This is a genomic window from Paenibacillus sp. MABNR03, assembly GCF_050455445.1.
In the GTDB taxonomy this organism is placed as follows: Bacteria; Bacillota; Bacilli; order Paenibacillales; family Paenibacillaceae; genus Paenibacillus; species Paenibacillus xylanilyticus.
In genome coordinates this window covers 1-57671 of the sequence record NZ_JBCIYR010000004.1, presented here as the reverse complement: position 1 = coordinate 57671, position 57671 = coordinate 1, and the positions used below count along the sequence as shown (strand labels likewise).

The following is a 57671-nucleotide window of genomic DNA, read 5'->3' as shown; positions in this document are numbered from 1 at the left end:
TGCGAACAAGGCTGATTTCCTTTTCTTATACGCATTACCCATAATGATTGCAGGCAGGGTAAACAGCAGTAACAGTAATAGATAAATCGGATGAAACACAACTAATATGACCGCTACCGGAACAAGATGCCATATAAACGATTTCACAGATAAGGAAGCATACAAAATAACGCCGGGTACCATCATGAAAAATATGGCGAGAACCGATAAAGGAGTTAACAGCGAAAGCAGCAAGAGCAGATAAACCGCGCTCCAAACGGCTGACTTAAAGCTAAATTTCAACAAATTCACCTCTTACGCATATGATCTTCTAGCGCGGATATATCCTGGTACCAGTCTTCAAGCTGGTGACCTTCCGATTTGTGCTTTTTCAACTTCTCAATTAACAATGCATCCAGATCCTTGAAGGGAATACCGAGCCTGCGGCCCAATATGTAACTACTCATCATCAGACTTGCGAGACTGTCCCCGATTCGGGAGGTACTGCCTTCCCACAATGCTTTGAACAATCGGGATACCTGGTCAAGTACTTCGGTTTTCAGCCATTCAATCACTTTAGCGCGTTTGGCTACATCCAGTTCTTTAGGCATATTGGCGAAAGTCACTCTCCCCGAAAAAGCTTTATTCTCCATTATAGCATAAAAAGGGGGTCCACAAAATCATCCCCCATGGCAGGACCTGCCCGCTCTTCTTATGCATTTCCTCATGCTTAACATGATACTGAGAGGCTCTGATTATCCGCGTTCACTCAACCTTAATTTCATTTCAAAAGGGCTTACTTGGCTTTCATGGATTCTTTGGACACAATACCTTCACAATACTCGATGATCTGACTACGCCGCACAATCCCGATAAATCGTTCCATATCATCAACTACAGGTACAAAATTCTGAACCTTGGCCAGATTGATTAAGTCTTCCATGTTGGCATCAATGGAAACCGGTTTAATGTCGAGGCGAAGGGGTACATCTTTAAGTAAAAATTTTGAAGCGTTTTCAAATGTAATCTTTCCCTCAGCATTCTTCATATACCACAGCAGATCACCTTCGGTTACCGTTCCTATATACTTGCCTTCCTTATTCAAAATGGGTACCGCCGTAAATCGGTGATATTCCATGCGTTCCAACGTTTGCCGCAGAGTAGAATCCGACGTTACACATGTAACCTCTTGCTTAGGCAGCAAAAAAAATGCGATGTTCATACCCTTACGTATCCTCCTTGTGTATTTCTCGTTCAAGTCATGCCTCAACTTATATTATACGGATCAAAACGCAAGATGTTCCAAAAGGTTGAAATCGCCTTTCCAATGAAAAAAACAGCAGCCCGCTCATAAACGTACTGCTGATTGCTGTCATGTACACAGTGCCTGTATGGAATTAATTATTCGATCGCTTGCCGGTCGGGAATCATGACTTCACCGGCTGGGGTCGATTGATCCATCCAGTTGTTAATCAGCTCTTTGGCATATTGGACATCCTTCTCATCCGCTTGACCGTAATAGATGCCGTCTTTCCGCATTCCCTCGCCGAGAATGGTGAAGCTCGAAATTTGTGGCTTATCCTGAGTCATGACCTGTTTGGCCAAATCGGTAATAAAAGATGGCTGCATATCCGTCTGGAAATTCTCTCCCATGATCTGAATCAATTCCGGGATCTTCGTGATCTGATTCAAACTAAGCATTTCATTCGCCATGGCGTTCAGGAAAATCTGCTGCCGTTTAGTACGGTTAAAATCACTGTCTTCGCGGTATCTTACATAATACAGGGCTTCCTGGCCGTCATAGATCGGCTTTCCGCCTTCAATCGTGAACTGCACATGATTGGGATCCTTGTTCACAATGTCCTCTTCAATCGGCAGCTTGATACCACCAAGTGCATCAACAACCTTTTTAATTCCGTCAAAATTAATCGTTGCATAATAACCTACATCCGCATCGAGGAACTTCTCCACCGTGTTGATGGACATATTCTCCCCTCCGAAAGCGTAGGCATGCGCGAGCTTGTCATAATCATCTACGCCATCCTTGTCGGCATCACGTCCAACAATCTGTACGTAAGTGTCACGGGGAATGGATACGAGCAAAACACGCGATTCCTTTGGTCTGACGACGGCATAAATCACCGTATCCGAGCGGCCCCGTGTTTTCTCGTAAGCACGTTTGTCTGAACCGAGCAGCAGTACAGAAAACGGCTCTTTACGATAAACAGTCGGATCAGGCGTTTTATTACCTTCCTGCGGAACATATGACTTCGACAACTGACCCTCTACGGAGCCTGCCAGGAACAGATCAAATGCAGCTACAGCCAGCTGCTGGCGAAACAAATACCCTCCAATCAACAGAACAACGAGAGACACGAGAGTTATATATATGCCTTTTCTTCTTTTCTTCTTCTTTTCTTTAGTTCTGCTTTTCATTCATCGATTCCTTCTTCACTGTCAAAATGAAATTCGATACTACATACCATTAAACGTCTGAAACTGCTTATGACACGGTGCTCTCTGAACTTTTCTCTATCTCGGACAGGAGCAACGCTACGCTCGTTCTATTTTAAACATTGCTGCAGGACGAAAAGTTACAATACGGTTAAATTGAAAAGAACAGCACTTCCTTTTTGGCTCGATCAAAGGCAGGCTGTTCTCTTCAGATTATACGTATATCTATTTTATCAGGTCAATTGGTGGATACTGTATTTAAATCTTTGTTTCTCTCTCTTCTACGCAAACGCCCAGTGATCAAGGCAGCTGCCAGTGTCAGCACGCTGAAAATAACGGCAGACCAGAATAGGCCGTTGTAGCCTTGCCCCGTCGTTTGATGAACGGCCTCGAGAAGCACATCCCGGATACCCGAGTCGGGAATTTGAGACACTCCTTCCGTCAGACTCGTGACATCACTTCCCGAAGCCCCGCCTGCTCCAGATGCATACTGCTGAAGCGCATCTGGCGGTACCTGAATCCCCTGATCAGCAAGCCCTGTCTGAATATTGGAACCCAAATTGGAGAACGAGCGGGCGAGAAATCCTGCGAAGATGGTAGGCGCAATTGCCATGGCCATTTGGCGAAATAGGGAACTGGTGGCTACCGCTATTCCTTTGTTGTTCTCACCCGCCTGTTCCGTGACAAGCACGTTTACTGGTGCCCCCAGCATCATGCCAAAACCGATTCCCACAAGTATACTCGCAATGACGAACTGCCAAATATGCTCTACCCATAGCGGAAACAGCAGGAATCCGATAGCAGAAAGAATACCAGCGACGGATAACGTCCAGATGGGCCCTTTGCGATCAACCAGGTAACCACCACCACCTGCACCAATTCCTGAAGCCAGAGCAAGCGGTGTGAACCAATATCCTGAGGCTGTACTTGATACACCGAGATATTGCTCCACGAAGCCTGGAATGAAGATCACCGAGGCCAGAATGGCTCCGGAGAAAAAGGCAATCAGCAGCGTCCATCGAAAGGACGCAATGCCAAGAAGTTGAGTGGAAACGACAGGTTCACGCTGTGACCCTTCCAATCTTTTTTCCAGAAAGTAAAAGATGACCAGGATGATCACACCTGCCAGAAAGAAACCATAGAACATCGGTGAAGCGAGACTTTGCAGCATATCTACACCATCCAGATTACTGAAGCTGTACATCAGACTGAGTACACCCAGGGTGAGAACGGTAATACCGCTCCAGTCCACAGCTGCACGGTTCAACTCCTGTTCTTCATGGATGAATCGAATGCCTGCGATAAATAACAGGATGGCAATTGGCACATTTATGAGGAATAGCCAGTGCCAGTTTCCCGTAAGATCTAAAATAAAAGCGCCGATGTTCGGACCCAGAATGGCAGCAATCCCATTCATGCCTCCGAGCAGACCCAAGGCTGTGCCCTGACGTTCGGCAGGGAACTTGCTTAGCACATACGAACTGGCAATGATAAAGATCCCGCCACCGCCCAGCGCCTGAATGACACGCGCAATCAGGAAAAAGCTAAACGATGGACTCAGTGCGACAAGCAGGGAGCCTATTCCGAATAACGCAACTTCAATTAAAAATAGCTTCTTGCGTCCATAACGGTCGGACAGTTTACCTGCAATCGGTACACTCACCGCAAGGCCCAACGTATAGAGGGTGATTGTCCATGCTCCCCACGTTGGTGACACCCCAAATGAAGCATTCAGGGTCGTCAGTGATGACGTGATAATGCCATTATCGAGCGCAGCCATAAATACTCCAATTGCAAATAAAATGAGCGGCCATTTCATTTGTTTCTGCATCTCTGTTACCTCCCCGATCCGTTCACAATTGCCCAGCTTACAGTTGGGATAATACATGTATACAAACAACTTTGAACTATAATGACTCACTGGTCATTTTAAAGCAAATGCATTCCATATGTCAATTCATTAATATGATATAACATTCCCTTTTAGCCTAAACAATTGATAAAAAGCCGTCCCCCAGTCTGTTCGAACCGGAGGACAGCCGAGCATTACAAACATAACCTAAGCTGCTTAGATAACCGATTGGTCTTGCCTAGCCTTACTGCATCAAATGACGATTCAGGAATTTCTCAATCGCCCGATACAAGTCAAGCTGATTCTCGACATTGGCAAAGCCATGGCCTTCGTTCGCTTTTAACATATAAGGCACATCCACCCCACGTTCGCGCAGTGCTTCCACGATCTGATCGGACTCTGCCTGTTTTACCCGCGGGTCATTCGCACCCTGTACGACGAATAACGGGGCTTTCATCTGATCGATGTGGAATAGTGGTGAGGCAGCCGTCAGCAGCTCCTTGTCTTTCACTGGATCACCCATGCGCTCATAGAACATGTTGCGCTCGGATTCCCAATATGGCGGAAGTGAATCCAGCAAGGTGAACAGATTGGAAGGCCCAACATAGCTGATTCCAGCAGCATACACATCTGGTGTGAACGCCAGCCCGGCCAATGCGGCATAACCACCATAAGATCCACCATAAATGGCTACACGTTCGGGATCGACTGTTCCTTCTTTAACCAACCAGTTTACGCCGTCAGTGAGATCATCCTGCATCGCTTTACCCCACTCTTTATTGCCTGCATTCAGAAACTCTTTGCCGTACCCTGTGGAGCCGCGGAAATTCACCTGCAGTACAGCATAGCCGCGGCTGGCAAGAAATTGGATTTCCGGACTAAAACCCCATGAATCCCGAGCCCATGGGCCGCCGTGTGGAACAACAACGAGTGGTAACCCGGAAGCTTCCGCCCCGTTAGGCAGTGTCAGGTAACCATGAAGCGTTAAACCGTCACGTGACGTATAGGTCACAGGTTTCATGTCAGACATCTTACTCTCATCAATCCACGGTGCAGCATCAGCCAGTTTATCGAGTTTACCTGTTTTCGAATCATAGAAATAATAGGTGCCCATCGATTTGTCACTATAGGCAGCAAACAGTACCTGGCCTTCTTCATTCATGTTGGAAATGCTAACTTCCTTGCCGGGGACTTTGGCTTGAAGATCCTGCATTAACGTTTTGAACTCATCGTCAAAGAATTCGTAGTTTACTTTGTCTGTCTCATAAACAGCAGCAAGAATCGTCCCCTTCTCTTTGGAAGGCACAAAGCTGCTTACGTCCACATCTTTGTTTTCGTATATAGTTTTGGTTACTTTCTTCGTACTAGGACTGAATTCTACGATAGCTATTTTATCCCGATCCAGGTTGGACGCCGCATAGATATTTTTGTTGTCATAGGTGAACATCAGCGGAGTAAACGTATCTCCAAGCTCTGTCGTCAGCAGCGGCTCGAACGGTTTATCCTCCGAATCCCGGTACATTAACGAAGACACGTTACCATCACTGGACACAGCCACACGAATTTTACCTTCGTGATCTGTCAGCCAGCCCGAAATATTTCCTGGATTCTCCGCTGCAAGCACAGCTTCACCTGTCTTGATGTTTATGCGGTATACATCGAAAATCCGAGGATCACGTTTGTTCATACCTACGAGAATCTCATCTGGAATACTCTCCAAAGGATCTACCATCATTGCTCTTGTGTTGGGATATGGCGTAAGGTCTTTACTATTCTTGCCATCCATATCGGTAACAAAAATATGATAATTTTCGTCTCCCGCCTCATCCTTCACATAGAGCAATTTATCATCGGTCGCCCACACAAAGGCAGCAATGCTTCGTTCCGTCTCATTGGTGATCCGTATAGGCTTGCCCGACCCGCCACTTTCCTTGACGACAACGTTCATACGGTTGTTCCATGGCTCCAGGTAGGCCATATGTTTACCGTCCGGTGACATCTGGAATCCAGCCTGAGCAGGCTGTTTGAAGAAGTCCTCCAGCGGTGTGAGCCCCTCTGCTGCTACATCGAGTCCAAGTGCCAGATACAGTGCTTCGGCAAATTCACCATGAGTTACGGTAGCTTTGGCATTAAATGCGCTGCCTTCAATGATAAAATGCTGCTTGAGACGGACAGCGTCCTCGGCATGTACTGCCGGAATCTGTTTCATATCGCTATATACAACCTGAATTCCGTTATCCTTCAATTCAAATGCTCGGGTAAACAATGATGCCAGCTGTGCGCGTGTGAGCGGTGCATCGGGAGCATAGCCCTTAGCCTGTCCCTGAATGAGGCCACTCTGCTTTAATGCATAGATTGCTGGTGCGGCTTCATCTTGGGCTAGAACATCGGCAAAGCCTGTAAGAGAGGCAGGTGCGTCAAGTTTAAGTACACGTTGTAAGATGATGGCAGCTTGAGCACGCGTTATTGGTGTCTGTGATTCCTTCATTCCATCGGTTATACCATCTATGTATCCCAGTTGCTGTAGTGTCTGTGTTGCTTTCGAAGTTATCGCTTCAGCAACAGCTGCTGTAGGCTTGCTTGCTTCTGCTGCCTGGACTGCAGGCTGAATCAGAGCGATCGACATCGCCATGGTCAGCGTTAAAGCGTAAACCTTTTTACGGATTGCGTTCAAAATCAATTCCCCCTTTTAAGTGAATTACAGAATAATATGGTATTATTCGTAAATCATTTTACCATGATGATCCATAAGTTAACAGTAAAGGGAATATTGCAGCGATTATTGATTTGAACCAGAGAAACCATAATTGAGCAGCTTGCGTGTTTCATTAAAACGGCTTTCGCGACTTTCCGTCCCGAATACGACCGAAATTAGCCTTTTGCCATCGCGTTCTGCTGTTCCTACGAAGTGATATCCTGTGTTTTGATCATAACCCGTCTTCAACCCATCATTGCCATCGTAAGCGTATGGTCCACCAATCGAGGATAGCATCCAGTTCGTGTTACTCATATAGATCCCTTTTTGATGCATGGACACCTGTGTTTGGCTGGAAACGTTCAGTATATCGGGGTGGTTCTCGATCAGATATTGTGCAAGCTTGCACGCATCGGTGGCTGTCATAGTCGTCTGTCCCTGAATTACCTCAGGACGATTGGGACCCAGCTGATTCTCGCTTAATCCCGTTGAATTGGTAAAGATCGTATCTGGTGACATTCCAATCTCGGATGATTTCTCATTCATCTTCTGTACAAATGACTGTTCCGTCCCGCCAATATGCTCTGCAAGCGCAACTGCTGCGTCATTTGCGGAATATACCGCCATCGTCTGGAATAGCTCCTGGACAGTAAACTTTTCGCCTTCCTTCAACGCAAGTTGAGTTCCTCCCACTGAACTGGCGTACAGGCTGACATTGACAGGGTCATCCCAGCGTACCTCGCCATTCATGACGGCTTCCATAACAAGCAGCTCTGTCATCAATTTACTGATACCTGCAGGGGCTAACTCCTCAGATCCATTAAAATCGAGCAGAATTTTACCTGTACTTAAATCCATTAGCACCGCAGATTCTGCCTTGATTCCCGGCTTGCCTATCAGCATGTCCGGTTTTACACCCACATATATAATCACCAGCAGAGCCAGCAGGATTCCTGCCCGTTTCCACCATATTCTCATCAACAAATCACCTCTTATAGATATAGACGAATCAAAGAGGCATTTGGTCTGCACTTTTTTGCAAAAAAGTTAAATTTTTTTTATTTTTTTGTCATCAAAAAAACATGGATTCTATTCACCCCATGCCAGAGTGTTTAGAATCCATGTTAGAAAGACATTTAATTACGGCTATCACTTTAAATATCGCTGTATTCTATCACCTATTTCCCGACTAAAAGTTCAATCTAGACAACAGGTGAGTCACCCTATTTAACATTGGTTTGCCTATGACTATCATTAGGTATTAAGATATGAATGCTCTGTCATTTACACTCTGAGCATTCGGGAGTGAGCGTGTTTTATAGTCTAATATCCAATACAGTCCAACCAATATAACTACAAACCCACTCCATCCAATAACCTCCTTTCCATCCACCATCTGACCCACAATTCCCCCTATCAGGGAACCAATAGGCATAGCAATTCCACTCAAGCTATAGGCAGCTGAAAAAACTCTTCCTAGCAATTTTTCAGGTATACCCTTTTGCAGATAAGTATTAATCAAAATGTTGGTTACACCACCAGGAAACCAAGCTAATCCATATACGAATATCATTAACCACGGATAAGGACAAAAAACAGAGAGCGTCCACAGCAAGCCACTAAGCATGAAAGCTACGGCATAAATTTTTCCCATTCCTATTGATTCTAACCTAAGATAAGGTGCCGCCAAAGCTCCTAATAAACTTCCCAACGCTTGGGCCATTAACAATAAGCCATATATCTCTGCACCTCCATATCCCTTACTGAATTGCGGCAAAACGACGAATGTTGCACCGCCCACCAAATTAATCAGGATTATTCCGAAAAGAAGGCGTGAAACTGTTTTGTTAAATAAGATTTGAATCCCTTCTGTGAGTTCAGAACCATATTTCTTGACAATCTGTATTAGATTGTTAGGTTCCTCTCCCCTTGACTCAAGGTGCTTGACCCTGGAGACTTTGATCATAGCAAAGAGGAGCGTACTCATCATGAACATAACCGAATCAAGAAGATAGATGGAAATTGCCCCAATGGACACCAACAGTATTCCTGCGAGAGCGTTACAACCTGTTTCAATGCCTTGATTGGCAAAGGTGAACATGGAATTAGCCTTGGAGAGATTTCGATCTTCAACAAATTGTGGTAGGGAGGACATCTGGGCCGGATAGACAAACATGTTGAACGTGGAGATAATGGGAGAGACGATAAGAACAAGACCCACAGTTAGGAAACCCATATACTGAGCAATGGGAATTAATAAAAGCAATACCGCCTGTATTAACTGTGTATACATTAGAAGTGAACGGATATTAACCCTATCGATTATAGGACCTGAAAAAAATTGAATAAACCTAGGAATTATCGTAAGAAACCCGGCTAATCCTGTATAAAAAGTAGATCCTCCCAATTCAGAGACCAGCCACATCGCTGCTACGGCATAAAGGGAATCTCCGATATTCGTGACTACTCTCCCAAGAAACATCAGTAAAAAATTACGGTTACGCAGCATACTCATTGTTACACCTCCGTATTGTCACCAGTTTCTTTTTTCTCCTTTGTTGACTTGATCTGGATTCCTACGCTATACTCCTGACTTATTGTTAAAGCATTATCCGTCATATGCATTGACGTTTTATCCACCCACCTCTCAAGCAGCTGTTTAAATTCTTCATGTAATTCATCCTTTTGATCGTTGGTAAGATCCAAACGAAGGATCAATTTAGTTACATTACTCGAGTCAAACTCATCAGCCAACACGGGATCGACAGTTCCAGATCCTATCGTATTAAACCATTTAGAGCGGGAAAGGTAGTACTTTTCAGTAACTCCGCCAACTTTCTTTTCCTCTACCATCTTAATCAGTCCACCATCATACAATTTCATCATATGGTAATGGACATTCCCCCCTGATTCTCCGAGCATATCCGCTACTTGTTTTGCCGTCCTTGGAGTATGTAGCAACTGTTTAATAATTCGTACTCGAAGCGAATGTCCCAACAGCTTCGCTTGCTCAATGGAAATGTTAAAAGATTCATCGCCGCTCATTCATGTTACCTCCTCTTCAAAAGTAATTGCACTAACGATCTGATTTTATAGATTGACGATCTGTGTAATTAGATTATCATGCTAAGCCGAATATGTATACCCTTATTTTTCCTGAAAACTGTTTAAAATTTGTGCTTCATCATCACAACTGCGCTGTTAAATATGATGTTTTTTTATCTCCGTACGCGGAGATGTATACTACAATATTCAAGCCAAATACCCGCTTTCCATATAGAAAGCGGGTTTAGTCACCATTTTATAAATAATCAGAATAAAAAATCCAAATAGATCCTCCATTCCTTACTCGTACAAAAAGACAAAAGACTAAGTTAAAGTATAATTCACGTCACATTCATTCAATACATTTGAGTCATGCGAAACTAAAATTATGATTTTCTCTAATTTAAGCTTATGCAAATAATTAAGTAACCTCGATATAGATTGCATATCCATAGCTGACGTTGGCTCATCTAAAATTAGTATTTGAGAATCTTTAAGCAAGGCTCGAGCAATACTAATTTTCTGTTTTTCTCCACCAGATATATTTTTACTCTGCTCATTAATTATGGAATCTAACCCTTCAGGGCTTTTGTTTATATAATGATTTAGTCCAAGAATCTCCAATATTTCTTTCAATTTATTATTTGACTCATTATTAAACTCAAGATTATTTTTTATTGAATCGTATATAACTGTAGATGCCTGGTCTGAATATCCAAATATCCTCCTTCTTAAGGTAACCATATCGATTTGCTCAATAGGCAAGTTATTTATATAAATGTTACCTTCCATCTCTTTAGTAAACAAACCCATTAGAGAGAGGATAAGTGTAGTTTTACCCACACCATTCCTTCCAGAAAATGAGTACAACTTTCCTTTGTGAAATTCGAATTGAACCTTTCCAAGCAAAGCGTTCTCATTATATGAAAAACCGAAATTTTCAAACTTTATACTCTCTACAGTGTGTACTACATTCTCTCCGATTTGCTCAGTATCCCAGTTCATTAACTCATTGATTCTTTGATACGAAACCAGTGATTCCTGATAATCCCTTCCTAAATTAAAATAATAACTTATGGCATTCATCAACTGTTTAAAATAACCTGCAATAATTACAAATGACCCTAAAGCAATATTTCCGTTAAAAATTTCTATAGCACATATATAATAAACAACAATTTGCGCTATCCCCATGACCATCTTATCTAAGGAAAGAAAAAAATGAGAAAACTTTTGGTATCTCATAAAACTATCTTGAAACAGTGTATAAGCATCTTGGAGTCTATTTCTGAAAAAATCATGAAGTGAGTGAACTTTAACGAACCAGGATAAATGAAGTTGCTCATTCATTTGTCCAAAATATATGCTTTGTTTCTCTTTAATTTCATTGGAGTAGAGAAATATAACTTTTCTAAGAAAAGTGTAGAGGAAGATATATACCAGTAAAGAAACAAATACAACAATAGCAATCATAATTGAAAGCTTAAATAGAATAACTAGACACAATGTAATGGTTATCCCATTTTTCAAGCTTAGTGTTATCGTTTGGAGAGTAAATTTAATCACAGAGCCTGCATCTTGACTTAATCTTTGATTTAAATAGGCAGAATTCATATTATTTAATTGTTTGATGTCCGCTTTATGAATATGTTGAACCACATCGCAACTGATATTATATGCAATATTAACTTGTAGTCTCGAATAAATAATCCCTGTTATATAGTTAATCACAATGATACTTATATTGGTGAATGTAAGTAAAAATATAATTTGCATAATAGAATGCAGATTTTCTGAACTTGACAATAGATCTATTAAACTCCCTGTTATATAAGTCAACAGCACAATTAAAACTGTCACGAGAATACCTAACAAAACATAGCTTAGACATAGGAATTTTCTTTCCTTGATGTAGTATAAGCCGTATTTAAGTAAATCCATGCCTACTCCTCATCGTATTCTGAACAAATTTTTTTAAACTCTTTTATTAGATAGCTTCTATCTTCCCCGCTAATCATTATAGGGTTGCTATTGAGAATATTAATTGTTTTAGGATCTGTTATCTTATCTTTAGGAATATGTCCTGACTGCTTTCTCAATTCTTTAATAAAAGCAAAGTTAGTTTTTATTAAATCTTCTGTAGTGCTATTAACTACACTAAAGAATCTATCCAATTGATTGACGAATTCATTGCAACTTTTAAAGGTAACACGGTTGGTATCCGCCATATGACCAATCATTAAATCTGCCAACTCTGAGGAAAAAAATTCTACCCCTATTTTTTCAGAATCTTTTGAAACACAATATTGGAAGTCTAATTGAAGAGCGGCTTCTATATTTTTTTGTATTTTACTGTACAAAACACTGAAATGATCCTGTACTTCACCACGTATACTTTTAACACAACAAGCCTGACGGTATATATTAAATTCGTTAGCTTCCAGAATAGCTTGTGTGTCACCGGTTACTAAAATGACGGGGATGCCTTTGCTTCCCAACCACCTACAATATAATTCAACTTCTCCTATAGCGTTCTTATCTAACCATATATTTTTTATATCCGGACGTAATGTGTGCGGATATAAACCGTCACTTCTACTTTTCCCGTGAAATCCAGCCATAATGGCAAAATCATATTTTTGATCAAATGAAACATTCGTTACTTTGGAAACCAATTCAACTTGTCCGGCAAGTACATCTTCACTAAGGTAGTCCCCATTACTATGAGCATCACAAACAGTGATCTTGTTAATCCCCTTTTGATTTAAACATTCAATGTATACATTAATTTCATCCGAAAACAATCTTCTGCAATTCTCAATTTCATTTAAAGATTGAACGCCACTTATTCCCTCCAAATCAGCAACAATCAATGCATTCATGTCATCGGTATCCCCCTCTTCGAATTTAGATGTTATTTATTACCTTTGGATGCTTGGTGTTATAAATGTTAGGTATTTGCTCATGCAATTCATCCATGCAGTAGCTGCAATTTGGCAACATCAAATTGTCATCATTAAATACCAAAGGACAACCACCCCCACACAAAAAAGCATATTTACATTGACTGCATTGTTCGATGTTACTTACATTTCTATTAATAATAGAATTTTCCTTCGTTTCAACTTTTGGATAGTACTTTCCGATTGAGAACCTTTCTTTCCCTACCGAGAGAATACACGAGTAAACATTTCCTTCTGCATCATAAAATCGACTGTTTGTATGTGCCCTACAAGGCGTAATTATAGGTTTTATGGGCTTATCTAAAGTAAAAAATTTTGTTATAGGAAGCGAGGAGCTAAGATATTGATTAATGGATTCTTTTTTCTTAAAGATTGTATTTTTAAGGTCATTCTGCATTAATTCCTGATTTATTTTTGAACGTTTTTCTCCAGACGTATCGAATATGGTTGCCATTTCAAAAGATAGAATATCGGTGAACTCCTTATACTGTTCCAATAGGAGGTCCCTGTGACTAATACAATCAACATAGTTATCTTCACTCATATTCATTCTGATCTTTATAGGTATACCGTTCTCTAGATATCTGGTTACCCCTTTCATGATTTTGGTATAAGTACCTTTCCCATTTTTCAAGCATCTACTAAGATCATGCGTTGCCTTTGTTCCATCAATGGTGACTTGCACTTGTTTTACATCTATTTTTTTAAATATATCGATATACTCATTTAAATAGTATCCGTTTGTTATCACAGAGTAGCTAAATTTGTCATACTTACTTGTTATATAGTTAATAATTTTTCTATTGCTAATTAATAAAGGTTCTCCACCAAAAAGGGTTATATGCTCTAAATGCCCCCCTGATAGTGCAACAGCTTTATCTACCATATCCTCAGTTATTATCTTCTTGTTCCCACTTTCTTCGAGCGCCTCATAGCAATAAGGACAGGAAAAGTTACAATTATAGGATAGAACTAGGGCTATTTCCTTCAATTTTTCCTTTTCATTTCTATTTTGATCTAAAAGTTGGTCCATCAAAGTCTCCCTGATAGAACTTTCTATTGCTTCGTTCTCGACTATGTACCCCCTTTTGGTCATTCTTTCGTATAGTGTTTGTTCATCTTGATTCTGAAAATTAACAGCTCCTTCATCTTTCCATCTATCAATAGTATCCATACTTTGGTTATCTATGACATCTATTAATCCATTTAATGTATTTATAAGTAATATATCTTGAGAATTCAATCTTACATTGACCAAATTCCTTATTACTATCATTTCTACTCCTCCTTAAATTTATTAGTTATTGCTTTTTAGCTCCTAAATATAAATAGGAAAACTGATCAACTAATCCGCTATTTTTGAATCCTCCGCAATACTTTTTGACCCCCTTCATTTCAGAAATCATAGGACATCCGCCTAAACAGACAAATTTATATATACATTCTTTACACTCCTGATCATCAAAAACATTGCGACTAGCAAGCTCCATAACTTTTTCGCCATTAAAAGATACTTCTGGATAATACGTACCAACAATACCTTTCTGAACATCCAAGCAATCACATAAGTAAACAGATCCATTAGGCGAGAAAAAGTAGTTTGATAAAAATCTAGTATCGCATCGGTTATACCGAGGTAACATTTTTGAGTTATGTTCTCTTCCTAGTATTTTCGTAAGACAAGAGAAACATTGATAAAAATTCATATTGTGCATACCTAATTCATCTGAAAAATATGATTTCATTTTTTCAATATCCTCTGAATTATTATATTTTTCATTTATATCCAATGGATTATTGAAATCATTTACAACGTTAATGTCATTGTTAAGATTAGGATTATCTAGTATGTGTTCATTTTGCAAGTACTCTAGTAAGTCTGATACAAACGAATAATTATGTTTATCTATTGTTACTTTGATACGAACTTTCTGACCATTGGAGAGTAACTTCTTAATTCCATTAATAATGTCGTGGTATATATCATCGCTAACCTTTTTATTATTGTATCTCCTTGCTAAATGGATATCTTTTATGCCGTCTAAGGATATACAAAATTCATGAAATTTTGAAATTGGTAGCTCATTGTAGTATTTAAGCAAGTTTACTCCATTCGTATATAAAATCAGCTTCGATGAATTCCACTTTTCGGAGATATAATTCACCATACGTACCGTTTGATCATTCAATAATGGTTCTCCACCAGTAATTCTTATATACGGAATATGAGCTGTTACACCAGATTCGTAAGAAGCGATATAATAAAAATTTTGGATTGCATCCACTTGGTCTTCGGTCATGAATGTGTAATTTCTATAATCTTCTTCAAAACAATAATAACATTTCATATTACAGGCATGTGTTATCTGTACAGTAAACCTAAAGTCATCCCGAGTATTAGTTACTTCTTCTTTCTGCTTATCTAACAGCAATTTCTCTACCCTTTTTATCTCCTCATCCTTTAAAAATTGTCTCTCAGACGTTAGTTTCTCAAATAATACTTGTTCTTCTAATGTAAAATTAGCGTACACGCTATTTTTATCTAGCATTCCTTGTACAAGTTTCGACTCGTTCTGCCCAAGGATCCTTCGTCTAAACGAAATAAGATTAAAAAGTAAGGTTGGATAGCTATTATCCGTATTGATCAGTAAGTTTCCAAATATAACCAATTTATCCCTCCTATTTATTTAACTTTAATTTTTTTATTATAGAGGAAATAATATCGACTTTGACTTAATATCAAAGTCGATATTTGATAAAATACTAGCAATATTATGGACAATAGTATGGGTTGGCCAGTACAAGATGCCCTCCAGTAACAGGCCCAGTACCTCCACAATTAGGTGCAATGCAAGTATTGGTCATAAAAGCATTAACCATGTCATCCAGTTCATCATCTTCAATCTCATCATTCCATATCAAATCAAGTAGTGATTTCATACAATCCCTCCCCATATAAGATCAATTCAAAATAATAACTAAAAATATTTTTATTAATTCTTAAGCATAAGCAAGTCCCCTTTCATATCCTTTTTTACAGGTAACTTCTGTTTTCGATACATCTCAGAAATCCTTTAAAATATTCTAAGTGTTACCGATAACAATTTATATTTTATACTTAATATGTAAAATCTACTATGATCCATGTCATTGATTTCCAAATTATTGAGCTTATTAGCTTTGTGATTGTACCCGCTTCAGAATGTCTATACAAATAAATGGGCAATATTGATTTGATATACAGTAATTATGTTGACGAGGACTTATTCTCAGATTGAGAGTTCTTTGAAACCCTTTTATATAGTCATTTTTTTGAAAAATATAGAGAGATTTTTCTTAAAAATTCCTCGGAAATTGGAGGGAAAAAGAGAGGGAAATATGGACAATATTTAGTTATGTAATTGAGGAACGTTCATAAAATAAACTAGGCGACTCCTCACGGTTAAGAATCCCGCGAAGAGTCGCCCCTAAACTAAATTTTTAAGTATATTTAAGTGTGAATAAAGAATACCGCTCGTTAGAACCCCAATTCCTTTAAGCAGTTTACTTTTATTAACTCAAACCAAATGACAGGCTACAAAATGTTGCTTTTCTACTTCCCTATATTCGGGAGTCTCCTTCTTACAAATATCAGTTGCCAGCGGACAACGAGTATGAAACTTACATCCGGAAGGCGGATTGGCTGGACTTGGAATGTCGCCTTTCAAAACGATCCGCTCACGACGTAACGTTGGATCCGGTATAGGGACTGCAGACAGCAATGCCTTGGTATAAGGATGGAGCGGATTACGAAACATTTCTTCTTTACTTGCCATTTCAACCATGGAACCAAGATACATGACTCCGATACGGTCGCACAAATGCTCTACCACACTTAGATCATGTGAAATGAAAAGGTAGGTTAGCTGCTTCTCTTGTTGAAGATCACTCAATAGATTGATAATTTGAGCCTGAATAGATACGTCCAGAGCAGATACAGGCTCATCCGCTACGATAAAATCAGGATTCATGATTAAAGCTCGAGCAATGCCAATTCTCTGTCGCTGTCCCCCTGAAAATTCGTGTGGAAATCGATCGTAGTGGTAGGCAGCCAATCCACATATTTTGAGTGTCTCAATGACTCTATTTTTCACTTCACTCCGACTACACAATCCATGATCAATTAGAGCCTCACCAATGGCTTCTCCTACCTTAATTCGTGGATTTAGCGAACTAAACGGATCTTGAAATACAATCTGCATTTTGGGTCGAATTGAGCGTAGCTTTGTTTTGTCCAATGAATGTATGTCTTCACCCTTAAACACGACTTTGCCATCCGTCTTGTCTAACAAACGCAAAATGGTACGGCCAATAGTGCTTTTTCCGCATCCAGACTCGCCCACAAGTCCGAACGATTCGCCTTTGTTAATTTGAAAAGAAACGTCATCTACTGCTCTTACATTCCCCACAACACGTTTAAATACCCCGCCAGTAATAGGGAAGTATTTTTTGAGATTTTGTATTTCTATAAGTGCTTCAGCCATCTTATTTTGCCTCCTCTTCATACAACCAGCATGCAACTTTATGGCCAGTGGCATCTACGCGAATAGGCGGCTCTTTTTCACGGCATACATTCATACAAAACTCGCATCTATCATGGAAGTGGCAATTGTTCCCCAACTCAATCGGATTCGGCACCTGACCTGGGATAGAGTAAAGCCTTTCCTGTTTCTGATTGATCACTGGCTTTGCCTTTAACAGACCCTGAGTGTAAGGATGCTTAGGTGACTTGAAAAGCTCAAAAACCGAAGCTTCTTCAATTACTTTACCCGCGTACATGACAACTACATAATCAGCCATTTCTGCAACGACACCCAGATCATGAGTAATCAGCATTATGGACGTATTTGATTTATCCTTAACGTCGCGCATTAAGTCCAAAATCTGGGCTTGAATCGTAACATCCAACGCAGTGGTCGGTTCATCAGCAATCAAAAGCTTAGGTTTACAGCTGAGCGCAATAGCAATCATAATCCTTTGCCGCATGCCCCCACTGAGTTCATGCGGATAAGAGTCATATATTTTCTCAGGACGAGGAATGCCCACCATTGTAATTAACTCAATGGCACGTGCTTTGGCTTCCTTACGGCTCAAAAGTGTATGCAACAAAATAGGCTCAGTTATCTGTTCTCCAATTGTCAGTACCGGATTTAGAGAAGACATCGGCTCTTGAAAAATCACAGATATATCATTACCACGAATCCGGCTCATATCACCTTTGCTAAGCTTTAGTAAATCCTTGCCTTCGAACAAAATCTCCCCACCCGCAGGAGGAGTATCAACAAGGCGCATCAGTGACATCGCCGTAACACTTTTACCGCATCCCGATTCACCTACAACACAAAGAGTCTCACCTTCACGAATATTAAAGCTCACGTCATCTACGGCTTTCACGACTCCTGCTGATGTATGAAAATGCGTTTTCAGATTACGGAATTCAATTAGGTTTTTTGCCATATCGCATCTCCTACTTTTTCATTTTTGGATCAAGTGCATCACGCAGTCCGTCACCAATCAAGTTAATCGCTACGACCGTTATTAATATACAAGTTCCCGGAGGAATCCAGAGCCATGGTCTTTTACGGAATTCAATGATGCCGTTTGCTTCAGAAATCATGTTCCCCCAGGATGGTGTTGGCGGAACTACCCCGAGTCCCAAATAGCTCAATGCAGATTCAGCTAAAATTGCTGATGCCACTCCTAGTGTCGCAGATACTATAATGATTGGAACAGTATTTGGAAGCAAGTGTCTAAATATTTTACGACGATCGCGCAATCCCAGTGCCTCAGTAGCCTGCATAAACTCTTGCTCCCGAAGCGTCAAAATCTGCCCTCGTACTAGTCTTGATAGACCCGGCCATGACAAGATACCCAGAATAAGCATCAGAAAATAAATGCGATCCTGTGGGGGTACCTTCAAATCAGACAACAACGCTCCCAGAATGATTAGAAGAGGCAACGTAGGAATAGACATAAAGATCTCGGCAATACGCATGATAAATGAATCAATGAATTTTCTATAAAATCCTGCTAGGGCACCGAGAGTGGCACCTAGAACAACCGTAATAACAGTAGCAACAACTCCGACCATAATCGAAATTCGTCCCGCTAGCATAACACGAAGTAACACATCACGACCGAGTTTGTCTGTTCCCAACCAGTGCTTTCCACTAGGTGCTTGGTTTTTGTCCGCTACGCTATAGTCATTCAAATTGTAGGGAGAAAGAAGCGGTCCAATGTAACAAGTAAGAACCATCAGTACAAGAATTAAAAGCCCTGCCAATGCAAGTCGATTCCGGGCAAAACGACGTATCGCGATACGCCAGGGAGAATCCGGCTGCTTGATAGGAACCTGTGCTTTCGATTTTAGTGGTGCAGCCTCAAGTGACAATGACATCTCCTCCTACTTCAATCTAATTCTGGGATCTGCTACCCCATAGAGAACATCAGACAACAGTGTACCAAGAAGGGTTAGAGCCGCCATAAAGATAGTGAATCCAAGCATAAATGGATAATCACGCATCGTTATTGACTCAAGATAAACCTGTCCTACGCCTGGCCACACAAAGATTTTCTCAAGGATAATGGCTCCACCAAACAGGGCCGGTAACTCAAATCCCATAAGAGTAATAGCAGGAAGCATGGCGTTGCGAAGCGCATGTTTAAAAATAACTGTTCTTTCTTTCAATCCTTTTGCCCGAGCTGTACGGATATAATCCTGACGGATGACTTCAAGCATACTTGTTCTGAAATAACGAGTGAGGCTTCCAGTACTCAGCATTGTCAATACCAAAACAGGAAGAATTGAGTGATAACCAATGTCTACAATCATAGACCATGTCGATCCTGCCTGCCCTGCGGTTGTCATCCCGCCGACTGGGAACAACTTGAAATCAATTGCAAGGAACTTAATCAGTACTAGACCTATGAAAAATGAAGGTAGAGACATACATAAGAAAACAATCATAGTCACTATCTTATCGAAAAAAGAATATTGAAATTTAGCAGAAAACACACCACTAAAAATTGCTATAACCCAAGAGAGAATTAGGCTCAGAAAAGCAATGATAAACGAATTCCAAACGTAATCCCCAATAACATCGGTGACTGGGCGCTTGTGTTGTAAAGAATCCCCCATATTACCGGTGAGCATATTTCCTACCCAAACAAAATACCGTTCTACAGGCCCTTTATCCAGACCATATATTTCTCTTAATTGTGCTGCTTTTTCAGCTGTCATACTTGGATTTTGCTGGGCTGTAATGTAATCACCTGGAACCAATGTAGTGATCGCAAAGACAATGATTGTTATCCCGATCATTGTCGGAATCATTTGCAGCAGCCGACGGATAATGTACTGCTTCATAATATTCCTCCTGCTTCATAAGTAGATAAGCTCAGCTCTGGCCAGAGCTGAGCTTATCGATTTCATGTTGATATTCTTATTGTTCCAGTTCAGCTTTATATAGATCAACTACAAACTTTTTATATGGAGTGATATCAAGACCGTTTACGCGACCGTTGATGGCCCATCCATCTCTTCTTTGATACATCAGAATGTCTGCAATATCCTTATTCAACTCTTGATAGGCTTTTGCATAAATTTCTTTACGTTTCTCAAGGTCAAGTTCTCTTTTACCTTGTTTCATTAGATCATCATAAGTTGTATTGGAGTATTTAATACGATTTTGCGCTCCATTTGACAAATAAACTGTCGAGTCGGGATCAGGCGTCAACCCCCATGCCATAAAGTACATATCGAAATCGCCTTTGTCTGTTTTATCCAAGATTGCGTTAAAATCTAGTGTTTCTGCTACAATATCAATTCCCAGTTCTTTATAGTTTGCTGTCATAATTGGCAAGATCGCATCTACAACTGGGTTATCGGATGTTCCAGAGAAATCAATTTTAAATTTCTCCCCATTTTTCTCACGAATCCCGTCACTGCCTGCAGTCCATCCTGCTTCATCAAGCAGAGACTTGGCTTTTTCGATATCAAATTCATATTTTTCAATACCTTCATCTGTAAATGACCATGATTGCTTGGATTGAGGAACGTTAATTACGTCGGCAAACTTACCATATACGGCTTCAACAATTTCCGCACGATTTAATCCATATACAAGTGCTTGTCTCACTTTAGGGTCTTTAAATTTTTCCTTTTCATGGTTCATACCGATGTATCCATATCCATTAGTCGGAAAAATATTTACATCAAGGAAGCCCAGAGCTTGAATTGCTTCTACGTTGTCTTCATCTACAGTGACCATGTCCATATCAATCTCACCGGATTCAAGCATAGCCAATTTAGTCTCGTCTGTAGTTGATTTGAAAATAACATTTTTAATTTTTGGAGCTCCAGCAAAATAGTTTTCATTTGCAACCATTGTTACTTCTTGGCCTGGTTTAAAAGAAGTTAAAATATACTGACCAGTGCCCAGTGGCTTTTCATTTAAAGCTTTAACTGTTTCTACGTTACCTTGTTTATAGTCTTTACCATAGTAATGTTCTGGTAGGAAAGCTATTCCACCCAAGAAATCTTTGGTTAAGGCTGTAACTTCAGTTACTTCGACTTCTACTGTGTTATCATCAATAATTTTTACGCCAGAAATTTCATTCGATTTTCCATCGTAATACTCTTGTCCACCTTTAATTGAATAGGACAGTGGATCAGAAGATCCATCATAGCTTTTGTCATGAAGCACTTTCAAAGCGAAGTAGAAATCCTTAACTGTTGCAGGAGTCCCGTCAGAATAAGTTACACCTGGTTTCAGTTTAAACGTGTACTTCAGACCATCGTCACTCACATCAATGCTGTCAGCAAGAAATGGGGAGTATGTTCCGTCTCCATTAATGGTTTCAAAACTGTCGAAAATCAACAGGTTGATCTGGTCATCGTATGCGGAATCTTGAAATAAAGGATTGAATACTCCTTTAGGTGAGGTAGTACCTACAACCAATGTGTCTTTACGGTTTGTAGCAGTTGATGGATTCAATGACATATCAGTTGCTTCAAATAGTCCATCGTTTTGAGTCGAATCTTCCGGAGCTGGATTGTTAGTCTCCGTTTCTGTTTTCGGTGTGTCTCCTGGAGTTTGTTCAGCGCTCTCTCCACTAGAACATGCCGCCAATACAGTTACCAACATAAGCATGATGACCAGCATTAATGAAAATCTCTTCTTCATGAAAATCCCCCTCAAAAGTTTCTGATTTCTGATTTCAAATAAATTATCTGGATATAAATATCCATGAATAATTACGTATGCTAGTCATGCTGCAAACTCTTAGGTGAAATTTAGTGAGATTTACAAATTTAAACCATTGGTCAATTAATGTTGATAATTCCTAGCGGGATTATACTGCAAAATAATTAATGTAATCATACGTGTAAATTTAGGTGACGTCAATGATTATTTTGAGATTTTTGGTATAAATGTTTTTTATAACACAGTTTTGGATATTAGTTATGTTTTAAGGGTAGATATCAAAGGAATTTCGAGCTTATTTAGATGTGATCTACGTGAGGTTTTGGATTGGAAGATAACTGGGTTTAATTAATATGACATTAATATTACATCGCCTGGTTATTAATATGTTAGATAATTGTTTTTTATAAATTCTCATGTTAAGTTTGTGATAAAAACGACGGTTTCATTGTCTCATTTATGTCAGGTGTCATTTAAGCAAATTTATGTCTATCCGATTAGATTTATGCTATTCATTAAGTCCGTGTTAAAATTCTAGTTATTATAGTATAGATTTATTTATTTGCTGCTGTAAAGGACTAATTGTAATCTTTTATCATTTTTTTTACATAAGAATGAAAAAAGCCCTGCAAAATGCAGGACTTGTCCAATATTTATACATTTTATTGTATTTTAATTATAATTACTAAGGCGATTCAGGTGGGCGCTTCCCACGCTTCAGTTCATTTATGCTTAAACCAAAATCCATTTGCAAATGAGGATAATCCGGAAAGTTAGCCCAATCTCCTCCCCACGTAAAACCCAGCTCCTTGGCCATATCTACGACTTCCATCCAGTCTGCTTGACCATTCCCGTTATCATCACGTTCCATATCCCATACGACATCACCATCTGGCGTACGAAGTGCAAAATCAATTGCCAATCCATAGTTGTGATAGGACTCTCCGCCTCGAGCATTGGTAACTATATTTCCAGCGTTAGAACGACCTTGGTTGAATAACTCATCCTGCTCTTCTATACTCCGATAACCATGGGTAATGACGACTTCTATACCACGTCGGGCTGCTTTACGTACCAATAGCTCCTCGCTCTCTGCTACTACCGGGTGGAGACCTGTAATTGGTGTAACATCTTGAATATGTTCTGGCCACATCTCGTACGTGCTTTCTTTTTGTTGCAGCCACACATATAAAATCGAAAGCAGCAGAGTAGCTATAAGCCACAAACGCAAACTCTTCTTTCGCTTCTGCTGCTCTTTTCTTTTGGTTTTGTTCATATGCCACTCCTGGTGTTTGACTATTATAAATAGAAAAATGATTCATATCATACTTTACTCAAGTCTATAATATAATCTATTATAAATCATTTGCATCCCAATTGCTTATCTCCCACCAGTTTGAACTTGCCATGAATATAAGCATAAGCAACCTGTTCACTAATTCTTTATTTTTCTATACACAAAAAAGCAGCCGGCGATAAGCCGGCTGCTTCGTATGCAAGCTGAGTAAGACTACTCAGTTGTGTATGGCAGCAATGCGATTTGACGGGAGCGTTTGATCGCAATCGTCAGCATGCGTTGATATTTAGCGCTAGTACCTGTTACACGGCGTGGCAAAATTTTTCCACGTTCGCTGATAAATTTACGAAGCAAGTCCGTATCTTTATAATCGATGTGAGTAATTTTGTTAGCTGTGAAGAAGCACACTTTACGACGTTTGTTACGGCCGCCACGGCGAGCCGGTCTTTTATCGTTGTCTCCGCCTTCTCTTTGCTTGAAGCTCATGCTTTTCAGTCCTTTCCTATCGTTAAACCAATCACTCCTAAGAGCCTTGATTCACGTTAAAATGGCAAATCATCATCCGATATATCAATCGGTTTTCCGTCATCGGAAAAAGGATCCTGATTGTTGCTACGCGAATTATTGTTATTGTTCGCGCGCCCGCCGCCTCCGTAAGAAGGCTCTTCACGCATCGGTTGCCCACCGCCGCCACCGTTGTTATCACGGTTAGCTGACTCCAAGAAACGGACGTTATCGGCAATGACTTCGGTCACGTATACACGTTTTCCTTCGTTATTCTCGTAGTTCCGTACTTGAATGCGTCCTTCGACTGCAGCTAGGCGTCCTTTGCGCAAATAGTTTGCACAAGTCTCAGCAAGCTGTCTCCAGGTTACGACCGGAATAAAATCCGCTTCCCGCTCTCCCCCTTGGCTTGTAAACGGTCTGTCCACTGCCAAAGTAAATTGCGTTACTGCTACTCCTGCTGGAGTATAACGCAACTCAGGATCCCGGGTTAACCGGCCGATCAGAATGACACGGTTCAACAATGTAATCCCCTCCTTCAGAGCGTATTGGTGCGTTAATCACGAGTTGTCTTAGGCAGACTTAACATCGTTCGTAATGAGATAACGAATTACTTCGTCAGAAATCTTCATGAGACGCTCAAGCTCAGTAACTACTGCTGGTTCAGCAGTGAAGTGTACCAGAACATAAACACCATCACGGAATTTCTTGATCTCATACGCAAGACGGCGTTTACCCATAACGTCGTGAGCTGTAACTTCACCACCGCCGTTGGAGATGATGCCTTGGAATTTATCGACTGTAGCTTGAACAACTTCTTGCTCAACGTCAGGACGAATAATGTACATCACTTCATATTTGCGCATAATTTTCACCTCCTTATGGACTCTGGCCCTCAATCCAGGTTGAGAGCAAGGAACGAGCACAAACTCGAACTATATTAATATAACAAAAACAAAGCTCCAATGCAAGCAAACGTTCCCTGTTCTTATTGGCACATGTTCGTTCCATTTATGGAGCACACTATGGAGGCAGTAATAAGAAAATATCTAAGGAGGTCTTACCATGGGTGAACAAACTGAATTTGAAAAAGGTGACAAAGCACCGAATGATGGAGAGTATACGGAAGTCGGAGAAAAAAGCTTCCACACTGAAATTCAAAATCCTAGACGGATAACCCTCAAAAAAGGGGAGTCCTTCCCTGAAACGAGCAACCAGAACCGGAAGTGGAAGAGACTGACAAAGGCCCGCGTTCATTAAAAGAAAACTTTTTATAATGCATGTATATAAAACGTGATAATGCACATAATAGAATCAGGCGGTACACGAGAGAGGTGTGGTTCCGTTGGACAACGCAGCCGATCGTGTAATGTTGGAGATTCATCACGTAATCTAAGAAGCAAGTGGTTGTGTGTAAGGCCCTTCGTCTGAGCACGAGTACTGCATTCGCAGTACGCCAGGTTTCTGATCTTACGACCGATTGTTTCCTAACTAACCGATGTACCGCCGACAAGGAGCCCTTTGGGGCTCTTTGTTTTTGCTTTGCAGCTTTTACAAACCGTTTCCTACGGAACAAAACAAAAAACCTCCCATATAGGAAGGTCTAATTACTTTCTTTATACAAACTCAATATATCCGAGTGTATTACAAATCCATGGGTCAAAAGCTGTAAGTGGCGGAAAGGGTGGGATTCGAACCCACGCACGCTGTGACACGCCTAGCTGATTTCGAGTCAGCCCCCTTGGGCCTCTTGGGTACCTTTCCGCAGCAATATTGATTATAGCATGATCAATTACAGAACGCAACACCTAGCTTTGCTTGGATGAAAACGTTATTTTGGGCGAAGTTTGCTGCAGAACTTCTCTTTAGGATTCCGCAGCATCTTCAGCCGAGCGAAGTACCTTTTTCATGTTTTTTTCGAATTTAGCTCTTGGAATAAGTACACTGTGTTTACAGCCAACGCATTTGATCCGGATGTCCATGCCCATTCGAATGATCTCCATCTCATTGCTTCCACAGGGATGCTGCTTTTTCATCTGTACAACGTCTCCGAGCTGGAAACTTTTACGCTCCACCAGTACCATTCCCTTCGTCCTTCTCCTGCCCCGCTGCCTGCTCCAATGCAGCGAGCTTGCCCATCTCATGATACTCCATTGTTTTCTTCACATCACTTTGGATCTGACGCTCTACCGAGGCTCTTGAATTTGGCATGCACTCAGAGACAATCCGAACGACATATTCCGAAGTAGACATGGACTGAATGCCGAGCACGTCTGGAACCTTCACAATGTTAAGGTCACGCTCCTCGATCCCAATCAAAGCCTGCTTAACCAAGTGAACGGATTCGTCCAATGTCTGGTCTCCCTTCATCGGGATATCTACAACTGCAAGGGAATTAGACATGGAAAAGTTCGTTACACTCGCAATTGTACCGTTCGGGATGATATGGACTTCACCTTGCCAACTCACCAATTTGGTCGTTCTCAGTCCAATTACTTCGACCGTACCTTTATAGGTACCTGTCTGAATGACGTCCCCTACAGCGAATTGGTCCTCTAATATAATGAAGAAACCGGTAATAACATCTTTGACCAATCCCTGTGCACCGAAACCTATTGCAAGTCCAAGAACACCGGCACTGGCCAAGAGTGGACCGACTTGTATATTGATCTCAGATAACAGTAACAGAATCATTATGAAATTACACGTTATGGAAGTCGCATTTTTCAGCAATTCACCTACCGTCACAAATCTGCGCGGGTTTACGCGAACTTTGCCTTCCTGCTTTCGTTCCAGGCTGCGATCGATGATGCGGTAAACGATCTTAATCACAATGCGGGTGATAATAAAAATAATAACAATACGAATCGAGCTGAATAGAATGTTTAGCCACATATCAGCATCGGTAACGGAGTTCCATAACTTATCTGTCCAGCGAAGAGCCTCGTCTACAGTAGCTTTCACCTTGCCGTCATCGGTTTCTGGCGTTGTTGCTTGTGCAGCAAATCTAAAAGGCAACATAGATCCATCCTCCTCTACATGGGTATGTTATCATAGCTGTCTTCGGTTTTAAAATAGAGGCCGCGGATCTCCACAAACTCGTTCCGAATGATCTGCTGCACTCTCGCCAGATCTTCTTTTGGAAACTGTATACAAAGCGCACAGCCAGCCGTGATCTCTTTCGGGGTAGGAAACAGATCAATTTCAATCTCGGCAAACTCAAGCAGCATCTCCGCTCGCAAAGCCTGCTGGGTAGAATCAAACGCAATCAGCATCCAATCATCCATCCACTCGTCCATAACCGGCTCCTTTCTGCTTTTCCTGCCTCCTCCAAGGTCAGAGTCCCAACACCCGACCCTTTAGAAAAGGCTTGTCCTTAGGACGTATAAAATCTTCTATCCTTCCATATACTGTTACTACCATTCTCAAGGGGAAAGGATAGATCCTATGAATCCCATTTCGCGTTCTTATTCATCCCAAGATATGACCAGTTTGAAAATTCCACATACCGATCCAGGCATCCACTCCGCCATTATACATCGTTTAATGTTCCATCTCTATAAGGCTCATTCTCTTCAAAATGTCGTCATTGTCTGCATCGGCACAGATCGCTCCACCGGAGACTGCCTCGGTCCTCTGGTCGGTTCTTCACTTGCCAAGTGGGACAGCCCTTTATTCCATCTGTATGGCACATTGGACGAACCTGTACATGCGATGAACCTGCAAGACACCCTTAATACGATACAGAATACACACCATAACCCGTATGTCATTGGGATTGATGCTTGTCTCGGTCAGTCTTCCAGTGTCGGTTGTATCCAGGTTGTCAATGGACCTCTTAAACCTGGAGCGGGCGTAAATAAAGAATTACCGCCGGTCGGCGATATCCATCTTACTGGTATCGTTAACGTCGGCGGCTTTATGGAATACTTTGTTCTGCAAAACACACGGCTCAGTCTTGTCATGCGCATGTCTGAAATTATAGCGAGCAGTCTTTACTCAGCCATTCGCGAATGGCATACACGCTCTACTCTGCTTGCTGTGCCAGAGTAATTGCCTCTTTCTCTTCAGGGGATAGTGTATACGTTGACTCTCCCCCTTTAAGAGGCTTGGCATACACATAAGAACCATCACGATTGTAGATCCCTGTGAGGATCATACCATCTTGATTATCATTAATCATGGCCATCGAGAAGCTTAAGTCACTTCCTCTTTCTCCATAGGCATTATAGCGTTTCACGCCAACTTTCCCCTGGATACGAGTCAGTTTTTGCATGACAGTCTGTAGTTGACTGGTTTGCAGCTTATGCTCATCCTCAATGCTGTCCATCTGAATTTTCAGATTGATCAACAACGATTCCAGATCCTCTACCCCGCTGCCAGCCATCATCGCTTCGTATTTCCGTTTGAACTTGCGCAACTTCGCGCCTTGGGCAATACTCACAATCAGTAAGATCACCAATAATAATGCCATTCCGCCAATAATCCATAGCAGCTGTTCCAGAATCAGCTCGTTTAATTCAGCCATGTAGTGCAACTACCCCTCTGTTTGTTTGTTCAGTAACCATCCGTTCATTTAGCCAACGAACCACTATAGATTCGTAAGACCTTCCTCTTATAAATAAACCCTTTATCGGTAATGGCTAATCATTAATTCTCCAGTTTTTTTTGTGATGTATCTCAAATTTTTAAACTCTAATTCTGAAATGATATTAATTCACTTCGGTTTCGTCAATTCATGTACTGCTGCAATCAGTGCATCTATATCTTGGCTAGTCGTTGTGTACCCCACGCTGGCCCTGACAGCCCCGCTCAACGTTGTTCCGGCAGATTCATGAGCAAGTGGTGTACAGTGAAAACCGGAGCGAACAGCAATACCATAATGACGATCCAGCTGAAAAGCAAGCTGAGCAGAGTCATATCCCTCTATCGTAAAGGATACCAACCCAGTGCGTGGTTGTTCAAGTCCTGGGCCCAGCATTCGAATTCCCTGTACGGATGATAACCCGTGCATCATGTATTGTGTCAATTCCCATTCATGCTTATAGATTGATTCCGGGGTCAATTCCATCACATGCCTTACACCAGCTGCTAGACCTGCCATGCCTACTGTATTCGGTGTCCCCGCCTCATACCGGTCCGGACGAACAAGCGGCTGCCGAATGGCTTCAGACTGGCTGCCTGTACCTCCATGGAGAAGCGGCTCGACATCAAGCTCGGGAGCGATATAAAGTCCCCCTGTGCCCTGCGGACCGAGCAAGCCCTTGTGTCCTGGAAAGGCTAACATATCAATACCTAATTGCTGCACATTCACTGGCATAATGCCAGCACTTTGAGCGGCATCTACAAGCAATGTCGCCTGATGTTTATGGCATATAAGCGATATTTCGCCAATTGGTAAAATGCTGCCCAGCAGATTGGAACTATGAGTGCAGACTACCAGTCTAGTATTTGGACGGAACAGTCCTTCCATTTGAACCAAATCTATAGAACCTGATGCATTGAGAGGTACATAATCCACTTCTACCTTCCGAACCCTTCGCAAATATTCCAGAGGCCGCCTGACCGAGTTATGTTCAGCCATTGTAGCAATGACATGATCGCCTTCTCGCAGCCATCCTTGGATTGCAAGATTCAACGCTTCTGTCGTGTTGGAACCAAGTGCAATATCATTGGCATTACTTATGCCGAAAAGACTGGATAGAACCTTTCTCGTGTCAAAGAGTACACGGCTTGCTTGAACGGCCATTCTATGGCTGCCTCTGCCTGGGTTTGCTCCGGCAACATCGAGGGCGTTCATCATTGCTTCACCAACAGCAGGTGGTTTAGGCCATGATGTTGCAGCATGATCCAGATAAATCACTTCTTTCACCTCTTGACCACCTCTGTCCTGTTTGATGAGAAACCTGTATCTGCTCCTGAAAACAAACAATGACATATCGTTTCTCCATCGTACAGAGGCGATATGTCATCAGATGAAAAAGCCCCGCGTGTTGTAAGTTGATCATAACGATTGTCTATTGCAGTAATTCCAACAATCGTTCCAGATCCTGTTTGCTGTAGTAGTTGAGCTCGATTTTGCCTTTATCCTTGTTGTGCTTGATTTTTACTGTTGTTTTGAAACGTTCACGCAATGACTCTTCCACTGTATCAATAAACGGATCTTTTTTCTTGAGTTTGGATCTGGTTTTGGCTTCTCCAGATTTGGAACGATCCAGTTGCTGTACCGCTTCTTCCAGTTCACGTACACTCCATTGTTGATCAATGGTTTGTTTAGCCAGCTGTTTCACTATGTCCTCGTCTTTCACCCCGACAATGGCGCGTGCATGACCCATGGATAATGTTCCACGTGAAACATGATCTTTCACTTCATCCGGCAACGATAATAGACGCAGAAAGTTAGCGATATGAGAACGTGATTTCCCCACTTTGACAGACAACTCTTCCTGTGTCAGAGAGAATTGATCCATCAGACCCTGATAGGCGACAGCGACTTCCATCGCATTCAGATTCTCCCGTTGAAGGTTCTCAATCAAGGCAATTTCCATTACCTGCTGATCACTGAAATTACGGACTACTGCAGGGACTGTTGCATTACCACAGTACTGGGATGCTCTAAAACGGCGTTCCCCGGCAATAATCTCGTAACCTCTAAGTACCGTACGTACAATAATAGGTTGTATGACACCGTGTTGACGAATGGATTCCGCCAGTTCATGTATAGCATCCTCATCAAATACTTTCCGAGGCTGATAAGGGTTTGCCCGCAATTGACTAATCGGGATTTCTACGACCTTGTCATCGTCATTTATTGAAAGCGATGGAATGAGGGCATCCAGACCTTTTCCGAGCCGCTTACTCATACGATATCACTTCCTTTGCGAGCTCTAAATACACTTCTGCTCCTCGCGAACGGGGATCATACGTAATAATGGACTGTCCATGTGATGGAGCTTCACTAAGTCGCACATTACGCGGAATAATAGTTTGATACACTTTTTGTTGGAAATACTTTTTCACTTCTTCAATCACCTGAATCCCCAAGTTGGTGCGGGCATCAAACATGGTGAGCAGTACACCCTCTATTTGCAAAGAGGTATTCAAATGTTTCTGCACCAGACGAACCGTGTTGAGCAGCTGGCTTAACCCTTCAAGTGCGTAATACTCACACTGGATCGGAATGATCACCGAATCGGAAGCGGTTAACGAATTGATCGTTAACATGCCAAGGGATGGTGGGCAATCGATCAGTATGTAATCATAGTTTTTTTTCACCATGGCGAGTGACTTTTTCAAACGAACTTCCCGTGATATCGTGGATACCAACTCAATCTCGGCTCCGGCAAGTTGAATCGTTGCAGGTATGATATGAAGACCTTCAATTTGAGTTTCCACAATGGCTTCCTGAGGATGAACTTCGTTAATGATGACATCATATATACAATTGGCCACATCTGCTTTATTGATTCCGACTCCACTGGTCGTATTCCCCTGAGGGTCAATATCGACAAGCAATACTCTTTTCCCGAGTGAAGCCAGACCTGCACCCAAGTTAACAGATGTCGTCGTTTTCCCCACACCGCCCTTTTGATTTGCTACGGCCATAATCTTAGACAATTACTTCACCTCAAATAAAATAGGAGTCTTTTCTTGTAGGTTGTGAGATACAGTTAACTAAAAGCAGGTGGCTATCGTCCACACAAACAACAACTACCGTTTCGTTCTTCAAACACTCTCTTCAATTCAAGCCTCAACCAGCTCTATAGACAGAAAAAGCGGCCCCATTGCCGCCTTAAGCTTCAACTATTTGCGTTTCGGAATATGAATGACGATCTCGTAATGATCCTCGTGATCTGCTTCTTTGGTTTTGATATCCATTCCTGAACCAGACACCATATCAATCGATTGGCGAATTGTGTTCAGAGCCAGTCTGACATCTTTGGTAAATGAGATGCGTTTGGATTTTTTGATTTTGGAAGCTTCTTTGTAAAAGGCAACCCTTGCTTCGGTTTGTTTTACATTCAACTCTTTTTCAATAATTTCGCCAAGCAATTTCATTTGCAGTTCTTCTGAATCCAGCGATAGCAAAGCTCTAGCATGACGTTCGGAAACTTTACGTTCCATCAATGCAGTCTTAATTCCTTCCGGGAGCTGTAACAACCGAATTTTGTTGGCGATGGTTGACTGGCTTTTGCCCAAACGCTGTGCAAGACTTTCTTGCGTCAGCTGATGAAGATCAATCAACTTTTGATAAGCAACCGCTTCTTCAATGGATGTGAGCCCTTCACGCTGGAGGTTCTCAATCAATGCAATGGATGCAGCCTGTGAATCATTAAATTCACGCACAATGGCTGGAATATGATCCAGGCCCAGTTTTCGAACTGCACGCCAGCGACGCTCTCCGGCAATAATCTCATAGGATCCATTTCGTACACGGACAACAATAGGCTGAATGACTCCATGGGTTTTGATCGTCTGCAACAACTCATCAATCTTATCATCATCAAAAATAGTACGGGGTTGATACGGGCTGCTTACTATTTCATTGACCGGAATTTGTTTTATCTCATCTCCGTTATTGCGCTCCGCCAAACCAAACAACTTCGAAAATTGTTCTTTCATTCCGTAGATTACCACCTAGTTTCGTAATAGCTCCCGCAACAATGCAGGTGCTTCTTATTCTATATGCGACCCCTCATATGTTGTCGTTCTCGAATAAGTTTTGCCTTTTTACACCACGTTCTGATCCAATGTCTATGCTGCATACAAAATCTATTTATATATAATCTATGATCTCTGATACACAAGACCGGCTACTTCTATTCTATCATCTTTTCTATCATAATCCTATTCTAACCTATTCTTTAAACTCTCCTAATTTTCCTGCTTTTTCTCCGCCCATCTTGTCGGTTTTCTCCTGAATTGTTCCATTCTTTTCGCTGTTTTTGTTGTATAATCGTTCCTTGCTTTTGCTATGTATCTAAAAATAAAAAAAGGGATGTTTCACGTGAAACATCCCTTTCAATCTCTTTCTGCGCTGGCCCTTGGTTAGGATCGTTAACTGCAACAATCTTTGGCCAGAATTAGCCCTTTTATTGATGGCTTCACACGAGACTCTAAAACTCAATTACTAAACCAACGGAGTCTTCAGCGGCGTCCCCGGTTTACGAGGATATTTATGAGGCGTTTTGTCAAACTTTTGAATCAAAATAATATGACGCGCCGACTCCTCTACCGGTAACTGGAACGGATGGACAGCTTTGACCCGTCCTCTCAGCTGATTGAAGCTGAATTCTGCTTCCTTCATTTCTTCACGCGGATCTCCGCCCTTCATCGCGGCAAACATCCCACCTTTGCGTACAAATGGCAAACAAAATTCATTTAGTACCGCCAGCTTCGCTACTGCACGCGCAGTAACCAAATCGTAGCTGTCCCGATACCCTTCTTTACGTCCCAATTCCTCCGCACGGCCATGAATCAACTCCACTCCCGTTAGACCGAGTGTATCCACGACATGCTGCAGAAATCCAATACGCTTATTGAGTGAATCAATGATCGTCAGCTTTATGTGCGGGAAGCAAATTTTAAGTGGTATGCCGGGGAAGCCTGCTCCAGAGCCAATATCAGCAAGATTCTCCACTTTCGTCATATCTGTATAAAAAGCCAGAGATACCGAATCATAAAAATGCTTGGTATATACCTGCTCCCGTTCCGTAATCCCTGTCAGGTTCATTTTTTCATTCCAGGATACCAATTCCTGAAAATACAATTCGAACTGTTCCAGCTGGCGTTCATCCAGCTCCAAACCGTGCTCTTTCAGCCGAAGCTGCAATTGCTGTTGAATATCGTCCATTATTGTCCCCTTGCTGCGGTTACACGGTTATAATGCTCCAGGTAGACCAGCAGAATGGAAATGTCCGCAGGAGTGACCCCGGCGATCCGGGAAGCCTGACCAATTGAAATTGGACGAATGGTGGACAGCTTTTGCTTCGCTTCCATTGCCAGACCATGAACATCATTATATTCAATCGTATCCGGAATTTTCTTCTTCTCCATCTTTTGCAAACGTTCCACGTGGATCAATTGCTTCTCAATATAACCCGCATATTTAATTTGGATTTCCACTTGTTCCTTCATATCTGCCGTCAGTTCCACCTCAGATGGTGAGACCTGTTCAATCCAATCATACGTAATTTCTGGACGACGCAATAGGGTAAGAAGTGTGCTTCCATCCTGAATAGGTGTGGAGCCAAATTCTTCAAGCTTCGGATTTACATCCGCGGGACGTGCCTTAGCAGCTTTCAGACGTTCAACTTCCACATCCACTTTGGCCTTCTTGTCGAGGAATTTCGCATAACGCTCCTCCGATACCAGACCAATGTCATGACCAATTTCCGTCAAACGCATATCTGCATTATCATGACGAAGCAGCAAACGATATTCAGCACGGGATGTGAGCAGACGATAAGGTTCATTTGTTCCTTTAGTCACCAGGTCATCAATCAACACGCCAATATAACCTTGGGAACGATCGAGGATAACAGGCTCTTTACCTTGTACTTTGCGCGCTGCGTTGATCCCCGCCATAATGCCTTGTCCTGCTGCCTCTTCATAGCCGGAAGTACCGTTGATTTGGCCCGCTGTGAACAGACCCGGCAGACGTTTCGTTTCAAGCGAAGGCCAGAGCTGTGTAGGTACCATTGCATCGTATTCAATGGCATAACCATTACGCATCATTTCCACTTTTTCCATTCCTGGAATCGAACGCAGAACGGCAAGCTGAACATCCTCAGGCAGGCTGGTAGACAGTCCTTGTACATAATACTCGGATGTATTTTTACCTTCTGGCTCCAGGAAGATCTGATGTTTCGGCTTGTCGCTGAAACGAACGATTTTATCCTCAATGGATGGGCAGTAACGTGGACCAGTGCCTTCAATAACTCCCGAGAACATCGGCGCACGATGCAGGTTATCATTAATGATCTGATGTGTTTCTACCGAAGTGTACGTCAACCAGCATGGCAGCTGTTCGTTGTCCGAAGATTCGGTCTCATAGGAAAAGAATTTCGGTACATCGTCTCCCGGTTGAATTTCCGTTTTGCTAAAATCAATCGTATCCTTATGCACACGAGGTGGTGTACCTGTTTTGAAACGTACCAGATCGAAGCCAAGCTCACGCAAATGCTCCGACAATTTAAGCGAAGGCTGTTGATTGTTTGGTCCACTTTCGTACATCAGCTCACCCATGATCACTTTACCGCGCAGATAAGTGCCTGTAGTGAGAACAACCGCTTTGGCGCGATACTCTGTACCTGTCTGGGTCACGACACCTACACAATGTCCGTCCTCAACAATCAGGCGGTCTACCATACCTTGACGCATCGTGAGATTACGCTCGTTTTCCATCGTTTCCTTCATTGTATGCTGATAGGAGAACTTGTCCGCCTGAGCACGCAGCGCATGAACGGCTGGACCTTTCCCTGTGTTGAGCATTCTCATCTGAATAAACGTCTTATCGATGTTCCGTCCCATTTCACCGCCAAGTGCATCAATCTCACGTACGACATGTCCTTTCGCCGGTCCCCCAATGGATGGGTTACAAGGCATGAAGGCCACCATATCCAGATTAATTGTAATCATCAGTGTTTTGGATCCCATACGGGCTGCGGCCAGTGCTGATTCTACACCTGCATGCCCAGCACCAACGACGATTACATCATAACTGCCGCCATCAAAAGCCATTTCTGTTACCTCCTTATGCCGCTGCACCTTTTTTCTATGCATGCGGTCTGTTGTTAAAAGCGATACGCCCCTCTATTCCTCGGGGTCATTCCGATCTATATCAAGCCATCAAGTCTGCTGTCCCTGCAGACGTCATTGCCATGTTGACCATCCAACTGGGGATAGACTTCATTATCATACTACTTTTCACAGGAAGTATGTTTGTTCTATTTTACTTTCCTAGACAGAACTGGGAGAAAATCTGATCAATCAGCGCATCATGTGCCGTATCGCCCACAATCTCCCCAAGGTGCTCCCACGCCAACCGTACGTCAATCTGAATCATGTCAATCGGAATCAGCTGTTCTGCTGCTTCATATGCGTCGATAAGGGATTGTTTTGCTTTTTTGAGCAACGCAATATGACGCACATTGCTGACATAGGTCAAGTCTGCCGATTCCAGCTTGCCGCTGAAGAACAACGTCGAGATCGCTTCTTCCAACCGATCGACTCCCAGATCATCCTTTACTGACATGGGAACAAGCCGTTCTTCCGGAATATAGCGAAGCAGGATCTCACGGTCTGCCTGCGGAGCTAAGTCCATTTTATTCATAATGATAATTGATTGTCTACCGCGGATTTGTTCCAATAATTCGATCTCATCCTGGTGCAGTGGCTCTGCCGCATTAATCACCATCAACAACAGATCTGCTTCTGCAACCGCCGAGCGGGAACGTTCCACTCCGATTCTCTCCACGACGTCCATCGTTTCCCGAATACCGGCTGTATCCAGCAGCTTAAGTGGAATGTTGTTAATCGTTACAAACTCCTCAATGACATCACGTGTCGTCCCCGGAATGTCCGTTACAATGGCCCGGTTATCCTGTGCGAGTGCATTGAGCAGTGAGGATTTGCCTACGTTCGGTCGTCCAACAATAGCCGTTGTAATCCCTTCACGTAGTATCTTGCCCTGTTCTGCTGTTACGAGCAATTTATCGATTTCAGACATGACCAGACTCGATTTTTCTTTGATAAAGTCAGCGGTTAACGACTCCACATCATGCTCGGGATAGTCGATATTCACCTCGATATGTGCGAGAGTCTCCACCAAGGTGTGTCTCAGATCCCGCAATTTGGACGACAGTTTCCCTTCCACTTGTTTGAGTGCAACGGAGAAAGCTCTATCCGATTTGGATCGAATAAGGTCCATAACCCCTTCCGCCTGTGACAGATCGATACGTCCATTGAGAAAAGCACGCTTTGTAAACTCACCCGGCTCCGCCAGACGAATATCGAGCTGAAGCAGAAGATCCATGACTCTTTTAACAGAGACAACTCCACCGTGAGCACTGATCTCAACCACATCTTCCGTGGTAAATGACCGGGGGGCACGCATGACCGTAACCAAAACTTCCTCAATTTTCTCACCGCTGCCTGGTTCAATAATATGACCATAGTGAACCGTGTGAGACGCTGCCTGAGTTATAGGGGTTTTACTGCGGAATATCTTCTCCGTCTCCGATACTGCATCCGGGCCGCTGACCCGGATAACAGCGATCCCTGCTTCCCCAACAGCCGTTGATATCGCTGTGATCGTATCACTGATCATCGTTATCTCTCCTTGCTCTATTTTAAAATGGCCGTCCTTCCGGAGCGACATATGAATTTCACTATTTAGGTATCTCAACAAATACTTATTTACGAAAAAAGCAATGGCTTCTGCACCGGGCAGGAAGCCATTGCGTCTTCAATTTCGTGTTATTTCGTCATAATGACCACACGCCGATTGGGCTCCTCGCCCTTACTATACGTTTTAATCTGCGGGTGATTTTGCAGTTTCGCATGAATGACTTTGCGTTCGAGTGGAGGCATCGGCTCCAGGACAACTTCCTTGCCGGAACGGATCGCTTGTCCAGCCAGTCGTTCAGCCAGATCTTCAAGTGTCTTCCGCCGGCGCTGCCGGAAATTCTCCGCATCAAGCACAATTCGAACGAAACTTTCCGAATAACGATTAGCTACAATGTTCGTCAGATATTGCAGTGCATCCAGCGTCTGCCCACGTCTGCCAATAATCATGCCAAGGTCTTCCCCGGCAATATTGAAAATATGCCCATCGCGCTGTTTTTTGATGTCCACTTCAACATCCAGTCCCATACCTGCTGCTACTTCTTTTAGGAAAGCAGCCGCTTCCTCATAGGGATTTTTAGCTGCGACATCCTCAAGTTTAGCTTCAACCTGAGGTACATGTGCGGCCGGCTCGACCCGCTGTGGAACAGCTTCGGGTACAGGCAGTAGTTTCAGTTCAACTTTCGCCGCCTTTACCCCGATCAAACCCAGGAATCCTTTTGACGGCTGCTCTAACACTTGTATCTCGACCTTGTCCCGGCTTACGCCAAGCTCAGCCAATCCTTGTTTTACAGCATCTTCAACGGTTTTTCCTGACGCAATGACTTTGGTCATTTCGATTTTTTGGCCCCTTTCGACCCTTTTCCAGAGACGGTTGCCTTGCCACCGTTTTTGCGTTTAGCTCCGTTTTTGGAGGAACTATTCTGCTTCACGTTGACCTCAGCCACGACTTTATCATTATTCCGGTAAAGGAAATAGTTTTGCACGATCGTGTAAATGTTACTGTAGAACCAGTACAGCGGCAACGCTGAAGGGAACTGGTAAGACATGACGAAGATCAAGATTGGATATACCCATAGCATGAACTGCATTGGTCCAACCTGCTGTGCAGGATTCATGCGCATCATCATCCACGTTTGTACGAATGTGGTGATGGCCGCCAGCACAGGCAAAATAAACAGGTGATCCGGCGCTCCAAGTTGAAGCCACAGGAAGTCATGTGTTCTCAGACTGGAGTTACCGTAAATTGAGTTATAAAGTGCGATGTAAATCGGCATCTGAATCAGAAGTGGCAGACAACCCGCCATCGGATTAACTTTGTTCTCCTGAAACAACTTCATCGTTTCTTGCTGAACTTTCTCAGGTGTATCTTTATACTTGGCTTGAATCTCCTTCAACTGAGGCTGAATCGCCTGCATGGCTTTGGAGCTGCGGACCTGCTTCATTGTCAAAGGCAAAATCAACGTCCGCACAATCAGCACCATCACTAGGACAGCTAGTCCATATTCACCGTTAAACCAGTTGGCAAATGTATCGAGCGCCAGTGAGAACCAGTAAATAACATTGCTTTGCCAAAATGAGTCACTGGTTCTCAGATCTTCCGTCGTAACTCCGGATCCTTGCGGAGTACATCCGGCCAGTACGGTGACCATTGCAATGACTGCAATGAGGAGAATCCACTTCCCCTTTGATGTCTTCAATCGCGACACTTCATAACCCCTCTCTTAACCATTCCATTCCACCGTAAATCATACCATAATTAGGAGGACAAATAAACCGAAGCTTACCGTTTGTTCGGCTTTAGAAGAGCCGCTTTGCGCATGACGTGCAGCAGACTTTTCTCCATTTCCTGATAGGTCATGTCCAGTGCACCTTTTCTTACGATGAAGATCAGGTCCATTTGCGTGACAATCTCCTTCTCACGGTGCCTTATAATTTCCTTAATCATGCGTCTCATCCGGTTGCGTACGACAGCGTTTCCGATTTTCTTGCTGCATGATACGCCAACCCGGAATTGCTCCGTATCTTTACGGCGGCAGCCATACACCACGAATTGATGATTGGCAAAAGATTTCCCATACCGGTATACGCGGCTAAAGTCCGCCCGGTTTCGCAAACGCAGTCTTTTATACACGGCGCTTCTCCTTGCTGTTCTCCACCATCGATATTGACGGAGGCCTCATTACTGATTTAGTATAGGCTTTCTTGAATAACGGTAAACCGCTCTGACGACAACTTCATTATATATAAGGAAACTTTTTAAAAATTTCGTGACTTATTCATCGTGCTTCATTAAAACATGAGTGGTCGCTTGAACACTTTTTCGCAGCCAATTCAGACCTGATCTATACCAGCATCCAGTCTGAAATGACCTATTTAAGAAAAAAAAGACCACCTCGGTGGTCTTCTCATGCATTAAGCACTCAGGACTTTACGGCCTTTCAGGCGACGTGCAGCCAAAACTTTACGGCCGTTGCTCGTGCTCATTCTTTTCCGGAAACCATGAACTTTTTTACGTTTGCTTACGTTCGGTTTGAATGTAGGTCTCAATGTATTGCACCTCCTTACAAGGAAATACTTATGTGATGAATCATTTTCATCTTCACAGAAAACACCTTTTTATATTTAACCACGTACACCTGGAAAAGTCAACTCTAACCCACGTAGCTTCTCCCTCTTTTTATAGCCATTTCCAGTCTCCCCTCAGAGCTCAATTCGATCCTCACCGAATCTATTCTGTTTGAGTCAGGATTTGTGGTGGCAAAAGTTATCCCCAAATAAGCTTTTAACGTGATCACTCCCCCAATTTCACGGTTATCCACACCCCGGAATCACTCTATTCCCTCCTGTTTTGTAATCCTTAAGTTATTCACATGTGGATAACGAATATTTATTTTTATCTGTATATTAGCTAGTCCTTAATAAATCCATTTCACCGTTTCTACAGTATCGTTAAATCACTACGTGTTGAATTTTTCTCATATCATTTATTCAAAGTTTAAAATTTGATGTATCCGCTTTAATTGAAGGTTTACAAGTTTTCAAGAAAGGTGTAGGATAAAAATCACATCTTGTATACAAGTATACTTATGGGTCATTTCAGTTCTATCCTAAAGTCACTTACACTTTCTTTTACTTGCAAAAGAAGTAGAAGATTGGCTCTTTGAAAAATGATTCGAAGGAATGTTCAATATACAAACTTCCGCTTCCGGTTCAAGCAAAATGCAAACTGTAAAAAAGTTGTGCTATGATCAGTATGCAGGTTTATTAAAGTGTGATATCGATCGGGTATACATCCATATGAACCTTCATGAACTGATTACTTGAATAGGAGCGTTAGCCATTATGTTGTTTCCTTCTTCCTGGCTGCAGGGAGCTTCCCGCGGGGAAGCAATCGCCTGCGAATTAAGGCTGCGCATCATCAGCGGAACCCTGCGTCCTGGAGAGATTTTATCTGAGAATCGAATTGCCGCTGATTTTGACAGCAGTCGTTCACCTGTGCGTGAAGCCTTGAGAACACTGTCGAATGAAGGACTGATTCGGCTTGAACGGATGGGTGTGGTTGTCCTTGGATTAAAGATCAAGGATGTTGAAGAGCTGTACGATGTCCGCTTTCTGATTGAGAGCTTTGTTCAGCAGCGGCTTGCCGGGTCTGTTCCTGCGCAATTGATTACCCAGCTTCGCAACATACTGGACAAGATGGAACTGGCAGGGCGGCATCAGGATGCGGTCGAATTTGCTTATCAAGATCTGACCTTCCATGAGACCATTATCGAAGCGGCGGAGCACTCCCGTATTTCACATTTATGGAGAAGCATCCGTTATGTGGTCATGACAGTCATGCTGCTTACAACCCGCAGGGTGTTTGTTCAGGGTGACCCAAAAGTAAGCGCTGTAATTCATAAACATCGTCTGTTAATCGAAGCACTTGAGTCAGGTGACAAAACATCGATTCAGGCCGGAGTACGTACGTACTTTCAGGATTCCGGTAAAACATTACACGAAAGCTTCGACTCCTGACCAACAATGTACGGAGTTTAATTTTTATGGCGTTGGTTTAAATACTGCCAAACGCCCGCAATCATATCCAGAAGGATAGATTGCCGTCCAACTTGTCGACAAGTATACAAAATGCGATTTTGTTTCAATTTTTGGGCATATTAAAGGGAGTAACCCTCCCCGACGACGATTTCACTTGTAAGCGTTTATATTCAAAACAAAGGAGCATACATCATGAGCACTCTTTTTGGCCTGTCCCATAATGCAACATTATTGGTGTGGACATTAATTGCGATCGTATTTCTGATCGTGTTGATTTCCAAATATAAATGGAATCCCTTCATTACCCTTTTGTTATCCGCATTAATGCTTGGTCTGCTTGCAGGTATGAAGCCTGCCGATGTGATTACTTCCATTACAGGCGGACTTGGCGGTACGCTTGGAACGATAGCCATCGTTATCGGGCTTGGTACGATGCTCGGTAAAATGATGGCTGAATCAGGCGGTGCCGAGCGCATTGCGACGACACTCGTGGATCGCTTCGGTGTTAAACGTGTGCACTGGGCGATGATGATCGTTGGTTTTATTGTCGGTATTCCTGTTTTCTTCGAAGTTGGGGTCATTCTGCTGATTCCGATCATATTCACCGTTGCGCGTAAAACGAATATGTCGCTGCTGCAGATCGGGATTCCGATTCTGGCGGGATTGTCGACTGTACATGGTCTTGTTCCTCCCCATCCAGCTCCTATGATCGCCATTGATGCATTCAATGCGGATTTGGGGAAAACCATTTTGTACTCTTTGATTGTTGGTATTCCAACAGCTATTATTGCGGGTCCCTTGTTCGGTAAGTTTATCGGCAAAAGAATACACACCGAACCGCCAGCTGAGCTGGCCGAGCAATTCGCTACCAAAAAAAGTAACAATCTTCCAGGGTTCGGAATTACCCTGTTTACGATCTTGCTGCCAGTCATTCTCATGCTGATCGGCTCCATTGCCAACATCGTAGATCCGAATGCCACAAGTGCATTCACGGTCTTCTGTGAGTTTATTGGGCACGAGATCATTGCCCTGTTAATATCCGTGGTATTCGCCCTCTTTTCACTTGGCTTCGCACGCGGATTCACGAAACACGATATTTCCCGGTTTACCAGTGAATGTCTGGCGCCTACGGCGACCATCATTCTCATTATTGGTGGGGGCGGCGCGTTTAAGCAGGTGTTGATCAATAGTGGCGTCGGTAATGCGATCGCAGAGGTCGCTACACATGCCAATATCAATGTCATTCTGTTTGCATGGCTGGTTGCTGCACTGATTCGGGTAGCCACCGGCTCGGCAACTGTTGCAATGACAACGGCAGCGGGTATTGTTGCTCCGGTTCTGGCACTGACGCCAGGGGCCAATATCGAGCTGGTTGTGCTTGCTACAGGTGCAGGCTCACTTGTCCTGTCCCATGTGAATGACGCAGGTTTCTGGATGATCAAAGAATTCTTTAATATGAGTGTCTCCCAGACGCTCAAGACGTGGACCGTTATGGAAACACTATTATCTGTGGTCGGATTGATCTTTATTTTGCTGCTGAGCACTGTGATATAAGACAAATTGAATCAATGAGAAGAGAAAATTTTATCGTTTCAATGGAAAGAAGGACTACACCCAATGAAAAAATATATGATTGGTATGGATATCGGCACAACCAGCACCAAATCCGTATTATTTACGGAGCAAGGCGAGGTTGTCAGCACTTCAACTCACGAATATCCTCTATATACACCTGCCCCCGATGTAGCTGAGCAGGATCCGGAGGAAATTGTACAAGCAGCCATAAACTCCGTACGTGGTGTCATGGATCAGAGCGGTGTAACTGCGGGACAAATCATGTTTTTGTCCTGCAGTTCCGCCATGCATAGTTTAATCGCCATGGGATCAGACCATAAACCGCTCACTCGCTGCATCACTTGGGCCGATAACCGAAGTTCAGCCTGGTCCGCCAAATTGCAGGAGAATGGACAGGGTCATCGCATTTATTTGCGCACAGGTACCCCCATTCATCCCATGTCTCCACTAACCAAACTCATGTGGCTGCGTCACGACGAGCCTGAACTTTTCCAGCGTGCAGCCAAATTTATCTCGATTAAAGAATATTTGTTCTTCCGCTTATTCGGACAATATGTAGTCGATCATTCCATCGCCTCCTGTACCGGCCTGCTCAATCTGGAACAATTGGACTGGGATGATGAAGCACTAGAGGTTGCAGGGATAACACCTAATCATCTCTCGGAGCTCGTGCCAACTACACATACTATAGAAGGAATGGACAGCGAGTGTGCAGAAAAAATGGGTCTTTCCCCCTCTACTCCCTTTGTTATCGGGGCAAGTGACGGGGTTCTATCCAATCTCGGCGTAAACGCCATCGAACCTGGAGTAGTTGCAGCCACCATTGGCACCAGCGGTGCCATTCGTACTGTTGTTGATCGTCCGGTTACCGATCCGAAGGGACGGACCTTCTGTTATGCCCTCACAGAGGATCTGTGGGTCATCGGCGGACCTGTGAATAACGGTGGTATGCTGTTCCGCTGGGTCCGTGACGAATTCGCTGCATCTGAAGTGGAAACGGCCAAACGGCTTGGCATCAATTCGTATGATGTCCTAACCAAAATTGCTGAACGTGTTAGTGCGGGCTCTGAAGGACTTCTGTTCCACCCTTACCTGTCAGGAGAGCGTGCCCCCTTATGGAATCCGGATGCCCGTGGTTCCTTCTTTGGTTTGACCCTCCATCATCAGAAAGAGCACATGATCCGGGCTGTCCTGGAAGGGGTTATTTTTAACCTGTACACCGTCTTGCTGGCGATGGAAGAACAGATCGGGCAACCGACCTCCATTCAGGCTACTGGCGGTTTCGCACGTTCCCCTCTCTGGCGGCAGATGATGTCCGATATTTTCAACCAGGAGGTTGTTGTTCCTGAGAGCTTCGAAAGCTCTTGTCTGGGGGCTGTTGTACTCGGTCTGTACGCTACAGGGCGAATCAAGTCACTTCATGCTGTCTCTTCCATGGTTGGTACAACCCACAGACATACCCCTATTAGAGAAAATGCAGCGATCTATCGGGAACTGCTTCCCATTTTCATTCGCATCTCACGCAAACTCGAGGAGGAGTATGCCGACATTGCTGAATTTCAGCGCAAATTGTCTTTGAGCACCGATTAACGGTTTACTTCTATAGAAACAAAAAAGAGGTTGTTCACTTAGACCACACACTGGTCTTAAGGGAGCAATCTCTTTTTTACGTCCGTATATCGTCCTGATTCACCTCGCTCATGCCCAAATTCACTGTCTTCGTTTGTCCATCCATGCCTCCCATTCTGCCTCTAAAATGACCAAGCAGCTGCTGCCTGCTTCCTATCTCTTTACTCCTCCAGAATAGCCCTTTATCACCACAACCAAGAATGAGGTTAAAGAGATCAAACCAATCCACTTCCTCAGGTTCAATTTTGAATTAGCGGTTATCCACAGATAGGTTATTCACAATTTTCGAATCAATTTACACACAATTCAGCAATATTTGACGTATAACCTGTGTATAAAACATTTTGGCTTTTTGGTTCATCCTGTCGAAAATTAAACAATTTATAAACAATATATTGTGTTGTGATTAAAAATTATACACAAGTTATTGAATTTGTGGATAAAATCTCGCCATACGTTGAAATGCGGGGCTTCTTTTGCTATGATTGTATTACTTTTGGATGTGAATATGTGATCTGACCCATAATATTATCAACAGCCTGTGGATAAAGTTGTGAACAATTTTCCGTTGTTCATTCTTTTTTTGTTTTCGACCTGCGGGGGTTTGGGGATAAATTCAACAATATATCTCGTATTTCGACACTGCATCATGGCTTAAGCCACACTTGGAACATGTAAAAGGAGTGACAGTCTGTGGACAGCCATACTTCTGATTTATGGCAGCAAATTTTATCAATCATACAAAACAAGCTCAGCAAACCCAGCTTCGATACCTGGTTCAAAGCAACCAAAGCAACGAAGCTGAATGACAGTTCAATTGTCATTTCCGCGCCGACTACGTTTGCCGTCGAATGGCTGGAGAGCCGCTACACCAAATTGGTTGGCTCGACAGTATATGAACTGTTAGGCAAACAAGTCGATGTGAAATTTGTCATCGAAGAGAACAAGCCTGCTGAACCGGACCCGCAGCTGCCGGCGCCAACGCCTACGGTAGTTCAGGAAGAAGCGGTACTCAGCATGCTGAACCCAAAATATACGTTCGATACATTTGTCATTGGACCAGGCAACCGTTTTGCCCATGCCGCATCGCTGGCGGTCGCTGAAGCGCCCGCCAAAGCATACAATCCATTGTTTCTGTACGGAGGCGTTGGACTCGGCAAAACCCACTTGATGCATGCAATCGGCCATTATGTTTTGGAGCATGATCCGGGGAGCAAGGTTGTTTATTTGTCATCTGAGAAATTCACGAACGAATTTATTAACTCGATCCGTGACAACCGCGGGGAAAGTTTCCGCAATAAATATCGGAATGTCGATATCCTGCTTATTGATGATATTCAGTTCCTGGCGGGAAAAGAATCGACACAAGAGGAATTTTTCCATACGTTTAATGCGCTGCATGAGGAACGGAAACAGATTATCATCTCCAGCGACAGACCACCGAAGGAAATTCCGACTCTGGAAGAGCGGCTTCGTTCCCGCTTCGAATGGGGATTAATCACGGACATCCAGCCTCCGGATCTGGAGACACGGATCGCCATTTTGCGTAAGAAGGCCCGTGCAGAAAACCTGGATATTCCTAACGAAGCCATGATGTATATCGCCAACCAGATTGACACCAACATCCGCGAGCTGGAAGGCGCACTTATCCGGGTAGTTGCCTACTCTTCCCTGACGAATCAAGATGTAACCACTCATCTGGCTGCAGAAGCATTGAAGGATATCATTCCTTCCAGCCGTCCTAAAATGATCACTATTCAAGACATCCAACAAAAGGTCGGCGAGTATTATAGCCTCAAGCTTGAAGATTTCAAAGCCCGGAAGCGGACCAAAGCCGTTGCTTTTCCAAGACAGATTGCCATGTATCTTTCACGTGAACTGACTGACTTTTCCCTGCCCAAAATTGGGGAAGCATTCGGAGGACGAGATCATACGACAGTCATTCATGCGCACGAAAAAATCTCCCAATCGATCAAAGTCGATCAGGAGCTCTATAAAGTTATCAACAACTTAACCGAAAAAATAAAGAATCCAACCTGAACAAGTCCCAAGCCTATGCACAACGTGTACACATGTGGATAGGCTTAATTTTATGGGTTTATACCCACTTATCCACATATTCAGTGCCCCTATTACTATTATTACTAAAAAGATCTAAAAGATATCATCTCCAAATACGCCGTTTGAAGCTCGGCCTCCGGCCTTTTGATGAACACCTTTCAATACCCAAACACCCAAAAAATCCGCTAGGAGTGAAACCATGAAAATCAGCATAATGAAAAGCTATCTGAACGAATCCATCCAGCATGTATCCAAAGCGATCTCTAGCCGCACAACCATCCCCATCTTGAGTGGGATCAAATTCGACGTGAATCATCAAGGGGTTACTTTGACAGCAAGCGACACGGATATCTCGATTCAATCCTTTATCCCGCTTGAAGAAGGAGATAAGAGCGTAGTTCAGGTAGAACAACCCGGCAGCGTTGTACTGCCAGCGAAGTTCTTTGTCGAAATTATCAAAAAACTGCCGTCTCAGGAAATCCACATGGAGGTCAAAGACAATTTCAACACCTTCATCTCGGCAGGTGCTACCGAAATTCAACTGGTTGGTCTGGATCCGGAAGAATTCCCGGTACTGCCAAGCATCGAAGAGAACCAAACGGTCTCCATTCCTGGAGATCTGCTTAAGAACATGGTTAAGCAAACGGTATTCTCCATCTCTACCCACGAAACGACCCCAATCCTGACGGGTGTACTCTGGAGCCTTGGGGATAATGAGTTGAAATTTGTGGCAACCGACCGTCACCGTCTTGCTACTCGTTCTGCAATGCTGGATAATGCAGAGGGAGTACGTTTCAACAATGTTGTCATCTCGGGTAAGACGCTCAACGAACTCAGCAAAATTGTGCCGGATCAAAATACACTTGTGGATATCGTTGTAGCCGACAACCAGGTCCTGTTCAAAATTGACCGTGTCCTGTTCTATTCCCGTATTTTGGACGGAACATATCCGGATACTTCTAGAATTATTCCAACTTCGTACAAAACAGAACTTGTTTTGGATACAAAAAAATTAAGTGAGTCGATTGACCGGGCTTATTTGCTGTCGCGTGAAGAAAAGACCAACATTGTGCGCATGCAAACAATGGAATCCGGCACGATCGAAATTTCATCAAGCTCCTCCGAGCTGGGAAAAGTAAGAGAAGAAATTGAGCCTGCCGAGTTTACAGGAGATCCGCTAAAAATCTCGTTCAACTCCAAATATATGCTGGATGTGCTGAAAGTGGTCGAAAGCGAACAGCTGATGATTGCCTTTACTGGCGTCATGAGTCCGATCATCTTGAAACCGCTGGACGACAGTCACAGCCTTTACGTCATCTTGCCTTACCGGACGACCAACTAACGAAAGGAAGATTCCAGTGAACCGAGTAACGATTCGAACGGAATATATTAAGCTTGACCAATTTTTGAAACTGGCAGATTGCATTCCAACCGGAGGCATGGCCAAAGCCCTGCTTCAAGAAGGACTTGTACGTGTGAATAAAGAGCCAGAGGAACGCCGGGGACGCAAGTTATACCCTGGGGATATCGTTGAGGTGGACGGAGAAGGCGCGTTCGAAGTTGCCGCAGAATAAACTGGTTCGATCCTGCTGCCTCCTGACGGACGGGATAAAAGGGAGGTTACCACGTGTTTGTCAATAGCATTGATCTGCAGCAATTCCGCAATTATGAACATCTGAAACTGGAGTCTTTTGGTCCAGTGAATCTGCTAATCGGGCAGAATGCCCAGGGGAAGACCAATCTTGCAGAGGCCATCTTCGTGCTTGCACTCACCAAGAGCCACCGTACATCCCGCGACAAGGAGCTGATCCGTTTCGGTGAGGAACGTGCCAGGCTTGCGGCGGAAGTCGACAAAAAGTATGGAACCGTCAATCTGGAGCTGTCTTTGTCGCAACAAGGGAAGAAAGCCAAGATCAATGGGCTAGAGCAGCGAAAGTTAAGCGATTTTGTCGGCGCACTCAATGTGGTCATGTTTGCACCGGAAGATCTGGAGATTGTCAAAGGCACACCGGGGGTTCGCCGCCGGTTTCTTGACATGGAGATCGGACAGGTAGCCCCGGGTTACCTTTACCATCTTCAGCAGTACCAGAAAGTGCTCGTTCAGCGAAACAATCTGCTCAAACAGTTATGGGGCAAGGACGCGTCTGCCCAGACGATGCTTGAGATCTGGAATGAACAGCTGGCTGAGCACGGTGTTAAAATCGTCAAAAAAAGGAAACAATTCATAAAGAAACTGCAAAAGTGGGCCGAAACGATTCATCAGGGGATTACCGGAGGTGGAGAAGTACTGCGTCTGGCCTACCTTCCGTCCTTCAGCGAAGCCGCTGAGGAAGATGAAGCTGTTTTAATGGACCAATTTATGATAAAATTATCACAAATGAAAGAGCAGGAGATTCGCCGGGGCACAACCCTTAGTGGGCCGCACCGGGATGACCTGTCCTTTTTCATTAACGACCGGGAAGTACAAACGTATGGTTCGCAGGGGCAGCAGCGCACAACGGCGTTGTCCCTTAAACTTGCGGAAATTGAACTGATCCATGAAGAAATCGGTGAATATCCGGTCCTGCTGCTTGACGATGTATTGTCTGAACTGGATCCTTTCCGTCAGACGCAGCTGATCGAAACGTTCCAGAGCAAGGTGCAAACCTTTATTACAGCTACTGGAATCGAGAGCCTGAACGTTGACAAGCTCAAAGATGCCAGTATTTATCACGTTCATGCCGGACAGGTTGAACGCTAAGGAGTGAGGGGACATGTACATTCATCTGGGCGGCGAGAAAATTATCCGTTCTTCCGAATTGGTCGCTATTTTTGATATATCGATTGAAAAATCCTCTAAAATCTCCAAGCAGTATGTCACGCATGCCGAGCAGGAAAAAACAGTGGAACGGATCGGTGAAGAGGAAGCCAAGTCTATTGTTGTGACCAAGAACATTGTGTACTATTCACCTATTTCCTCAGCCACCCTTAAGAAGCGCGCCCACATTTTCCCTGATCTTTAGATCTTTATAAGTCAGGGTATAAGTATGCCTTCTGCTGCTTGTCTTTATTTGAACTGCTTGTTGAAGTTAAGGGCAGATGTCCATTTTCAGCATGCATTCTTAGTTAACGCATATTTACGATATTGAATCTATAGAAGTAGGTGGAAGCATGTCTATGAATCAACCGTCATATGGTGCAGATGAAATTCAGGTTCTTGAAGGACTGGAAGCCGTTCGTAAACGTCCAGGGATGTATATTGGTTCCACCAGTGCCAAAGGTCTGCATCATCTGGTCTGGGAAGTAGTGGACAACAGTATCGATGAAGCACTCGCAGGTTACTGCGATCATATCGAAGTTACTATCCATGAAGATAACAGCATCACTGTAGTCGATAATGGACGTGGAATTCCCGTAGGCGAACATGCCAAAATGAAACGTCCTGCACTTGAGGTCGTTATGACCGTTCTCCATGCAGGAGGTAAGTTTGGTGGAGGTGGGTACAAAGTATCCGGTGGACTACATGGTGTTGGTGTATCCGTCGTCAATGCTCTATCAGCAAAAGTTGTTGTCACCGTTAAGGTTGACGGCCATGTTTATCAACAGGAATACCGTCGTGGTGCTCCGCAGTATGACTTGAAAACAATCGGGACAACTGACGAAACGGGAACAACGGTTACGTTCCATCCGGATCCGGAAATTTTCACTGAAACGTTGGTGTACGACTACGATACTTTGCTTACCCGTATTCGTGAGCTGGCGTTCCTGAACAAGGGTATCGGTCTTACGTTGACGGATGAGCGCACAGGTGCCACCAACTCGTTCCTGTATGAAGGCGGGATTATCGAGTACGTCTCCTTCCTGAATCAGAAGCGTGAAGTGCTGCACGAGAATCCGATTTACGTTGAAGGCTCCAGAGATAATATCCAGGTGGAAGTTGCCCTGCAGTACAATGACAACTACACCGAGAATATTTATTCTTTTGCCAATAACATCAATACGCACGAGGGCGGAACGCATGAATCGGGCTTCAAGAGTGCACTGACCCGGATCATTAACGACTATGCCCGCAAAGCGGGTGTAATCAAGGACAGTACAGGCAATTTGTCCGGGGATGATGTGCGTGAAGGTTTGACGGCCATTATCTCAGTCAAAATTCCTGAGCCGCAGTTTGAGGGACAGACCAAGACGAAGCTGGGTAACAGTGAAGTGCGCGGTATTGTTGAATCCCTGTTTGCCGAGAAGCTTCAGGAGTTCCTGGAAGAAAACCCTTCGGTATCCCGCCGCATTCTGGAAAAAGGACTGCAAGCGGCTCGTGCGCGTGAAGCTGCACGTAAGGCACGGGAATTGACTCGTCGTAAGGGTGCGCTTGAAGTGAGCTCTTTGCCAGGTAAACTGGCCGACTGTTCCTCCAAGGATGCCTCGATCAGCGAACTGTACATCGTCGAAGGTGACTCTGCCGGTGGTTCGGCGAAACAGGGTCGGGACCGTCATTTCCAGGCGATTTTGCCGCTGCGCGGTAAAATTCTGAACGTCGAAAAGGCTCGCCTTGACCGGATTCTTGGCAATGCGGAGATTAGAGCAATCATCACCGCAATGGGTACAGGGATTGGCGATGACTTTGATATTTCCAAAGCGCGTTACCACAAAATTATTTTGATGACCGATGCCGATGTCGATGGAGCCCATATCCGGACTCTGTTGTTGACATTCCTGTATCGTTATATGCGCAAAATCATTGAGGCAGGTTATGTTTACATTGCCCAACCGCCACTGTTCAAGATTGAGCGCAATAAAGTTATTCGTTATGCCGGTTCCGAGAAGGAACGCGATGAAATTATCGCGAGTCTCGGCGAAAATGCGAAGTTCAATGTCCAGCGTTACAAAGGTCTTGGCGAGATGAATGCCGGACAGCTGTGGGAAACCACAATGGACCCTGAAAGCCGGACGATGCTGCAAGTATCCATCAGCGATGCCATGCTGGCGGATGCCATGTTTGATACCCTGATGGGGGATAACGTTGAACCTCGTCGTGACTTTATTCAGGAAAATGCTAAATATGTGAAAAACCTCGATATTTGACGATATAAGAAGAGGCGCCTGCTGGGCGCCTTTTTACTTTCATGAGACGAACGGAACAAGTTATATAGGTGTTATCGGGCTCGACTTTTAGCTGTGGAAGAGGATGCTTGTGATTTGGTGGTATGGCGTGCTGGTTTCTTTTTTTTAGAGGGTAATCTGCCGTAAGCAATGGCATACCGCTTAATCTTGCGATAAGCCTCTTTGTCAGGCAACAAGCCAAAGGCGTAGATTCCAGGCAGTGTGTTGACCTCCAGAATCCAGGGTCGGCCAGTTTCATCCAGGGCAATATCGATACCGATCTCTTTAAGTCTTGGAAATGACTTCTGCAACTGAACGGCGGTATGAATACCGAGCCGGTATAGCTCGCTGCGAAGCTTCTGGAATCTGGATGTGTGGAGATGGGGCATTACCAGCTCTTCGAATGTGGCCAGCCTTCCTCCGCCATGAATATTGGTTATAATTTTTCCCGGTGCTGCGATTCTGCCCAGAATCCCCGTCGTTTCCCAATTGTTCTTCAGATTCTTTTGTGTAAGCACTCGTAAGTCGAACGGCAGTCCTTCATGTTTGAGGAGAGGAATGCCTTGCTGAATAAGGTAAGTGTTTCCCTGAATACGCCCTTCCAGGGCTTTATGCAGTTCATCCAGAGAAGGATACAGCTCCTGTTTGGTGCCATGTTGGAGCTGATATGATGTAACTCGGATTGAAGAAATCCCACTATCTTGATTGCTGGATTCGGGGAGGGAAGAGGCTGAGAGCAGATGGTCTATATCCTCAGTTCCCTTCTCCTCCGTATCGGAACCAGGGGACGATGGACTGAAGGTGTGAATTGTTTTTACTCGCATCACCCCATTACCGTAGGTTCCGTGATCTGGTTTAATATAATTGAGCTCGAACAGTTCGGTCATCCGTTCAAGGGTTTGGCGATTATATTGCCTTGTAACAGGTATATATTCGTTCACAGTACGGCTGCGCTGCAACACAACCGTTTTGGTCCATTTGCTGGAGACGCGCTGGATACTCAAGAAGCCACCAGTCCTTTCATGTTTTATTCGGAGTTTTCTGGACAGCAGCAGTACCGAGAAATCAAAGGACAAGAGACGATATCAGTGGTATAATAGAGAAATATGACGTTTTGTGCGTTTTGCTGCACAAATGGTAGTTTGATCGTAGAACGGGAACGGCATCAGCCTTAATACACGCAGTACATGTGCCGCTTTTCTAGCATTGTATGTATAAACGGAGAGGAAGGCAGGGCTAATCCCCAGGCTCTCCAAAGTTCCCGGAAGAAAGGCTATTGCCCAGCGGACGTTTAATTGTGTAACTTTTGTGAAAGTAATATAATAAAGAGTAACGTTCTTGCGCGGTTTTAGCCTTGTTAGGCTTTTCACATACACTATTTTTAATGACTGATGGAACTGTTTGTTGAAGGACAAGAAGGAGGTCCAGCATGGCGGAAGAAATGAACTCGCAGATTAAAGATCGGGATATAGGCGTTGAGATGCGTGAATCGTTTATGGATTATGCGATGAGCATCATTGTTAGCCGTGCACTGCCTGACGTGCGTGACGGATTGAAGCCGGTTCACCGGCGTATTTTATACGCAATGTCTGAGCTAGGCATGACACCCGATAAACCACATAAAAAATCAGCCAGAATCGTCGGCGAAGTTATCGGTAAGTATCACCCGCATGGTGACTCTGCCGTATACGAAACGATGGTAAGGATGGCTCAGGATTTCTCCCTGCGTTACATGCACGTTGATGGCCATGGTAACTTTGGATCCGTGGATGGCGATATGGCAGCTGCGATGCGTTACACGGAGGCACGTTTGTCCAAGATTGCTATGGAAATGCTCAGAGATATCAACAAAGATACGATTGATTTCCAGCCTAACTATGACGGTGAAGAGAGCGAGCCTGTAGTTCTGCCAGCTCGTTTCCCTAACTTGCTTGTCAATGGTGTCGGCGGGATCGCAGTAGGTATGGCTACGAATATCCCTCCTCATAATTTGGGTGAGGTGATTGACGGCGTTCAGGCCATGATCAAAAATCCGGACATTACCTCCATGGAATTGATGGATTATATTCATGGGCCAGACTTCCCTACGGCTGGTTATATTCTGGGACGCTCCGGTATTCGCCAGGCTTACCAGACAGGCCGCGGTTCAGTTACGATGCGGGCCAAAACCAATATTGAGGAAAATAACAACAAGGCACGTATTGTTGTTACCGAGATTCCTTACCAGGTCAACAAGGCAAGACTGGTGGAGAAAATTGCCGAACTGGTTCGCGACAAGAAAATTGATGGTATTACAGACCTTCGCGATGAATCTGACCGTAACGGGATGCGCATTGTCATTGAGCTTCGCAGAGATGTGAACCCGGGTGTTGTACTGAACAATTTGTACAAGCATACGTCAATGCAGTCGACGTTTGGTATCAATATGCTGGCAATTGTGAATAAGGAACCGAAAATTCTGAACCTGCGCGAAGTGTTGTATCACTACCTGCAGCACCAGATTGAAGTTATTCGCAGACGTACACAATTCGAGCTGAAAAAAGCAGAAGCCCGTGCACACATTCTGGAAGGGTTGCGTATTGCCCTGGATCATATCGATGAGATTATTGCATTGATTCGTTCCTCGAGCAATACTGACGCAGCTAGAGAAGGTTTGATTGAGCGTTTCTCACTTAGTCATGATCAAGCTCAAGCAATTTTGGACATGCGTTTGCAGCGCCTTACAGGTCTGGAACGGGAACGCATTGAGAACGAATATAACGAACTCATGGTCAAAATTGCGGAATACCGTGAAATTCTGGCCAACGAGCATCTGGTACTCGATATTATCAGTGAAGAACTGCAAGAAGTTCGTGAGCGCTTCGGCGACGAACGCCGGACAGAGATCACCATTGGGGAAGAGAGCATTCTAGATGAGGATCTGATCCCGCGTGAAGAGGTGATTATCACTATTACGCACACGGGCTACGTGAAGCGTCTCCCGGTGTCAACCTATCGCAGTCAGAAGCGGGGCGGACGTGGAGTTGTGGGCATGGACACGAAGGATACCGACTTTGTCGAGCATCTATTCGTAACCAACTCTCACAACTACCTCATGTTCTTTACCGATAAGGGTAAAGTGTATCGTCTGAAAGCTTACGAAATTCCAGAGCTTGGACGTACAGCCCGGGGGACACCGATTATCAACCTGATTCAGATTGAGCAGGGAGAGTCGGTTAACGCCGTAATTCCGGTGCAGGAGTTCGAGAGTGACAAGTATCTGTTCTTCGCTACCCGCCAGGGTGTTGTGAAGAAGACACCACTTGAGGATTACACCAATATTCGCAAAGGCGGTCTGATCGGGATCTCCTTGCGTGATGACGATGCTCTCATAGAGGTTAAGCTGACGGATGGCCAGCAAGAGATCATTATGGGTACTTCGCACGGAATGTCTATCCGCTTCTCGGAAGGTAATGTTCGTTCCATGGGACGGAGTGCAACCGGCGTGAAGGGGATTACACTGGATGAAGGGGATGTTGTCATTGGCATGGACGTAGTCGATCAAGAGCTTGATGTTCTGATTGTTACGGCCAAAGGTTATGGTAAACGTACCCCTGTCAGCGATTACCGCATGCAGACTCGTGGTGGTAAAGGGATTAAAACCATTAACGTCACGGAGAAGAATGGTGCAGTAGTCAGTCTCAAAATGGTTAAAACGGAAGAAGATCTGATGATTATCACGTCCAGTGGTACATTGATCCGCATGAGTATGGAAGGCATATCCACAATGGGTCGATACACACAAGGTGTGAAACTGATTCATATTCGTGATGAGGATGCCGTAGCCACAGTCAGCAGGATTGACAAAAATGAAGATGAACCAGATGAAGAATTGCTGGAAGGACTGGAAGCAGGAGATGCGGAAGGTTTGGAAGGCTCGCTGGTGAGCCCGAGTGAAGATACAGGTACGGATGTAGAAACCGAGGGCGACGATTCTGATTCTGAAGCATAAAATGGTTTATAGCTTTATCAATTGTATGAAGTGGTTGATATAAGAGTATATAGAAATAAGGGGTTCCCATTTGGGAGCTCCTTTTTTCGATTGTATCTTTCTAATATAAAAATATAGGAATATAGGATGTACAGCCTGATTTATGAGTAATATAATGGGAAATATCGTGAAAACAGGGACTATGGTCTTGTTTACCATTATAGAAGAACGAAGAGTGAGGAGAATAAACATGGGATTAATTACCCTGTCTGAAGTCAAACCTGGCCTTAAACTGGGGAATGACGTACATACTTTGCGTGGCAACGTGTTATTTCAGAAAGGCAAAGTCATTTTGCCCAAGGATGTGGAAGTCCTAAGAGCTTTTATGATTCATGAGGTCGATATAGAACAGGAAAGAATCGGAGCGAATGGGGCAGGCACAAAGGCTGCAGCTGCATCAGGTAGTGAGAAGAACGGGGATCGAACGGGTAAAGGCAGTAGTGCCGTCTTAGCCCCTGCAGTGCCTTCCCTCCATGAAGAGTATGAGAAGATGGTGGGATTAACCAAAAGTGCCTTTCTGTCCTCTCTGGCAGCTGAATTGCCTGTATATGAGCTTCGTACTCAGCTTGAAGCCTTATTTGTACATCTTAAACAATATAATGTGCTAACTTTCAGTCCGCGCGTGATGCAGGAGCATGATTATGTCTATCACCATGCAGTACTTAGTGCGATGACCTCGTATCAGTTGGCTCAATGGATGGATTTACCCTCCAAGGACTGGATGCAGGTGGCTTTTGCAGGACTATTCCATGATATCGGCAACAGCAAGGTTGACCCGCAGATTCTCCATAAACCATCTACATTGACTCCATCTGAGCAAGAGGAGATTAGGCAGCATACCAAGTATGGCTATCAGGTGCTGAAACAGGCCAAGGCCATTAATGAAGGAGCAAGACTTGCAGCTTTGCAGCATCATGAGAAAGTGGACGGTTCGGGTTACCCACTGCAGCTGAGCGGGACACAGATTCATATCTATGCCAAAATCGTTGCAATTGCAGATATCTTCCATGCCATGACCCTAAAGAAAATTTATCGGAAGGCACAGTCTCCATATCTGGTTCTTGAGCAAATCAAAAGCGAGGCATTTGGCAAATTGGATCCTGCTATCGTAAATGTATTTATACAGCGTTCAACACAAATCCATAATGGAATTCGGGTTAAACTAAGCAACAACCAGATTGGTGAGATCATTTTCTCTGATCGGGACCACCCGACACGCCCAATGGTTTCTGTGGAAGGAACGATAATTAATCTCATGCAGCAGCGACAGCTTCATATTCAGGAAGTTATAGGCTAACTAAACAAATAGTTATTATAGAGGTAGGGTCATTCCGATGGGAATGGCTCTTTTTAATGAGCTGCATGTGAGAAATTGCAGGAAGCTAGAGGGGGGATCATATATTCATGTGGCAAGGCGTTTATAAGTTTGAAGGATTAAAATTTTTTTCGAAAAAAGACTTGCATAAAAAATCTGTACATGGTATATTCTAATTCCGGCCAAGAAAACACGAGAAACACGGTGCGGTAAGCAAACCAAATAAGCTTCGAAAGAAACTTAAAAAAAGTGCTTGCTAAATTGGTTCGGATGTGATAAGATATAAAAGTTGCTGAAGAGAACAACGCTCGGATGCAAACGAAGTTTGATCTTTGAAAACTGAACAACGAGTGAGTAATCATCCTGCTTGCAGGATGAATGTGAAGGTTTTTGGTACATGCCATCTGGCTGTATGAAAACCGGAACACAATTGAGATTTTTAATCTCGTCAGATTCAAAATGAGCTAATCGCTCTTTTCAATACTTTATTGGAGAGTTTGATCCTGGCTCAGGACGAACGCTGGCGGCATGCCTAATACATGCAAGTCGAGCGGACTTGA

The 57671-nt window shown here is 43.5% G+C and carries 52 protein-coding genes, 1 tRNA gene and 1 rRNA gene (1 of these 54 running past the window's edge); 14 read left to right on the top strand and 40 right to left on the bottom strand.

Annotation, left to right across the window (positions count from 1 at the left end):
- The 23 genes from AAIH57_RS20045 to rpsF all read right to left on the bottom strand — a co-directional run.
- Positions 1–291, bottom strand: partial view of a DUF2232 domain-containing protein gene (locus tag AAIH57_RS20045; RefSeq protein ID WP_430022755.1) — the beginning only. The gene continues 630 nt to the left of window position 1, outside the view; 291 of the gene's 921 nt are visible here — the first part of the coding sequence; its start codon is at positions 289–291; its stop codon lies off the left edge, out of view.
- Positions 288–590 carry a MazG-like family protein gene (locus tag AAIH57_RS20040; protein ID WP_175397097.1) on the bottom strand — a complete coding sequence of 101 codons (303 nt, stop codon included), beginning with the start codon at positions 588–590 and terminating at the stop codon, positions 288–290. The genes AAIH57_RS20045 and AAIH57_RS20040 overlap by 4 nt, the downstream gene beginning before the upstream one ends.
- 185 nt (positions 591–775) lie before the next feature.
- Positions 776–1201 carry a CBS domain-containing protein gene (locus AAIH57_RS20035; RefSeq protein WP_153980486.1) on the bottom strand — a complete coding sequence of 142 codons (426 nt, stop codon included), beginning with the start codon at positions 1199–1201 and terminating at the stop codon, positions 776–778.
- Positions 1202–1380: 179 nt separating this feature from the next.
- Positions 1381–2415: an LCP family protein gene (locus AAIH57_RS20030; RefSeq protein WP_413036562.1), complete on the bottom strand. Its 1035-nt coding sequence runs from the start codon at positions 2413–2415 to the stop codon at positions 1381–1383.
- A gap of 256 nt (positions 2416–2671) precedes the next feature.
- Positions 2672–4264, bottom strand: coding sequence for an MFS transporter (locus tag AAIH57_RS20025; RefSeq protein WP_430022754.1), 1593 nt, complete (start codon positions 4262–4264; stop codon positions 2672–2674).
- Positions 4265–4529: 265 nt separating this feature from the next.
- Positions 4530–6959, bottom strand: coding sequence for an alpha/beta fold hydrolase (locus tag AAIH57_RS20020; RefSeq protein WP_430022753.1), 2430 nt, complete (start codon positions 6957–6959; stop codon positions 4530–4532).
- A 105-nt stretch (positions 6960–7064) separates the two neighbouring features.
- Complete coding sequence (locus AAIH57_RS20015) at positions 7065–7958, bottom strand: D-alanyl-D-alanine carboxypeptidase family protein (RefSeq protein ID WP_246310958.1); 894 nt, start codon at positions 7956–7958, stop codon at positions 7065–7067.
- Between the two features lie 283 nt (positions 7959–8241).
- Positions 8242–9495, bottom strand: a complete 1254-nt coding sequence (locus AAIH57_RS20010) for an MFS transporter (protein WP_430022752.1) — start codon at positions 9493–9495, stop codon at positions 8242–8244.
- Positions 9496–9497: 2 nt separating this feature from the next.
- Complete coding sequence (locus tag AAIH57_RS20005; protein WP_430022751.1) at positions 9498–10025, bottom strand: ArsR/SmtB family transcription factor; 528 nt, start codon at positions 10023–10025, stop codon at positions 9498–9500.
- Positions 10026–10349: 324 nt separating this feature from the next.
- On the bottom strand, positions 10350–11966 hold the full coding sequence (locus AAIH57_RS20000) for an ABC transporter ATP-binding protein (protein ID WP_430022750.1): 1617 nt from the start codon (positions 11964–11966) through the stop codon (positions 10350–10352).
- A 2-nt stretch (positions 11967–11968) separates the two neighbouring features.
- Positions 11969–12907, bottom strand: coding sequence for a M55 family metallopeptidase (locus AAIH57_RS19995; RefSeq protein ID WP_430022749.1), 939 nt, complete (start codon positions 12905–12907; stop codon positions 11969–11971).
- Positions 12908–12932: 25 nt separating this feature from the next.
- Positions 12933–14264: a radical SAM protein gene (locus AAIH57_RS19990; RefSeq protein ID WP_430022748.1), complete on the bottom strand. Its 1332-nt coding sequence runs from the start codon at positions 14262–14264 to the stop codon at positions 12933–12935.
- 25 nt (positions 14265–14289) lie between these two features.
- On the bottom strand, positions 14290–15657 hold the full coding sequence (locus AAIH57_RS19985; RefSeq protein ID WP_430022747.1) for a radical SAM protein: 1368 nt from the start codon (positions 15655–15657) through the stop codon (positions 14290–14292).
- A 103-nt stretch (positions 15658–15760) separates the two neighbouring features.
- Entirely contained in the window at positions 15761–15928 is a 168-nt protein-coding gene (locus tag AAIH57_RS19980) for a hypothetical protein (protein WP_430022746.1), read from the bottom strand.
- Positions 15929–16545: 617 nt separating this feature from the next.
- Positions 16546–17511, bottom strand: coding sequence for an ABC transporter ATP-binding protein (locus tag AAIH57_RS19975; protein WP_430022745.1), 966 nt, complete (start codon positions 17509–17511; stop codon positions 16546–16548).
- A gap of 1 nt (position 17512) precedes the next feature.
- The gene (locus AAIH57_RS19970; protein ID WP_430022744.1) at positions 17513–18484 is read right to left on the bottom strand and encodes an ABC transporter ATP-binding protein; all 972 of its coding nucleotides are present in this window, start codon (positions 18482–18484) and stop codon (positions 17513–17515) included.
- Between the two features lie 10 nt (positions 18485–18494).
- The gene (opp4C, locus tag AAIH57_RS19965) at positions 18495–19424 is read right to left on the bottom strand and encodes an oligopeptide ABC transporter permease (protein ID WP_430022743.1); all 930 of its coding nucleotides are present in this window, start codon (positions 19422–19424) and stop codon (positions 18495–18497) included.
- Positions 19425–19430: 6 nt separating this feature from the next.
- A complete protein-coding gene (locus AAIH57_RS19960; RefSeq protein WP_430022742.1) occupies positions 19431–20393 on the bottom strand; it encodes an ABC transporter permease in 963 nt (320 codons plus the stop codon).
- Between the two features lie 76 nt (positions 20394–20469).
- Positions 20470–22212, bottom strand: a complete 1743-nt coding sequence (locus AAIH57_RS19955; protein WP_430022741.1) for an ABC transporter substrate-binding protein — start codon at positions 22210–22212, stop codon at positions 20470–20472.
- Between the two features lie 706 nt (positions 22213–22918).
- Positions 22919–23509, bottom strand: coding sequence for a M15 family metallopeptidase (locus AAIH57_RS19950; RefSeq protein ID WP_430022740.1), 591 nt, complete (start codon positions 23507–23509; stop codon positions 22919–22921).
- Between the two features lie 234 nt (positions 23510–23743).
- Complete coding sequence (rpsR, locus tag AAIH57_RS19945; protein ID WP_062327715.1) at positions 23744–24016, bottom strand: 30S ribosomal protein S18; 273 nt, start codon at positions 24014–24016, stop codon at positions 23744–23746.
- A 56-nt stretch (positions 24017–24072) separates the two neighbouring features.
- Positions 24073–24558 carry a single-stranded DNA-binding protein gene (gene ssb / locus AAIH57_RS19940; protein ID WP_024629535.1) on the bottom strand — a complete coding sequence of 162 codons (486 nt, stop codon included), beginning with the start codon at positions 24556–24558 and terminating at the stop codon, positions 24073–24075.
- Positions 24559–24606: 48 nt separating this feature from the next.
- Positions 24607–24900: a 30S ribosomal protein S6 gene (gene rpsF, locus AAIH57_RS19935; RefSeq protein ID WP_024629534.1), complete on the bottom strand. Its 294-nt coding sequence runs from the start codon at positions 24898–24900 to the stop codon at positions 24607–24609.
- Positions 24901–25099: 199 nt separating this feature from the next.
- Here rpsF and AAIH57_RS19930 point away from each other — a divergent pair, with 199 nt between their 5' ends.
- Positions 25100–25294, top strand: a complete 195-nt coding sequence (locus tag AAIH57_RS19930) for a YjzC family protein (protein WP_095293500.1) — start codon at positions 25100–25102, stop codon at positions 25292–25294.
- 413 nt (positions 25295–25707) lie between these two features.
- On the opposite strand, the gene AAIH57_RS19925 is transcribed toward AAIH57_RS19930, so the two are convergent.
- The 4 genes from AAIH57_RS19925 to AAIH57_RS19910 form a co-directional block, all read right to left on the bottom strand.
- Positions 25708–25798 (bottom strand) — tRNA-Ser (locus AAIH57_RS19925).
- A gap of 101 nt (positions 25799–25899) precedes the next feature.
- Positions 25900–26109 carry a DUF951 domain-containing protein gene (locus AAIH57_RS19920; protein ID WP_175394218.1) on the bottom strand — a complete coding sequence of 70 codons (210 nt, stop codon included), beginning with the start codon at positions 26107–26109 and terminating at the stop codon, positions 25900–25902.
- Positions 26099–27055 (bottom strand): mechanosensitive ion channel family protein, encoded by a 957-nt coding sequence (locus AAIH57_RS19915; RefSeq protein ID WP_430022739.1) that lies wholly within the window; start codon positions 27053–27055, stop codon positions 26099–26101. The genes AAIH57_RS19920 and AAIH57_RS19915 overlap by 11 nt, the downstream gene beginning before the upstream one ends.
- Before the next feature lie 14 nt (positions 27056–27069).
- Positions 27070–27321, bottom strand: a complete 252-nt coding sequence (locus AAIH57_RS19910; RefSeq protein WP_095293526.1) for a DUF3343 domain-containing protein — start codon at positions 27319–27321, stop codon at positions 27070–27072.
- Between the two features lie 160 nt (positions 27322–27481).
- On the opposite strand from AAIH57_RS19910, the gene yyaC reads away from it, so the two are divergent.
- Entirely contained in the window at positions 27482–28087 is a 606-nt protein-coding gene (gene yyaC, locus AAIH57_RS19905; protein WP_175394198.1) for a spore protease YyaC, read from the top strand.
- Here yyaC and AAIH57_RS19900 read toward each other — a convergent pair.
- From AAIH57_RS19900 to rpmH, 12 genes are all read right to left on the bottom strand, one after another.
- Complete coding sequence (locus tag AAIH57_RS19900) at positions 28062–28562, bottom strand: DUF4446 family protein (RefSeq protein WP_413036572.1); 501 nt, start codon at positions 28560–28562, stop codon at positions 28062–28064. The genes yyaC and AAIH57_RS19900 overlap by 26 nt on opposite strands.
- A 189-nt stretch (positions 28563–28751) precedes the next feature.
- Positions 28752–29906, bottom strand: coding sequence for an aminotransferase class V-fold PLP-dependent enzyme (locus tag AAIH57_RS19895; RefSeq protein ID WP_430022738.1), 1155 nt, complete (start codon positions 29904–29906; stop codon positions 28752–28754).
- A 145-nt stretch (positions 29907–30051) separates the two neighbouring features.
- Positions 30052–30897, bottom strand: coding sequence for a ParB/RepB/Spo0J family partition protein (locus AAIH57_RS19890; RefSeq protein ID WP_430022737.1), 846 nt, complete (start codon positions 30895–30897; stop codon positions 30052–30054).
- A complete protein-coding gene (locus tag AAIH57_RS19885; protein ID WP_095293506.1) occupies positions 30890–31651 on the bottom strand; it encodes a ParA family protein in 762 nt (253 codons plus the stop codon). Before AAIH57_RS19885 ends, AAIH57_RS19890 begins: the two co-directional genes overlap by 8 nt.
- Before the next feature lie 186 nt (positions 31652–31837).
- Positions 31838–32656, bottom strand: coding sequence for a nucleoid occlusion protein (gene noc, locus AAIH57_RS19880; protein ID WP_413036575.1), 819 nt, complete (start codon positions 32654–32656; stop codon positions 31838–31840).
- Positions 32657–33164: 508 nt separating this feature from the next.
- Entirely contained in the window at positions 33165–33887 is a 723-nt protein-coding gene (gene rsmG, locus AAIH57_RS19875) for a 16S rRNA (guanine(527)-N(7))-methyltransferase RsmG (RefSeq protein WP_430022736.1), read from the bottom strand.
- Positions 33887–35776, bottom strand: a complete 1890-nt coding sequence (gene mnmG / locus AAIH57_RS19870) for a tRNA uridine-5-carboxymethylaminomethyl(34) synthesis enzyme MnmG (protein WP_175394204.1) — start codon at positions 35774–35776, stop codon at positions 33887–33889. Before mnmG ends, rsmG begins: the two co-directional genes overlap by 1 nt.
- A 211-nt stretch (positions 35777–35987) precedes the next feature.
- Positions 35988–37364, bottom strand: coding sequence for a tRNA uridine-5-carboxymethylaminomethyl(34) synthesis GTPase MnmE (gene mnmE, locus AAIH57_RS19865; RefSeq protein WP_175394205.1), 1377 nt, complete (start codon positions 37362–37364; stop codon positions 35988–35990).
- A gap of 149 nt (positions 37365–37513) precedes the next feature.
- A complete protein-coding gene (gene jag / locus AAIH57_RS19860; protein ID WP_430022735.1) occupies positions 37514–38215 on the bottom strand; it encodes an RNA-binding cell elongation regulator Jag/EloR in 702 nt (233 codons plus the stop codon).
- The gene (locus tag AAIH57_RS19855; protein ID WP_175394207.1) at positions 38212–39090 is read right to left on the bottom strand and encodes a YidC/Oxa1 family membrane protein insertase; all 879 of its coding nucleotides are present in this window, start codon (positions 39088–39090) and stop codon (positions 38212–38214) included. Before AAIH57_RS19855 ends, jag begins: the two co-directional genes overlap by 4 nt.
- A 74-nt stretch (positions 39091–39164) precedes the next feature.
- Positions 39165–39515 carry a ribonuclease P protein component gene (gene rnpA, locus AAIH57_RS19850; RefSeq protein WP_175394208.1) on the bottom strand — a complete coding sequence of 117 codons (351 nt, stop codon included), beginning with the start codon at positions 39513–39515 and terminating at the stop codon, positions 39165–39167.
- A gap of 281 nt (positions 39516–39796) precedes the next feature.
- Positions 39797–39931 (bottom strand): 50S ribosomal protein L34, encoded by a 135-nt coding sequence (gene rpmH / locus AAIH57_RS19845; RefSeq protein ID WP_024629517.1) that lies wholly within the window; start codon positions 39929–39931, stop codon positions 39797–39799.
- Positions 39932–40726: 795 nt separating this feature from the next.
- On the opposite strand from rpmH, the gene AAIH57_RS19840 reads away from it, so the two are divergent.
- The 9 genes from AAIH57_RS19840 to gyrB all read left to right on the top strand — a co-directional run bounded on the left by AAIH57_RS19840 (position 40727) and on the right by gyrB (position 51748).
- Positions 40727–41401 carry a GntR family transcriptional regulator gene (locus tag AAIH57_RS19840; RefSeq protein WP_175394209.1) on the top strand — a complete coding sequence of 225 codons (675 nt, stop codon included), beginning with the start codon at positions 40727–40729 and terminating at the stop codon, positions 41399–41401.
- Positions 41402–41614: 213 nt separating this feature from the next.
- Entirely contained in the window at positions 41615–42976 is a 1362-nt protein-coding gene (locus tag AAIH57_RS19835) for a GntP family permease (RefSeq protein WP_430022734.1), read from the top strand.
- A 63-nt stretch (positions 42977–43039) separates the two neighbouring features.
- Positions 43040–44587 (top strand): gluconokinase, encoded by a 1548-nt coding sequence (gntK, locus tag AAIH57_RS19830; protein WP_430022733.1) that lies wholly within the window; start codon positions 43040–43042, stop codon positions 44585–44587.
- A 732-nt stretch (positions 44588–45319) separates the two neighbouring features.
- Complete coding sequence (dnaA, locus tag AAIH57_RS19825; protein WP_175394212.1) at positions 45320–46666, top strand: chromosomal replication initiator protein DnaA; 1347 nt, start codon at positions 45320–45322, stop codon at positions 46664–46666.
- A 220-nt stretch (positions 46667–46886) separates the two neighbouring features.
- Positions 46887–48029, top strand: a complete 1143-nt coding sequence (dnaN, locus tag AAIH57_RS19820; RefSeq protein ID WP_095362172.1) for a DNA polymerase III subunit beta — start codon at positions 46887–46889, stop codon at positions 48027–48029.
- Positions 48030–48045: 16 nt separating this feature from the next.
- Positions 48046–48261 carry a S4 domain-containing protein YaaA gene (gene yaaA, locus AAIH57_RS19815; protein ID WP_056697580.1) on the top strand — a complete coding sequence of 72 codons (216 nt, stop codon included), beginning with the start codon at positions 48046–48048 and terminating at the stop codon, positions 48259–48261.
- Between the two features lie 53 nt (positions 48262–48314).
- A complete protein-coding gene (gene recF / locus AAIH57_RS19810) occupies positions 48315–49427 on the top strand; it encodes a DNA replication/repair protein RecF (RefSeq protein ID WP_095293519.1) in 1113 nt (370 codons plus the stop codon).
- Positions 49428–49440: 13 nt separating this feature from the next.
- Positions 49441–49689 carry an extracellular matrix regulator RemB gene (remB, locus tag AAIH57_RS19805; RefSeq protein ID WP_095293520.1) on the top strand — a complete coding sequence of 83 codons (249 nt, stop codon included), beginning with the start codon at positions 49441–49443 and terminating at the stop codon, positions 49687–49689.
- A gap of 148 nt (positions 49690–49837) precedes the next feature.
- Positions 49838–51748 (top strand): DNA topoisomerase (ATP-hydrolyzing) subunit B, encoded by a 1911-nt coding sequence (gene gyrB / locus AAIH57_RS19800; protein ID WP_175394213.1) that lies wholly within the window; start codon positions 49838–49840, stop codon positions 51746–51748.
- A 71-nt stretch (positions 51749–51819) separates the two neighbouring features.
- On the opposite strand, the gene AAIH57_RS19795 is transcribed toward gyrB, so the two are convergent.
- A complete protein-coding gene (locus tag AAIH57_RS19795; RefSeq protein WP_430022732.1) occupies positions 51820–52770 on the bottom strand; it encodes a YheC/YheD family protein in 951 nt (316 codons plus the stop codon).
- Between the two features lie 425 nt (positions 52771–53195).
- On the opposite strand from AAIH57_RS19795, the gene gyrA reads away from it, so the two are divergent.
- The 3 genes from gyrA to AAIH57_RS19780 all read left to right on the top strand — a co-directional run.
- Positions 53196–55757, top strand: coding sequence for a DNA gyrase subunit A (gyrA, locus tag AAIH57_RS19790; protein ID WP_175394215.1), 2562 nt, complete (start codon positions 53196–53198; stop codon positions 55755–55757).
- A gap of 229 nt (positions 55758–55986) precedes the next feature.
- Positions 55987–57093 carry an HD-GYP domain-containing protein gene (locus tag AAIH57_RS19785; RefSeq protein ID WP_175394216.1) on the top strand — a complete coding sequence of 369 codons (1107 nt, stop codon included), beginning with the start codon at positions 55987–55989 and terminating at the stop codon, positions 57091–57093.
- Positions 57094–57596: 503 nt separating this feature from the next.
- Positions 57597–57671 (top strand): 16S ribosomal RNA (locus tag AAIH57_RS19780); the annotation flags it as partial.

Coding starts and splice junctions, on each gene's coding strand:
- AAIH57_RS19970 (WP_430022744.1), bottom strand. CDS start 18,484: ATGGCAAAAAACCTAATTGAATTCCGTAATCTGAAAACGCATTTTCAT.
- AAIH57_RS20035 (WP_153980486.1), bottom strand. CDS start 1,201: ATGAACATCGCATTTTTTTTGCTGCCTAAGCAAGAGGTTACATGTGTA.
- AAIH57_RS20010 (WP_430022752.1), bottom strand. CDS start 9,495: ATGAGTATGCTGCGTAACCGTAATTTTTTACTGATGTTTCTTGGGAGA.
- gyrA (WP_175394215.1), top strand. CDS start 53,196: ATGGCGGAAGAAATGAACTCGCAGATTAAAGATCGGGATATAGGCGTT.
- AAIH57_RS19980 (WP_430022746.1), bottom strand. CDS start 15,928: ATGAAATCACTACTTGATTTGATATGGAATGATGAGATTGAAGATGAT.
- AAIH57_RS19910 (WP_095293526.1), bottom strand. CDS start 27,321: ATGGATGATTGGATGCTGATTGCGTTTGATTCTACCCAGCAGGCTTTG.
- AAIH57_RS20000 (WP_430022750.1), bottom strand. CDS start 11,966: ATGGATTTACTTAAATACGGCTTATACTACATCAAGGAAAGAAAATTC.
- AAIH57_RS19950 (WP_430022740.1), bottom strand. CDS start 23,509: ATGAACAAAACCAAAAGAAAAGAGCAGCAGAAGCGAAAGAAGAGTTTG.
- rsmG (WP_430022736.1), bottom strand. CDS start 33,887: ATGGACGATATTCAACAGCAATTGCAGCTTCGGCTGAAAGAGCACGGT.
- AAIH57_RS19840 (WP_175394209.1), top strand. CDS start 40,727: ATGTTGTTTCCTTCTTCCTGGCTGCAGGGAGCTTCCCGCGGGGAAGCA.
- AAIH57_RS19915 (WP_430022739.1), bottom strand. CDS start 27,055: ATGTTGCCTTTTAGATTTGCTGCACAAGCAACAACGCCAGAAACCGAT.
- AAIH57_RS19890 (WP_430022737.1), bottom strand. CDS start 30,897: ATGAGTAAGCGGCTCGGAAAAGGTCTGGATGCCCTCATTCCATCGCTT.
- yyaC (WP_175394198.1), top strand. CDS start 27,482: ATGAATCCCATTTCGCGTTCTTATTCATCCCAAGATATGACCAGTTTG.
- AAIH57_RS19785 (WP_175394216.1), top strand. CDS start 55,987: ATGGGATTAATTACCCTGTCTGAAGTCAAACCTGGCCTTAAACTGGGG.
- AAIH57_RS19995 (WP_430022749.1), bottom strand. CDS start 12,907: ATGAATGCATTGATTGTTGCTGATTTGGAGGGAATAAGTGGCGTTCAA.
- AAIH57_RS19955 (WP_430022741.1), bottom strand. CDS start 22,212: ATGAAGAAGAGATTTTCATTAATGCTGGTCATCATGCTTATGTTGGTA.
- jag (WP_430022735.1), bottom strand. CDS start 38,215: ATGACCAAAGTCATTGCGTCAGGAAAAACCGTTGAAGATGCTGTAAAA.
- gyrB (WP_175394213.1), top strand. CDS start 49,838: ATGTCTATGAATCAACCGTCATATGGTGCAGATGAAATTCAGGTTCTT.
- AAIH57_RS20040 (WP_175397097.1), bottom strand. CDS start 590: ATGCCTAAAGAACTGGATGTAGCCAAACGCGCTAAAGTGATTGAATGG.
- AAIH57_RS20005 (WP_430022751.1), bottom strand. CDS start 10,025: ATGAGCGGCGATGAATCTTTTAACATTTCCATTGAGCAAGCGAAGCTG.
- AAIH57_RS19960 (WP_430022742.1), bottom strand. CDS start 20,393: ATGAAGCAGTACATTATCCGTCGGCTGCTGCAAATGATTCCGACAATG.
- mnmG (WP_175394204.1), bottom strand. CDS start 35,776: ATGGCTTTTGATGGCGGCAGTTATGATGTAATCGTCGTTGGTGCTGGG.
- AAIH57_RS19900 (WP_413036572.1), bottom strand. CDS start 28,562: ATGGCTGAATTAAACGAGCTGATTCTGGAACAGCTGCTATGGATTATT.
- AAIH57_RS20030 (WP_413036562.1), bottom strand. CDS start 2,415: ATGAAAAGCAGAACTAAAGAAAAGAAGAAGAAAAGAAGAAAAGGCATA.
- remB (WP_095293520.1), top strand. CDS start 49,441: ATGTACATTCATCTGGGCGGCGAGAAAATTATCCGTTCTTCCGAATTG.
- AAIH57_RS19975 (WP_430022745.1), bottom strand. CDS start 17,511: ATGGCTGAAGCACTTATAGAAATACAAAATCTCAAAAAATACTTCCCT.
- gntK (WP_430022733.1), top strand. CDS start 43,040: ATGAAAAAATATATGATTGGTATGGATATCGGCACAACCAGCACCAAA.
- AAIH57_RS19990 (WP_430022748.1), bottom strand. CDS start 14,264: ATGATAGTAATAAGGAATTTGGTCAATGTAAGATTGAATTCTCAAGAT.
- rpsF (WP_024629534.1), bottom strand. CDS start 24,900: ATGCGCAAATATGAAGTGATGTACATTATTCGTCCTGACGTTGAGCAA.
- noc (WP_413036575.1), bottom strand. CDS start 32,656: ATGAAAGAACAATTTTCGAAGTTGTTTGGTTTGGCGGAGCGCAATAAC.
- opp4C (WP_430022743.1), bottom strand. CDS start 19,424: ATGTCATTGTCACTTGAGGCTGCACCACTAAAATCGAAAGCACAGGTT.
- AAIH57_RS19835 (WP_430022734.1), top strand. CDS start 41,615: ATGAGCACTCTTTTTGGCCTGTCCCATAATGCAACATTATTGGTGTGG.
- dnaN (WP_095362172.1), top strand. CDS start 46,887: ATGAAAATCAGCATAATGAAAAGCTATCTGAACGAATCCATCCAGCAT.
- AAIH57_RS19930 (WP_095293500.1), top strand. CDS start 25,100: ATGGGTGAACAAACTGAATTTGAAAAAGGTGACAAAGCACCGAATGAT.
- AAIH57_RS20025 (WP_430022754.1), bottom strand. CDS start 4,264: ATGCAGAAACAAATGAAATGGCCGCTCATTTTATTTGCAATTGGAGTA.
- AAIH57_RS20015 (WP_246310958.1), bottom strand. CDS start 7,958: ATGAGAATATGGTGGAAACGGGCAGGAATCCTGCTGGCTCTGCTGGTG.
- mnmE (WP_175394205.1), bottom strand. CDS start 37,364: ATGATCAGTGATACGATCACAGCGATATCAACGGCTGTTGGGGAAGCA.
- rpsR (WP_062327715.1), bottom strand. CDS start 24,016: ATGAGCTTCAAGCAAAGAGAAGGCGGAGACAACGATAAAAGACCGGCT.